The 55,953-nt window shown below is 40.7% G+C and carries 70 protein-coding genes (1 of these 70 cut by a window edge); 11 read left to right on the forward strand and 59 right to left on the reverse strand.

All coding sequences use genetic code 11. From position 1 onward, the window contains the following. Positions 1-130: 130 nt before the first annotated feature. Both QEZ38_RS04385 and QEZ38_RS04390 read right to left on the reverse strand, forming a co-directional pair. A complete protein-coding gene (locus QEZ38_RS04385) occupies positions 131-265 on the reverse strand; it encodes a hypothetical protein (protein WP_281335147.1) in 135 nt (44 codons plus the stop codon). Positions 266-275: 10 nt separating this feature from the next. Continuing rightward, positions 276-1,820, reverse strand: a complete 1,545-nt coding sequence (locus QEZ38_RS04390) for a peptide chain release factor 3 (RefSeq protein ID WP_281335148.1) — start codon at positions 1,818-1,820, stop codon at positions 276-278. Between the two features lie 212 nt (positions 1,821-2,032). On the opposite strand from QEZ38_RS04390, the gene gatC reads away from it, so the two are divergent. The 7 genes from gatC (at position 2,033) to nusB (ending at position 8,144) form a co-directional block, all read left to right on the forward strand. After that, entirely contained in the window at positions 2,033-2,335 is a 303-nt protein-coding gene (gatC, locus tag QEZ38_RS04395; RefSeq protein WP_281335149.1) for an Asp-tRNA(Asn)/Glu-tRNA(Gln) amidotransferase subunit GatC, read from the forward strand. Beyond that, a complete protein-coding gene (gene gatA / locus QEZ38_RS04400) occupies positions 2,335-3,801 on the forward strand; it encodes an Asp-tRNA(Asn)/Glu-tRNA(Gln) amidotransferase subunit GatA (protein ID WP_281335150.1) in 1,467 nt (488 codons plus the stop codon). Before gatC ends, gatA begins: the two co-directional genes overlap by 1 nt. Next, positions 3,801-5,243 (forward strand): Asp-tRNA(Asn)/Glu-tRNA(Gln) amidotransferase subunit GatB, encoded by a 1,443-nt coding sequence (gene gatB, locus QEZ38_RS04405; protein WP_281335151.1) that lies wholly within the window; start codon positions 3,801-3,803, stop codon positions 5,241-5,243. The genes gatA and gatB overlap by 1 nt, the downstream gene beginning before the upstream one ends. Positions 5,244-5,367: 124 nt before the next feature. Continuing rightward, complete coding sequence (locus QEZ38_RS04410) at positions 5,368-6,411, forward strand: 2,3-butanediol dehydrogenase (protein WP_281335191.1); 1,044 nt, start codon at positions 5,368-5,370, stop codon at positions 6,409-6,411. A gap of 339 nt (positions 6,412-6,750) precedes the next feature. Continuing rightward, complete coding sequence (efp, locus tag QEZ38_RS04415; protein WP_000568646.1) at positions 6,751-7,311, forward strand: elongation factor P; 561 nt, start codon at positions 6,751-6,753, stop codon at positions 7,309-7,311. 28 nt (positions 7,312-7,339) lie between these two features. After that, positions 7,340-7,729: an Asp23/Gls24 family envelope stress response protein gene (locus QEZ38_RS04420; RefSeq protein ID WP_049548992.1), complete on the forward strand. Its 390-nt coding sequence runs from the start codon at positions 7,340-7,342 to the stop codon at positions 7,727-7,729. Then, positions 7,722-8,144 (forward strand): transcription antitermination factor NusB, encoded by a 423-nt coding sequence (gene nusB, locus QEZ38_RS04425; protein ID WP_281335152.1) that lies wholly within the window; start codon positions 7,722-7,724, stop codon positions 8,142-8,144. The genes QEZ38_RS04420 and nusB overlap by 8 nt, the downstream gene beginning before the upstream one ends. 58 nt (positions 8,145-8,202) lie before the next feature. On the opposite strand, the gene QEZ38_RS04430 is transcribed toward nusB, so the two are convergent. From QEZ38_RS04430 to QEZ38_RS04510, 17 genes are all read right to left on the reverse strand, one after another. Beyond that, positions 8,203-8,916, reverse strand: coding sequence for a CPBP family intramembrane glutamic endopeptidase (locus tag QEZ38_RS04430; RefSeq protein ID WP_281335192.1), 714 nt, complete (start codon positions 8,914-8,916; stop codon positions 8,203-8,205). Between the two features lie 362 nt (positions 8,917-9,278). Continuing rightward, positions 9,279-10,004, reverse strand: a complete 726-nt coding sequence (locus QEZ38_RS04435) for a CPBP family intramembrane glutamic endopeptidase (protein WP_281335153.1) — start codon at positions 10,002-10,004, stop codon at positions 9,279-9,281. Positions 10,005-10,094: 90 nt separating this feature from the next. Beyond that, positions 10,095-10,190 carry a bacteriocin gene (locus QEZ38_RS04440; RefSeq protein WP_281335154.1) on the reverse strand — a complete coding sequence of 32 codons (96 nt, stop codon included), beginning with the start codon at positions 10,188-10,190 and terminating at the stop codon, positions 10,095-10,097. A 310-nt stretch (positions 10,191-10,500) separates the two neighbouring features. Next, positions 10,501-11,268 carry an acetyl-CoA carboxylase carboxyl transferase subunit alpha gene (locus tag QEZ38_RS04445; protein ID WP_281335155.1) on the reverse strand — a complete coding sequence of 256 codons (768 nt, stop codon included), beginning with the start codon at positions 11,266-11,268 and terminating at the stop codon, positions 10,501-10,503. Beyond that, positions 11,268-12,131 (reverse strand): acetyl-CoA carboxylase, carboxyltransferase subunit beta, encoded by an 864-nt coding sequence (gene accD, locus QEZ38_RS04450; protein WP_281335156.1) that lies wholly within the window; start codon positions 12,129-12,131, stop codon positions 11,268-11,270. Before accD ends, QEZ38_RS04445 begins: the two co-directional genes overlap by 1 nt. A gap of 34 nt (positions 12,132-12,165) precedes the next feature. Further along, positions 12,166-13,533, reverse strand: coding sequence for an acetyl-CoA carboxylase biotin carboxylase subunit (accC, locus tag QEZ38_RS04455; protein WP_281335157.1), 1,368 nt, complete (start codon positions 13,531-13,533; stop codon positions 12,166-12,168). Positions 13,534-13,544: 11 nt separating this feature from the next. Further along, complete coding sequence (fabZ, locus tag QEZ38_RS04460; RefSeq protein WP_281335158.1) at positions 13,545-13,967, reverse strand: 3-hydroxyacyl-ACP dehydratase FabZ; 423 nt, start codon at positions 13,965-13,967, stop codon at positions 13,545-13,547. After that, positions 13,964-14,404: an acetyl-CoA carboxylase biotin carboxyl carrier protein gene (gene accB, locus QEZ38_RS04465; protein ID WP_153225080.1), complete on the reverse strand. Its 441-nt coding sequence runs from the start codon at positions 14,402-14,404 to the stop codon at positions 13,964-13,966. Before accB ends, fabZ begins: the two co-directional genes overlap by 4 nt. Positions 14,405-14,406: 2 nt before the next feature. Then, a complete protein-coding gene (gene fabF / locus QEZ38_RS04470) occupies positions 14,407-15,642 on the reverse strand; it encodes a beta-ketoacyl-ACP synthase II (protein WP_281335159.1) in 1,236 nt (411 codons plus the stop codon). 22 nt (positions 15,643-15,664) lie between these two features. Continuing rightward, on the reverse strand, positions 15,665-16,399 hold the full coding sequence (fabG, locus tag QEZ38_RS04475) for a 3-oxoacyl-[acyl-carrier-protein] reductase (RefSeq protein WP_281335160.1): 735 nt from the start codon (positions 16,397-16,399) through the stop codon (positions 15,665-15,667). 32 nt (positions 16,400-16,431) lie between these two features. After that, complete coding sequence (gene fabD, locus QEZ38_RS04480) at positions 16,432-17,352, reverse strand: ACP S-malonyltransferase (RefSeq protein ID WP_281335161.1); 921 nt, start codon at positions 17,350-17,352, stop codon at positions 16,432-16,434. Then, the gene (gene fabK, locus QEZ38_RS04485; RefSeq protein WP_281335162.1) at positions 17,345-18,319 is read right to left on the reverse strand and encodes an enoyl-[acyl-carrier-protein] reductase FabK; all 975 of its coding nucleotides are present in this window, start codon (positions 18,317-18,319) and stop codon (positions 17,345-17,347) included. The genes fabD and fabK overlap by 8 nt, the downstream gene beginning before the upstream one ends. A 116-nt stretch (positions 18,320-18,435) precedes the next feature. Next, entirely contained in the window at positions 18,436-18,660 is a 225-nt protein-coding gene (locus QEZ38_RS04490) for an acyl carrier protein (protein WP_000257838.1), read from the reverse strand. Positions 18,661-18,716: 56 nt separating this feature from the next. After that, positions 18,717-19,691, reverse strand: coding sequence for a beta-ketoacyl-ACP synthase III (locus QEZ38_RS04495; protein WP_281335163.1), 975 nt, complete (start codon positions 19,689-19,691; stop codon positions 18,717-18,719). Further along, positions 19,691-20,125, reverse strand: a complete 435-nt coding sequence (fabT, locus tag QEZ38_RS04500) for a fatty acid biosynthesis transcriptional regulator FabT (RefSeq protein WP_000386343.1) — start codon at positions 20,123-20,125, stop codon at positions 19,691-19,693. The genes QEZ38_RS04495 and fabT overlap by 1 nt, the downstream gene beginning before the upstream one ends. Positions 20,126-20,217: 92 nt before the next feature. After that, entirely contained in the window at positions 20,218-21,003 is a 786-nt protein-coding gene (locus QEZ38_RS04505) for an enoyl-CoA hydratase (RefSeq protein ID WP_281335164.1), read from the reverse strand. Positions 21,004-21,113: 110 nt separating this feature from the next. After that, positions 21,114-21,674, reverse strand: a complete 561-nt coding sequence (locus QEZ38_RS04510; RefSeq protein WP_281335165.1) for a hypothetical protein — start codon at positions 21,672-21,674, stop codon at positions 21,114-21,116. Between the two features lie 156 nt (positions 21,675-21,830). Here QEZ38_RS04510 and QEZ38_RS04515 point away from each other — a divergent pair, with 156 nt between their 5' ends. The 3 genes from QEZ38_RS04515 (at position 21,831) to serS (ending at position 25,057) form a co-directional block, all read left to right on the forward strand. Then, entirely contained in the window at positions 21,831-23,195 is a 1,365-nt protein-coding gene (locus tag QEZ38_RS04515) for an aspartate kinase (protein ID WP_281335166.1), read from the forward strand. 2 nt (positions 23,196-23,197) lie between these two features. After that, positions 23,198-23,569: a DUF956 family protein gene (locus QEZ38_RS04520; RefSeq protein ID WP_049508922.1), complete on the forward strand. Its 372-nt coding sequence runs from the start codon at positions 23,198-23,200 to the stop codon at positions 23,567-23,569. Between the two features lie 213 nt (positions 23,570-23,782). Beyond that, positions 23,783-25,057, forward strand: a complete 1,275-nt coding sequence (serS, locus tag QEZ38_RS04525; protein WP_281335167.1) for a serine--tRNA ligase — start codon at positions 23,783-23,785, stop codon at positions 25,055-25,057. Between the two features lie 204 nt (positions 25,058-25,261). Here the strand turns inward: serS and groL are convergent, their stop codons facing one another. The 39 genes from groL to QEZ38_RS04720 form a co-directional block, all read right to left on the reverse strand. Beyond that, positions 25,262-26,881 carry a chaperonin GroEL gene (gene groL / locus QEZ38_RS04530; protein ID WP_281335168.1) on the reverse strand — a complete coding sequence of 540 codons (1,620 nt, stop codon included), beginning with the start codon at positions 26,879-26,881 and terminating at the stop codon, positions 25,262-25,264. A 15-nt stretch (positions 26,882-26,896) separates the two neighbouring features. Next, complete coding sequence (groES, locus tag QEZ38_RS04535; RefSeq protein ID WP_281335169.1) at positions 26,897-27,181, reverse strand: co-chaperone GroES; 285 nt, start codon at positions 27,179-27,181, stop codon at positions 26,897-26,899. Between the two features lie 135 nt (positions 27,182-27,316). Beyond that, positions 27,317-27,610: a PTS fructose transporter subunit IA gene (locus tag QEZ38_RS04540; RefSeq protein ID WP_070460176.1), complete on the reverse strand. Its 294-nt coding sequence runs from the start codon at positions 27,608-27,610 to the stop codon at positions 27,317-27,319. Between the two features lie 102 nt (positions 27,611-27,712). Next, complete coding sequence (locus QEZ38_RS04545; RefSeq protein ID WP_033586897.1) at positions 27,713-28,567, reverse strand: PTS system mannose/fructose/sorbose family transporter subunit IID; 855 nt, start codon at positions 28,565-28,567, stop codon at positions 27,713-27,715. After that, the gene (locus QEZ38_RS04550; RefSeq protein WP_006151610.1) at positions 28,551-29,393 is read right to left on the reverse strand and encodes a PTS mannose/fructose/sorbose/N-acetylgalactosamine transporter subunit IIC; all 843 of its coding nucleotides are present in this window, start codon (positions 29,391-29,393) and stop codon (positions 28,551-28,553) included. Before QEZ38_RS04550 ends, QEZ38_RS04545 begins: the two co-directional genes overlap by 17 nt. A 56-nt stretch (positions 29,394-29,449) precedes the next feature. Beyond that, positions 29,450-29,944 (reverse strand): PTS sugar transporter subunit IIB, encoded by a 495-nt coding sequence (locus QEZ38_RS04555; protein ID WP_070460178.1) that lies wholly within the window; start codon positions 29,942-29,944, stop codon positions 29,450-29,452. 14 nt (positions 29,945-29,958) lie between these two features. Then, on the reverse strand, positions 29,959-30,396 hold the full coding sequence (locus QEZ38_RS04560; RefSeq protein ID WP_214262372.1) for a PTS sugar transporter subunit IIA: 438 nt from the start codon (positions 30,394-30,396) through the stop codon (positions 29,959-29,961). 140 nt (positions 30,397-30,536) lie between these two features. Then, positions 30,537-31,835 (reverse strand): extracellular solute-binding protein, encoded by a 1,299-nt coding sequence (locus QEZ38_RS04565; RefSeq protein WP_248034686.1) that lies wholly within the window; start codon positions 31,833-31,835, stop codon positions 30,537-30,539. Further along, positions 31,832-32,515, reverse strand: coding sequence for a response regulator transcription factor (locus tag QEZ38_RS04570; RefSeq protein WP_006147185.1), 684 nt, complete (start codon positions 32,513-32,515; stop codon positions 31,832-31,834). Before QEZ38_RS04570 ends, QEZ38_RS04565 begins: the two co-directional genes overlap by 4 nt. Before the next feature lie 6 nt (positions 32,516-32,521). After that, positions 32,522-33,838: a sensor histidine kinase gene (locus QEZ38_RS04575; RefSeq protein WP_001224944.1), complete on the reverse strand. Its 1,317-nt coding sequence runs from the start codon at positions 33,836-33,838 to the stop codon at positions 32,522-32,524. Beyond that, positions 33,838-34,821, reverse strand: a complete 984-nt coding sequence (locus QEZ38_RS04580) for a substrate-binding domain-containing protein (protein ID WP_248034687.1) — start codon at positions 34,819-34,821, stop codon at positions 33,838-33,840. Before QEZ38_RS04580 ends, QEZ38_RS04575 begins: the two co-directional genes overlap by 1 nt. Before the next feature lie 188 nt (positions 34,822-35,009). Next, positions 35,010-35,405, reverse strand: coding sequence for a single-stranded DNA-binding protein (locus tag QEZ38_RS04585; protein WP_000282453.1), 396 nt, complete (start codon positions 35,403-35,405; stop codon positions 35,010-35,012). Positions 35,406-35,479: 74 nt separating this feature from the next. Next, positions 35,480-36,241, reverse strand: coding sequence for an SDR family NAD(P)-dependent oxidoreductase (locus QEZ38_RS04590; RefSeq protein WP_248034688.1), 762 nt, complete (start codon positions 36,239-36,241; stop codon positions 35,480-35,482). A 29-nt stretch (positions 36,242-36,270) separates the two neighbouring features. After that, positions 36,271-36,897, reverse strand: coding sequence for a YtpR family tRNA-binding protein (gene ytpR / locus QEZ38_RS04595; protein ID WP_248034689.1), 627 nt, complete (start codon positions 36,895-36,897; stop codon positions 36,271-36,273). Positions 36,898-36,910: 13 nt separating this feature from the next. Further along, positions 36,911-37,228 carry a thioredoxin family protein gene (locus tag QEZ38_RS04600; RefSeq protein ID WP_248034690.1) on the reverse strand — a complete coding sequence of 106 codons (318 nt, stop codon included), beginning with the start codon at positions 37,226-37,228 and terminating at the stop codon, positions 36,911-36,913. Further along, positions 37,225-37,515 carry a DUF4651 domain-containing protein gene (locus QEZ38_RS04605; RefSeq protein WP_248034691.1) on the reverse strand — a complete coding sequence of 97 codons (291 nt, stop codon included), beginning with the start codon at positions 37,513-37,515 and terminating at the stop codon, positions 37,225-37,227. Before QEZ38_RS04605 ends, QEZ38_RS04600 begins: the two co-directional genes overlap by 4 nt. Before the next feature lie 75 nt (positions 37,516-37,590). Continuing rightward, the gene (locus QEZ38_RS04610; RefSeq protein ID WP_248034692.1) at positions 37,591-37,845 is read right to left on the reverse strand and encodes a DUF1912 family protein; all 255 of its coding nucleotides are present in this window, start codon (positions 37,843-37,845) and stop codon (positions 37,591-37,593) included. 9 nt (positions 37,846-37,854) lie between these two features. After that, on the reverse strand, positions 37,855-39,189 hold the full coding sequence (locus QEZ38_RS04615) for a DUF438 domain-containing protein (protein WP_281335170.1): 1,335 nt from the start codon (positions 39,187-39,189) through the stop codon (positions 37,855-37,857). Further along, positions 39,189-39,422 (reverse strand): DUF1858 domain-containing protein, encoded by a 234-nt coding sequence (locus QEZ38_RS04620; protein WP_000368732.1) that lies wholly within the window; start codon positions 39,420-39,422, stop codon positions 39,189-39,191. Before QEZ38_RS04620 ends, QEZ38_RS04615 begins: the two co-directional genes overlap by 1 nt. A gap of 322 nt (positions 39,423-39,744) precedes the next feature. After that, positions 39,745-39,927: a hypothetical protein gene (locus tag QEZ38_RS04625; RefSeq protein WP_075230637.1), complete on the reverse strand. Its 183-nt coding sequence runs from the start codon at positions 39,925-39,927 to the stop codon at positions 39,745-39,747. Between the two features lies 1 nt (position 39,928). Beyond that, entirely contained in the window at positions 39,929-40,708 is a 780-nt protein-coding gene (locus QEZ38_RS04630) for a hypothetical protein (RefSeq protein WP_281335171.1), read from the reverse strand. A gap of 157 nt (positions 40,709-40,865) precedes the next feature. After that, positions 40,866-41,216, reverse strand: coding sequence for a 30S ribosome-binding factor RbfA (gene rbfA / locus QEZ38_RS04635; protein ID WP_001273602.1), 351 nt, complete (start codon positions 41,214-41,216; stop codon positions 40,866-40,868). 251 nt (positions 41,217-41,467) lie between these two features. Beyond that, positions 41,468-44,269: a translation initiation factor IF-2 gene (gene infB / locus QEZ38_RS04640; RefSeq protein WP_281335172.1), complete on the reverse strand. Its 2,802-nt coding sequence runs from the start codon at positions 44,267-44,269 to the stop codon at positions 41,468-41,470. A gap of 16 nt (positions 44,270-44,285) precedes the next feature. Continuing rightward, positions 44,286-44,585 (reverse strand): YlxQ-related RNA-binding protein, encoded by a 300-nt coding sequence (locus QEZ38_RS04645; protein WP_001041390.1) that lies wholly within the window; start codon positions 44,583-44,585, stop codon positions 44,286-44,288. Then, positions 44,578-44,871 carry an RNase P modulator RnpM gene (gene rnpM, locus QEZ38_RS04650; protein WP_000857560.1) on the reverse strand — a complete coding sequence of 98 codons (294 nt, stop codon included), beginning with the start codon at positions 44,869-44,871 and terminating at the stop codon, positions 44,578-44,580. The genes QEZ38_RS04645 and rnpM overlap by 8 nt, the downstream gene beginning before the upstream one ends. A 21-nt stretch (positions 44,872-44,892) precedes the next feature. Beyond that, complete coding sequence (nusA, locus tag QEZ38_RS04655; RefSeq protein WP_261074122.1) at positions 44,893-46,029, reverse strand: transcription termination factor NusA; 1,137 nt, start codon at positions 46,027-46,029, stop codon at positions 44,893-44,895. Between the two features lie 43 nt (positions 46,030-46,072). Beyond that, positions 46,073-46,552, reverse strand: coding sequence for a ribosome maturation factor RimP (gene rimP / locus QEZ38_RS04660; protein ID WP_080977204.1), 480 nt, complete (start codon positions 46,550-46,552; stop codon positions 46,073-46,075). A gap of 126 nt (positions 46,553-46,678) precedes the next feature. Next, positions 46,679-47,314, reverse strand: a complete 636-nt coding sequence (gene trmB, locus QEZ38_RS04665) for a tRNA (guanosine(46)-N7)-methyltransferase TrmB (RefSeq protein ID WP_049504281.1) — start codon at positions 47,312-47,314, stop codon at positions 46,679-46,681. Beyond that, complete coding sequence (ccrZ, locus tag QEZ38_RS04670; RefSeq protein ID WP_000362994.1) at positions 47,311-48,105, reverse strand: cell cycle regulator CcrZ; 795 nt, start codon at positions 48,103-48,105, stop codon at positions 47,311-47,313. Before ccrZ ends, trmB begins: the two co-directional genes overlap by 4 nt. A 161-nt stretch (positions 48,106-48,266) precedes the next feature. Next, the gene (locus tag QEZ38_RS04675; protein WP_153225106.1) at positions 48,267-48,878 is read right to left on the reverse strand and encodes a CPBP family intramembrane glutamic endopeptidase; all 612 of its coding nucleotides are present in this window, start codon (positions 48,876-48,878) and stop codon (positions 48,267-48,269) included. A 29-nt stretch (positions 48,879-48,907) separates the two neighbouring features. Continuing rightward, the gene (gene blpZ, locus QEZ38_RS04680; protein ID WP_153225107.1) at positions 48,908-49,156 is read right to left on the reverse strand and encodes an immunity protein BlpZ; all 249 of its coding nucleotides are present in this window, start codon (positions 49,154-49,156) and stop codon (positions 48,908-48,910) included. 41 nt (positions 49,157-49,197) lie between these two features. Next, on the reverse strand, positions 49,198-49,887 hold the full coding sequence (locus QEZ38_RS04685; protein WP_281335173.1) for a CPBP family intramembrane glutamic endopeptidase: 690 nt from the start codon (positions 49,885-49,887) through the stop codon (positions 49,198-49,200). Between the two features lie 320 nt (positions 49,888-50,207). Next, positions 50,208-50,519, reverse strand: coding sequence for a role in replication (locus QEZ38_RS04690; protein ID WP_281335174.1), 312 nt, complete (start codon positions 50,517-50,519; stop codon positions 50,208-50,210). Between the two features lie 715 nt (positions 50,520-51,234). Continuing rightward, on the reverse strand, positions 51,235-51,639 hold the full coding sequence (locus QEZ38_RS04695) for an immunity protein (protein ID WP_281335175.1): 405 nt from the start codon (positions 51,637-51,639) through the stop codon (positions 51,235-51,237). Next, entirely contained in the window at positions 51,636-51,788 is a 153-nt protein-coding gene (locus QEZ38_RS04700; RefSeq protein ID WP_049527004.1) for a hypothetical protein, read from the reverse strand. The genes QEZ38_RS04695 and QEZ38_RS04700 overlap by 4 nt, the downstream gene beginning before the upstream one ends. A 193-nt stretch (positions 51,789-51,981) precedes the next feature. Continuing rightward, positions 51,982-52,338 carry a hypothetical protein gene (locus QEZ38_RS04705; protein WP_281335176.1) on the reverse strand — a complete coding sequence of 119 codons (357 nt, stop codon included), beginning with the start codon at positions 52,336-52,338 and terminating at the stop codon, positions 51,982-51,984. A 101-nt stretch (positions 52,339-52,439) separates the two neighbouring features. Beyond that, positions 52,440-53,789, reverse strand: a complete 1,350-nt coding sequence (locus QEZ38_RS04710) for a sensor histidine kinase (RefSeq protein WP_281335177.1) — start codon at positions 53,787-53,789, stop codon at positions 52,440-52,442. A gap of 13 nt (positions 53,790-53,802) precedes the next feature. After that, complete coding sequence (locus QEZ38_RS04715) at positions 53,803-54,540, reverse strand: response regulator transcription factor (RefSeq protein ID WP_248034716.1); 738 nt, start codon at positions 54,538-54,540, stop codon at positions 53,803-53,805. 4 nt (positions 54,541-54,544) lie between these two features. Continuing rightward, positions 54,545-54,883 carry a LytTR family DNA-binding domain-containing protein gene (locus QEZ38_RS04720; RefSeq protein WP_248034717.1) on the reverse strand — a complete coding sequence of 113 codons (339 nt, stop codon included), beginning with the start codon at positions 54,881-54,883 and terminating at the stop codon, positions 54,545-54,547. A 276-nt stretch (positions 54,884-55,159) separates the two neighbouring features. Here QEZ38_RS04720 and QEZ38_RS04725 point away from each other — a divergent pair, with 276 nt between their 5' ends. Beyond that, positions 55,160-55,489 carry a hypothetical protein gene (locus QEZ38_RS04725; RefSeq protein WP_049549671.1) on the forward strand — a complete coding sequence of 110 codons (330 nt, stop codon included), beginning with the start codon at positions 55,160-55,162 and terminating at the stop codon, positions 55,487-55,489. A 385-nt stretch (positions 55,490-55,874) separates the two neighbouring features. Here QEZ38_RS04725 and QEZ38_RS04730 read toward each other — a convergent pair whose 3' ends face one another. Beyond that, positions 55,875-55,953 carry the final stretch of an ABC transporter permease gene (locus tag QEZ38_RS04730; RefSeq protein ID WP_281335178.1) on the reverse strand. It continues 971 nt past the right edge of the window, so 79 of the gene's 1,050 nt are visible here — the last part of the coding sequence; the start codon falls outside the window, past its right edge; the stop codon is at positions 55,875-55,877.

Here is a 55,953-nt window from a genome sequence, read left to right on the forward strand (position 1 = left end):
CTAGCCAAGTTCTATAGAAACTTGGCGTTAGTTACTTAGATTGTTATACAACCACATAAATTTACTGAACTACGACACGGAGTTTAGCAAATCAATTTCATTTGCCAAACGCAGTTAGTAAGGCAGGTAGCTAGACCGCTTCCTTACCATTACGACGGAAAAATCCACGAATCGATACCATTCGTGGATTTTTCCTAGTGAAGCGTTTAGGTAAACCGCCATAGCGGTTACCGTCAAATGACAGCAACTTTATGTTGCTAGTCATTTGTAACAATTTACATCTTCTCTTCCAACTCTACATCTGGATACTTGTCCGCAAACCAGCGAAGGGCAAAGTCATTTTCAAAGAGGAAGACAGGTTGGTCAAAACGGTCTTTGGCCAAGATATTTCGGCTTGATGACATCCGTTCATCTAAGTCCTCAGGCTTGATCCAACGAACGGTTTTTTTACCCATTGGGCTCATGACCACTTCCGCATTGTACTCGCCTTCCATACGGTGTTTAAAGACTTCAAACTGGAGTTGACCAACAGCACCTAGCATGTACTCGCCTGTTTGGTAATTCTTATAAAGCTGGACGGCTCCTTCTTGTACCAACTGTTCCATTCCCTTGTGGAAGGATTTTTGTTTCATAACGTTCTTAGGCGAAACCTTCATGAAAATCTCAGGAGTAAAGGTTGGTAGTGGTTCAAACTCAAACTTGTTCTTCCCAACAGTTAGCGTATCTCCAACCTGGTAGGTACCAGTATCATAAACCCCGATAATATCTCCCGCTACGGCATTAGTGACATTCTCACGACTTTCTGCCATAAACTGAGTAACATTTGACAGCTTAGCTCCCTTACCAGTACGAGGGAGATTAACACTCATACCACGCTCGAATTCACCCGATACGATACGGACAAAGGCGATACGGTCACGGTGACGAGGATCCATGTTGGCTTGGATTTTAAAGACAAATCCTGAAAAATCCTTGTCGTAAGGATCCACAATTTCACCGTCTGTTTTCTTGTGTCCATGTGGTTCTGGAGCAAACTTAAGGAAGGTTTCAAGGAAGGTCTGCACACCAAAGTTTGTCAAAGCTGAACCAAAGAAGACTGGTGTCAATTCTCCAGCCAGAATAGCTTCCTCTGAAAACTCATTTCCAGCTTCATTCAAAAGCTCAATATCATCCTTGACTTGCTCGTAGAAAGGATTGCTGCCAAAAAGCTCGTCCCCATCTTCTAGACTAGCGAAACGTTCATCCCCCTTGTAGAGTTCCAAGCGTTGGTTATAAAGGTCATACAAACCTTCAAAAGCTTTCCCCATCCCGATTGGCCAGTTCATAGGATAGCTCGCAATGCCTAGAACTTCTTCTAATTCTTGCAAGAGATCCAAAGGCTCACGACCGTCACGGTCCAGCTTGTTCATAAAGGTAAAGACGGGAATGCCACGATGTTTCACAACCTCAAACAATTTCTTGGTTTGGGCCTCGATACCTTTTGCAGAGTCCACGACCATGACCGCAGCATCCACCGCCATCAAAGTCCGATAAGTATCTTCTGAAAAGTCCTCGTGCCCTGGGGTGTCTAGGATATTGACACGCTTACCATCGTAGTCAAATTGCATCACAGATGAAGTAACCGAAATCCCACGTTGCTTCTCGATATCCATCCAGTCAGACTTGGCAAAAGTCCCTGTTTTCTTTCCTTTTACGGTACCAGCCTCACGAATCTCGCCTCCAAAGTAGAGCAACTGCTCAGTAATGGTTGTTTTCCCCGCGTCAGGGTGGGAGATGATAGCAAAGGTACGACGTTTCTTAATTTCTTCTTGAATATTCATAAGTTCTCTTTCTCTGATTCTCTATTTTTCTTGTTTCAATGGCTAAGAATGATTTCTACATTGGATTTTACCATTCCTTTCAACACTCCATTATATCGGATTTTAGCATTTTTTTCAATTTCTATTTCTTTTCAGTTCCGCCTCCCTTATTTATAGGAAAATATGGTAAAATAGAACAGATAAATAATCATCATTTCACGAAAGGATACCAGATGAAAATTACGCAAGAAGAGGTAACTCATGTTGCCAATCTTTCAAAATTAAAATTCTCAGAAGAAGAAACTGCTGAGTTTGCAACAACCTTGTCTAAGATTGTTGATATGGTCGAATTACTCGGCGAAGTCGACACTACTGGTGTTGAACCAACGACTACCATGGCAGATCGCCAGACCGTTCTTCGCCCAGACGTAGCCGAAGAAGGAACTGACCGTGATCGCTTATTTAAAAATGTACCTGAAAAAGATAACTACTATATCAAGGTACCAGCTATCCTAGACGATGGAGGAGATGCCTAATGACTTTTAATAACAAAACTATTGAAGACTTGCACAATCTCCTTGTTTCTAAGGAAATTTCAGCAACTGAATTAACACAAGCTGCGCTTGAAGATATCAAATCTCGCGAAACAGCTATCAACGCTTTTATTACTATCGCCGAGGAGCAGGCTCTTGCTCAAGCCAAAGCTATTGATGAAGCTGGAATTGACGCTGACAATATCCTTTCAGGAATTCCGCTAGCTGTTAAGGATAATATCTCTACAGACGGCATCCTAACAACTGCAGCCTCAAAAATGCTTTATAACTACGAACCAATATTTGATGCAACAGCTGTTGCCAATGCAAAAGCCAAGGGCATGATTGTTGTTGGGAAAACCAACATGGACGAGTTTGCCATGGGTGGATCAGGTGAGACTTCTTACTACGGTGCTACTAAAAATGCTTGGGACCACAGCAAGGTTCCTGGTGGATCATCAAGTGGTTCAGCTGCAGCTGTAGCTTCTGGACAAGTCCGCTTATCACTTGGTTCTGATACTGGTGGTTCTATCCGCCAACCTGCTGCCTTTAACGGGATTGTTGGTCTCAAACCAACTTACGGAACAGTTTCACGTTTCGGTCTCATTGCCTTTGGTAGCTCATTAGACCAAATTGGTCCTTTTGCTCCAACTGTTAAGGAAAATGCCCTCTTGCTCAATGCTATTGCCAGCGAAGATGCAAAAGACTCTACTTCTGCTCCAGTCCGAATTGCTGACTTTACTTCAAAAATCGGTCAAGACATTAAGGGCATGAAAATTGCTTTGCCTAAGGAATACCTTGGCGAAGGGATTGACCCAGAAGTTAAGGAAACTATCCTCAACGCCGCTAAGCACTTTGAAAAACTTGGTGCTATCGTTGAAGAAGTGAGCCTTCCTCACTCTAAATACGGTGTGGCAGTCTACTACATCATCGCTTCATCAGAAGCTTCATCAAACTTACAACGTTTTGACGGTATCCGCTATGGTTTCCGTGCTGAAGATGCTAAAAACTTGGACGAGATTTACGTTAATACTCGCAGCCAAGGATTTGGTGATGAAGTGAAACGTCGTATCATGCTTGGAACTTTCAGCCTTTCATCAGGTTATTACGATGCCTACTACAAGAAGGCTGGTCAAGTTCGTACCCTCATCATCCAAGATTTTGAAAAAGTCTTTGCAGATTACGATCTCATCCTTGGTCCAACAGCTCCAAGCGTGGCCTTTGATTTGGATTCACTCAACCACGATCCAGTTGCCATGTACTTGGCTGACCTCTTGACCATCCCAGTCAACTTGGCTGGACTTCCAGGAATTTCAATTCCTGCAGGATTTGCCCAAGGTCTACCTGTCGGGCTCCAATTGATTGGTCCTAAATACTCAGAAGAGACTATCTACCAAGCTGCTGCTGCTTTTGAAGCAACAACAGACTACCACAAGCAACAACCCGTGATTTTTGGAGGTGATAACTAATGAACTTTGAAACAGTCATTGGACTTGAAGTCCACGTAGAGCTCAACACCAATTCAAAAATCTTCTCACCTACTTCTGCTCACTTTGGAAATGACCAAAATGCCAACACTAACGTGATTGACTGGTCTTTCCCAGGCGTACTACCAGTTCTCAATAAAGGTGTTGTCGATGCTGGTATCAAGGCTGCACTCGCTCTTAACATGGACATCCATAAGAAGATGCACTTTGACCGCAAGAACTACTTCTACCCTGATAATCCCAAAGCCTACCAAATTTCTCAATTTGATGAGCCAATCGGTTATAACGGCTGGATTGAAGTGGAGCTAGAAGACGGTACGACTAAGAAAATCGGTATTGAACGTGCTCACTTGGAAGAAGATGCAGGTAAAAACACACACGGCACAGATGGTTACTCTTATGTTGACCTCAACCGTCAAGGGGTGCCATTGATTGAGATTGTATCTGAAGCAGACATGCGTTCACCAGAAGAAGCTTATGCTTATCTAACAGCCCTCAAGGAAGTCATCCAATACGCTGGCATTTCTGACGTTAAGATGGAGGAAGGTTCGATGCGTGTGGATGCCAATATCTCGCTTCGTCCTTATGGTCAAGAAAAATTCGGTACCAAGACTGAGTTGAAGAACCTCAACTCCTTCTCTAACGTCCGTAAGGGTCTTGAATACGAAGTCCAACGTCAGGCTGAAATCCTTCGCTCTGGTGGTCAAATCCGCCAAGAAACACGTCGTTATGACGAAGCTAACAAGGCAACTATCCTCATGCGTGTTAAGGAAGGAGCTGCAGACTACCGTTACTTCCCAGAACCAGACCTACCGCTCTTTGAAATCTCTGATGAGTGGATCGAAGAAATGCGTACGGAGTTACCAGAGTTTCCAAAAGAGCGCCGTGCACGCTATGTCTCTCAACTCGGATTATCAGACTACGATGCTAGTCAGTTGACAGCTAATAAAGTTACTTCTGACTTCTTTGAGAAAGCTGTTGCCCTCGGTGGCGATGCCAAACAAGTATCTAACTGGCTCCAAGGGGAAGTTGCTCAGTTCTTGAATGCCGAAGGCAAGACACTTGAACAAATCGAATTAACTCCAGAAAACTTGGTAGAAATGATCGCCATCATCGAAGACGGAACTATCTCATCTAAGATTGCCAAGAAAGTCTTTGTCCACCTAGCTAAAAATGGCGGTGGCGCGCGTGAATACGTGGAGAAAGCAGGTATGGTTCAAATCTCAGATCCTGATGTCTTGATTCCAATCATCCACCAAGTCTTTGCAGATAACGAAGCTGCAGTTGCCGACTTCAAGTCAGGTAAACGTAATGCAGACAAAGCATTTACTGGATTCCTTATGAAAGCAACCAAAGGACAAGCCAACCCACAGGTTGCCCTCAAGCTACTTGCCCAAGAACTGGCTAAGTTGAAAGAAAATTAATATGTAAAAGAAACCAGCCCTGAGGTTGGTTTTTCTTGACAAATACAAGGAAAGCGTTTACAATATTACATGTAAAGTTTCCTAAAAGGAAAACTAAAAATCGCAACAATAAGGAGTTATTCATATAACTACAATGAAAGCAGCTCGCTGGCATGCAGCAAAAGATGTTCGTATTCAAGAAGTAGAAGTTCCTGAGGTACTTCCGCACCAAGTAAAAGTTGCTGTTAAATTCACAGGAATTTGTGGTACTGACCTCCACGAATTTTTAGATGGCCCTATCTTCATCCCAACAGAAGAACATGTCTATTCTGGTCAAAAAGCACCAGTAACACTGGGACATGAATTTTCTGGTGAAATTGTAGAAGTCGGAAGCGATGTTACTCGTGTTAAAATTGGTGATCGTGTTGCTGTAGAACCAATTCTAGCTAAGAATAACTTAGTTGGTAATTATAATTTGGATCCAAACCTTAATTTTGTCGGTTTGGCTGCAGACGGTGGATTTGCCAAATATTGTGTTTTAGACGGTGACTTAGTACATGTCATTCCAGATAGCTTAAGCTATGAGCAAGCTGCTCTCACTGAGCCAGCTGCTGTTGCAGTTTATGCAGTTCGTCAATCAGCACTAAAAACTGGTGATACTGCTGCTGTCTTTGGCTTAGGTCCGATTGGTCTCTTAATTGTAGAAGCCCTTCGTGCAGCGGGTGCTTCTAAGATTTATGCTGTTGAACTATCACCTGAACGTCAAGCAAAAGCTGAAGAGTTAGGAGCTATCGTTGTCCGTCCGGAAGAAGGTGAAACAGCTGTTGAAGCTATTCATCGTTTAACAAACGGTGGTGTAGATGTTTCTTATGAAGTAACGGGTGTGCCAGTAGTTTTAGGACAAGCCTTAGCTGCCGTACATAAAGCAGGTGAGTGCATGGTGGTCTCTATCTGGGAACGAGAAGCAAATATTAATCCGAATGAATTTGCAATCCAAGAAAAGACACTAAAAGGAATCATTGCTTATCGTCATATCTTCCCTAAAGTATTAGAATTGATGGAACAAGGCTACTTCTCTGCTGAAAAATTAGTTACTAAGAAAATTAAATTGGAAAATATCATCGAAGAAGGCTTTATCGAATTAACTCAAGATAAGTCACAAATTAAAATTTTGGTAGAACCAGAATAAAAATCAATCTTTTTAAGACAATACTAACAGGTCGGAGTAAGCTTACTACGGCCTTTTGAAATATAATACTCTTCGAAAATCTCTTCAAACCACGTCAGCTTCCATCTGCAACCTCAAAACAGTGTTTTGAGCAGCCTGCGGCTTGCTTCCTAGTTTGCTCTTTGATTTCCATTGAGTATGAGAAGAAATATAGTGGATACTATTTAACATTAACCACTCCACCTGACTAGGCAATATTCTTTTTCTCCTCTACCATCTCCCAATAACTATTTTGGCTTTATTTCCAGAAGATTTTATGGTAAAATGAAGAGTAATAATATTTATAAAAGAGGTAAAAACATGATTGAAGCAAGTAAACTAAAGGCTGGTATGACCTTTGAAACAGCTGAAGGAAAATTGATCCGCGTTTTGGAAGCTAGCCACCACAAACCAGGTAAAGGAAACACTATCATGCGTATGAAATTGCGTGATGTCCGCACTGGTTCAACTTTTGAAACAAGCTACCGCCCAGAAGAAAAATTTGAGCAAGCAATCATCGAAACAGTTCCAGCTCAATACTTGTATAAAATGGACGACACAGCTTACTTCATGAACACAGAAACTTATGACCAATACGAAATTCCTGTTGTGAATGTTGAAAACGAATTGCTTTACATCCTTGAAAACTCAGATGTAAAAATCCAATTCTACGGAACTGAAGTAATCGGTGTAACTGTACCAACTACTGTTGAATTGACAGTTGCTGAAACACAACCATCTATCAAAGGTGCTACTGTTACAGGTTCTGGTAAACCAGCAACTATGGAAACTGGTCTTGTCGTGAACGTTCCAGACTTTATCGAAGCAGGACAAAAATTGATTATCAACACTGCAGAAGGAACTTACGTTTCTCGCGCCTAATCTCTAGAAACTAGAAAGAGGTCATTCTATGGGAATTGAAGAACAACTTGGCGAAATCGTCATCGCCCCACGTGTACTAGAAAAAATCATTGCTATTGCAACTGCGAAAGTTGAAGGCGTACACTCTTTTTCAAACAAATCAGTATCTGACACCCTTTCAAAACTTTCTCTTGGTCGTGGCGTATACCTAAAAGAAGCCAACGATGAACTTACAGCTGATATCTATCTCTACCTAGAGTACGGTGTCAAAGTTCCTAAGGTTGCTATGGCTATCCAGAAAGCTGTTAAGGATGCTGTCCGCAATATGGCTGATGTTGAAATCACTGCAGTCAACATTCACGTTGCTGGTATCGTTCCAGATAAAACACCAAAACCAGAATTGAAAGACTTATTCGACGAGGACTTCCTCAATGACTAGTCCATTATTAGAATCTAGACGTGAGCTACGTAAGTGTGCTTTCCAAGCTTTGATGAGTCTTGAATTTGGTTCAGATCTAGAAACCGCTTGTCGCTTCGCCTACACGCATGATCGCGAAGATGCAGATGTGCAACTTCCTAACTTCCTTGTGGAGCTCGTTTCTGGTGTCCAAGCTAAAAAGGATGATCTGGATAAACAAATCACTCAACATTTGAAAACTGGTTGGACTATCGATCGTCTGACTTTAGTGGAAAAAACTCTTCTACGCCTAGGAGTTTTTGAAATTACTTCATTTGACACTCCTCAACTCGTAGCTGTTAACGAAGCCATTGAGCTTGCTAAAAGCTTTTCAGATCAAAAATCAGCCCGTTTTATCAACGGACTCCTCAGTCAATTTGTGACAGAAGAAGATTAAGTATAGAAAAAGTGTTTGACTCAAATCAAACACTTTTTTTATTTTCTTATTACTAGCACTATCTAAAAAAACGATAATAGATAAAATTATAAACAAAAATCCAAATAGGTTTAGCGTGGTTGAAAAAGTTGAACAAACAATGACAAAGAATGGTCAATCGTAGATTAGATGTATAACGATAGACAAGAGCGAAAAAGAAACCGAAAAAACTAAAATATAATAAACTAATCGGATCTCGGTGAGATAGTATCAAATGACTGAATCCAAATATAAGAGCTGAGAAGATGACATCCAGATAATACTTGGACTGGGGAAAAAAGGTATTCATAAAATATCCACGATCAAGCGTCTCTTCCAAAATAGGACCAATGATGACTACTAAGATAAAACTAAGAATAGTCGATAAAAAAGTTGGTCGTCCATTAGAAAGCACCATTGTATAAAGGTAATCATGAATATTCTTGTAATCAATCAAATGAGCATAGCGTTCCCAAAAGCGACCTAAAACTTGATTCACCACATAGCATGCAAGCAAGTAAAATATCGTTGACCAGTTCCAACTCTTTTTTTCAAAGACAAAGAGCATCTTTTTCCTTTGTAACCACCAAACTAAAAGAAATAGGATCAGCACTAACTCCATTGTTAAAATAATAGAATAGCTATCTATACCTAGACCTAAAATGATCGTCACATACAAACCAATCGTTTGTGGTAAATAGGTAGATAGGAAACTAATCAGCAAAAACATTCCAAATTGTCTTAGTTTTTTCATCATTACTTCTTTCTAATCAACAAAATTACCAAATCTACAGATCTTCTCAATGACTAGTCAACTCTCCAATTTACTACTATACCTCAATAACGCTTTTAAAGTAGTAGAATAGGGCATCTGAAATTTTTTCATTCTTTCTTCCTAGCCTAGTGACTAGTCCATCAGATTATCATTCCTTATTATATAATATACATCTTTTTTTGACCACACTCACATCTATTTCCTCAACTGTCAATTCTTAATCCCGAAATGTATACCTTACTGTTGAAGCATCTCTTAATCACTTAAAATAGAGAGCTAACTTTCTTCGGGGAAGAATCAAAAGAGTGCTTGACTTCTGCCAAACACTTTTCTTATTACTACTATCTTAAAAAATGATAATAGATAAAATTATAAACAAAAATCCAGATGGGCTTTGCATAAATGAGAAAGTTGAAAAAACTATGGCACAGGATTGTAATTTTCAGGTTCTTTGTCCAACGGTAGACCAGGGCATAGAAGAGACCGCCTAAACTATAAATGATCAAACTGATAGGATCTCGGTGAGTTAGGATCAAATGACTAAGTCCAAAGATGAGGGCTGATAAGATAACATCCAGATAATACTTGGAGTTTGGAAAGAAGGTATTCATAAAATACCCTCTATGAATCAGTTCCTCCAATATAGGTCCGACGACTACTGTTAAACTAAAACTGAGAACAGTTGATAGAAAAGTTGGTTGCCCATTGGAGTATAGAATCGAAATAAGGTCTTGAAAGATATACTTGTTATCAATTAGGTGATGAAACTGTAATTGAAAAGCATCCACCAATTGACGATCAAAATAAGTAGCCACTAGACCAACTACAAGGTAAAAGAATCTTGACTTCTTAGAACCCTTTTTTTCAAAAATATAGAGCATCTCTTTCTTTTTGAGCCAGTAGATAAATAATAGCAAAAGAGCTGTTACTTCAACTGTTAAAAAGATAGAATAGCCATCTATCCCCCATCCTAAAAACTTAGTCAGATACATAATCCCTAACTCTGGTAGATAAACCGATAGAAATACCAGTAAGACAAAGACTCCCAAATGCCCTAGTTTTTTCATACTCACTCCTTTAACTTATCAATAGCCAACACCAGAACTACGTCTAGTCACATCAGCAAGTATAGTTTTCTGATTTGTTGCTATACTAGGTCAAGTCCAAATTCTTTCATCAAACATCCAAATCATACCACCACCTGAAACTTGCTCTAACTCTTCAAACGAAAGAACTGTAAATGTAGCTGTCAAGTAGCTTCTTAAATGATATGTTTCTAAGCCTATATGTTCATTATACATATTTTTTTGATTATTTTAGCAGTTATTTCCTCAACTGTCAATTCTTAATCCTGAAATGTCTTTTTTATAGCAGCCAAAAAGAGGCTGGGACAAAAGTCCTGGCCTCTCAATTGTCTTTGGATTGTCGAGCAAGACGCAGTGGTTGAGTGGGCTCTACTACGCTGATTTCATCAGCTTTTACAGCCCTACTCAACTGTGCGGAGGTGGGACGACGAAATCGAATTCTAACGAATTACCGATTTCTGTCCCACTCTCTTTCTTTTTAATATTTTCTAAAGCGTTGGAAGCGTTCTTCAATGAGTTGATCTAACGGAAGTTTACCAAGTGCATCGACTTCTGCTTGGAGTTGTTCTTTCACTTGCTTGATCAGTTCTTTACTTGATAGACCCACCTCAGAGATGACCTTATCAACAACTTGCATATCCAACAACTCATACGAGGTGATTTTCATCAACTCAGCTGCTTCCATGGCACGAGTTCCATCTTTCCATAAGATAGAAGCAAATCCTTCAGGACTCAGTACGGCATAGATGGAATTTTCAAGCATCCAAACACGGTCAGCTACTGCAAGTGCAAGAGCTCCACCAGATCCACCTTCACCGATAATAATGGCGATAATGGGCACTTTTAGGTCGCTCATTTCAAAGAGATTACGGGCGATAGCTTCACCTTGTCCACGTTCCTCTGCCCCTACACCTGGATAGGCACCAGCAGTGTTGATAAAGGTAACAACAGGACGACCAAACTTTTCAGCTTGCTTCATCAAACGAAGGGCCTTGCGATAGCCTTCTGGATGGGGTTGTCCAAAGTTACGGTTAAGATTATCTTGTAAACTTTTACCTTTTTGGATTCCAACTACAGTTACTGCTTGGTCTCCTAACCATCCGATACCACCAACCACAGCACCATCATCTCTGAAAGAGCGATCCCCATGTAGCTCCACAAAGTCATCAAAAATTCCTGTTGCGAAGTCCAAGGCAGTTAAGCGGGTTTGTTCACGTGCTTCTCTGACGATTTTCGCTATATTCATCAACAATCCCCCTTATGCAACCTTACTAATCGAGCAATCATATCTGGCAATTCTCGCCGTTTTACAATTGCATCTACAAAGCCATGCTCTAGAAGAAACTCTGCCTTCTGGAAATCCTCTGGTAAGTCTTCCCTTACCGTATTTTCAATCACACGGCGTCCAGCAAAACCAACAAGACTTTGAGGTTCCGCTAAGATGATATCCCCTTCCATAGCAAAGGAAGCTGTAACACCTCCAGTTGTTGGATCCGTAAGGATTGTCAGATAAAAGAGACCTGCATTGGAATGGCGTTTAACAGCTGCAGAGATTTTAGCCATCTGCATCAAACTCATGATTCCTTCTTGCATACGGGCACCACCAGAAGCCGTAAACAAGACGACTGGCAATTTTTCAGCGGTCGCATATTCGAACAAGCGAGTGATTTTTTCACCAACAACTGTCCCCATTGACGCCATAATAAAGTTTGAATCCATGATGCCAAGGGCAACCTTCTCTCCCTTAATCAAAGCTGTTCCTGTTACAACAGCCTCATCAAGACCTGTCTTTTCACGCATCAAAGTTAACTTTTTACGATAGCCTGGAAAATTCAAAGGATCCTGAGTCTCAATCCCTTTAAACATTTCCAAAAACGTACCCATATCAATGGTTAAAGCTAAACGCTCTTGAGCTGAAATACGGAAGGTGTAGCCACAGTGAGGGCATATACGCTCACTCCCCAAGTCCTTTTGGTAAATCGTATATTTGCAACCTGGACATTGGGAGAAGAGTTCATCTGGAACCTCTGGCTTGATCTGAGGTTGATTTACAGTCGAACGATTGGGATTGATTCGAATATATTTATCTTTTTTACTAAATAGAGCCATACATCCCCCTTTTCGGTCTCATAGTCTTTTTACATTATTCTTTTTCTTGATAGTGTGGTAAGAAGGTCTCCATCAAGAAGGAAGTATCGTAATCTCCAGCAATTACTCGACGATCTGAAATCAAATCGAGTTGGAAATCAGCATTGGTGACAACCCCTTCAATTTCGAGTTCATATAGAGCTCGTTGCATTTTCATGAGAGCATCAAAACGATTTTCGCCATGAACAATAATTTTAGCAATCATACTATCATAGTATGGCGGAATGGTATAACCTGGATAAACTGCTGAGTCAACACGCAAGCCAACACCACCACTCGGTAGATAAAGATTGGTAATCTTCCCTGGACTTGGTGCAAAATTAAAGGCTGGGTTTTCCGCATTGATACGGCACTCAATAGCATGTCCTTTTAGAACAATATCTTCTTGTTTCAAGGTCAAAGGTTGACCTGCTGCGATACGGATTTGTTCCTTGACAATATCCACACCAGATACAAATTCAGTTACTGGATGTTCTACTTGGACCCGAGTATTCATTTCCATAAAGTAGAATTTCCCAGTCGCTTCATCTAGTAGGAATTCAATGGTACCAGCATTCTCGTAACCAACAGACTCCGCTGCACGTACTGCCGCTGCACCAATTTCATTACGAAGGGTTTTTCCAATAGCAATCGAAGGACTTTCTTCTAAAACCTTTTGGTTATTCCGTTGAAGCGAACAGTCACGCTCACCTAGGTGAATAACATGACCCATCTGGTCAGCAAGAATCTGTACTTCAATATGGCGAGCAGGATAGATCACACGCTCAAGGTACATCGCTCCATTACCAAAGTTGGCTTTGGCTTCACTAGAGGCTGTTTCAAAGGCTGACACGAGATCTTCTGCTTTTTCAACCTTACGAATCCCTTTTCCACCACCTCCAGCTGAAGCTTTCAGCATAACTGGATAACCAATTTTTTCAGCAATAGCAAGAGCCTCTTCTGCAGTATGAACTTCTCCATCTGAACCCGGAATGACGGGAACATTAGCCTTAATCATTTGAGCACGGGCGTTAATTTTATCTCCCATGATATCCATGACACGAGCTGATGGTCCGATAAATTTGATCCCAACTTCTTCACACATGGTTGCAAATTTGGAATTTTCACTTAAAAATCCAAATCCAGGGTGAATAGCTTCAGCTTCAGTCAATACCGCAGCTGATAGGATGGCATTGATGTTCAGATAAGATTCTGTAGCCTTCCCAGGGCCGATACAGATAGCCTCATCAGCCAAAAGCGTGTGGAGAGCTTCCTTGTCAGCAGTCGAATAGACAGCGACTGTTGCAATTCCTAATTCTCGTGCCGCACGAATAATACGAACAGCAATTTCACCACGATTGGCAATTAAAATCTTACGAAACATGGAAAACCTCCCTAGTTTCCAATAGCAAAGGTTAGAGTACCGATTGCTGCAAGCTTACCATCTACTTCTGCCTTCGCTTCTACTACGGCGATTGTGCCACGACGTTTGACAAAAGTTGCTGTCATGACAAGCTGATCACCAGGAACAACTTGTTTCTTAAATTTCACTTTGTCCATACTAGCATAGAAGACGAGCTTCCCTTTGTTTTCCGGTTTAGATAATTCCAAAACACCTGCTGTTTGTGCCAAGGCTTCCATAATGAGGACTCCTGGCATAACTGGGTATTGAGGGAAATGACCATTGAAGAAAGGTTCATTAATCGTCACATTTTTAATGGCAACAATAGTATCTTCGCTAACTTCTAAGACACGATCCACTAAGAGCATAGGATAGCGGTGAGGCAAAGCTTCTTTAATTTCTTGAATATCAATCATTTGATACGTACCAAGCCTTTCCCAAACTCAACCATTTCTTCATTTTCAACTAAAATTTCTGTTACAACACCATCTTTAGGTGCTGGAATTTCATTCATGATCTTCATGGCTTCGATGATGACCAAGGTTTGGCCTTTTTTAACAGTATCACCGACTGAAACAAAATTAGATTTGTCTGGTCCGGCAGCCAAGTAAGCAACTCCGACAAGTGGACTTTCTACAAGGTCCCCCTCAGCTACAGATTCACTAGCACTTGATTCTGAAACTACTTCTACAGCTGGTGTAGTTTGAGCTTGAGGTGCTGGACTTGCTTCTGCAACAAGTTTCGCTTCATTCTTACTGAAGACCAACTCATCCGTTCCATTTTTATAAGAAAATTCTTTCAAGCTTGACTGGTCAAATTGCGCCATCAAGTCTTTGATTTCATTTAAATTCATCTTTACTTATTCTCCCAACGTTTGAAAACAAGGACTGCATTATGCCCACCAAATCCAAAGGTATTTGAGATAGCATATGGAATTCCACACTCCAATCCCTGTCCATAGATAACGTTCGCTTCGATATAGTCTGATAATTCTTTCGTTCCGGCTGTCATTGGAACATAGCTATGACGAATAGCTTCAATAGTAGCAATGGCTTCAACAGCCCCTGCTGCTCCCAGCAAATGACCTGTGAAGGATTTGGTTGAAGAAACTGGAATATCCTTACCTAGAACAGATACAATGGCACCACTTTCTCCTTTTTCATTGGCAGGAGTCGAGGTTCCATGAGCATTGACATAGGCTACTTGGTCTGGAGAAATCTCAGCTTCTTCCAAGGCTAATTTGATGGCCTTAATAGCTCCTTGACCTTCTGGATGTGGTGAAGTCATATGGTAGGCATCACAAGTATTTCCGTAACCAACAACTTCAGCTAAGATAGTTGCACCGCGTTTTTCTGCGTGCTCTAAGCTTTCAAGAACCAACATACCTGATCCTTCACCCATGACAAATCCATTACGGTCTTTGTCAAATGGAATAGAAGCACGAGATGGATCCTCTGTTGTTGAAAGAGCTGTCAAGGCTTGGAAACCTGCAATGGCAAATGGAGTGATAGAAGCCTCAGAACCACCAACTAGCATAACATCTTGGTAACCAAACTTGATGGAACGAAAGGCATCCCCAATTGCATCATTTGAAGAAGCACAAGCAGTATTGATAGATTTACAAACACCGTTTGCTCCAAAACGCATAGCAACATTTCCTGATGCCATATTTGGTAAAGCTTTTGGAAGTGTCAATGGTTTTACACGTTTTGGTCCCTTATCATGAAGTCGAAGCACTTGATCTTCGATTTCCTTGATTCCACCGATACCTGAAGCAACGATGACACCAAAGCGGTCTCTATCAAGAGTCTCTACATCAAGATTAGCATTGTTCACTGCTTCTTGTGCTGCATATAGTGCATATAAAGAATAAACATCAAAACGGTTGGTATCTTTTTTTACAAAATATTTGTCAAAAGGAAAATCCTGGATTTCTGCCGCATTATGCACCGCAAATTCACTATGATCAAACTTGGTGATTTCACCAATTCCGATTTTTCCAGTTGTCAAACTATTCCAAAATTCTTCTGGTGTATTTCCGATTGGAGATGTCACTCCATAACCTGTCACTACTACTCGATTCAGTTTCATTCTTCTACCTCTATTTTAACTCTTATTGCATGGTTAGTCCACCATCAATTGCAATTACTTGTCCTGTTAGATAATCTTGACTAGCGAGAAAGGCTGCCACATCAGCAACCTGCTCTGCTTGTCCAAACTGTTTCATCGGAATTTGTGCCAACATGGCATCCTTTACTTTATCTGTCAAGACTGCGGTCATATCCGATTCAATCATCCCTGGCGCAATAGCATTTACTCTCACATTACGATTAGCAACCTCACGCGCTACAGACTTGGTAAAACCAATCAATCCTGCCTTAGAAGCAGCGTAGTTTGCTTGACCGATATTTCCCATCAAACCAACGACACTAGACATATTGATGATAGCACCTTCGCGAGCTTTTATCATCGGTTTTAAGACTGATTGTGTCATATTGAAGGCACCTGTCAAATTGACTTTTAAAACCTTCTCAAAATCTTCTTCTGTCATCTTAAGCATGAGAGTGTCTTGAGTAATCCCAGCATTATTAACGAGGACATCAACTGAACCCAGCTCTTCAATGGCTTGGTCCACCATACGCTTTGCGTCCGCAAAATTAGAAACGTCACCAGAAATAGCAAGGACCTTCACTCCGTATAGTTTAAATTCGGCTAGAAGCTCCTCGGAGATTTCACCACGACTATTCAAGACAACATTGGCTCCCAAGCTGGCAAATTTATGAGCAATGGCAAGACCAATTCCTCGACTTGAGCCTGTGATAAAGACATTTTTATTTTCTAGTTTCATGTTTCTCCTTTCAAAACTTCTACCATTTTGGTCTAATTTTCTAAGAGTGCTTGTAAACTTGCTTGATCTTCCACATTTGCAAGTTGAGCAGTTTTATCAATCTTTTTGACGAATCCTGACAAAACTTTACCAGGTCCAATCTCGATAAAACGATTCACACCAGCTTCTTGCATAAGAGCAATACTTTCATAAAAACGCACCGGTTCCTTAACTTGACGAGTTAAGAGTTCTGCAATGCGTTCTTTTTCCACGACCTTTGCTTCTGTATTGCCAACAAGTGGACAAGCAAAGTCAGAAAACTCAATCTCTGTCAAGGCTTGAGCTAATTTCTGACTAGCAGGTTCCAATAAGGCTGTATGGAAAGGTCCAGAAACATTGAGCGGAATCAAACGTTTTGCTCCTGCTTCTTGCAAGAGTTCAACTGCACGATCTACTGCAACTACTTCGCCACCAATAACGATTTGATTGGGAGTATTATAGTTAGCTGGCGTCACGACACCAAGTTGAGAAGCTTCTTGACAAGCTTGTTCGATAACTTCAACTGGTGTATTAAGCACAGCTACCATTTCCCCTGATCCTGCTGGTGCTGCTTCTTCCATATAAGACCCACGTTTAGCAACTAGAACTACTGCATCTTCAAAATCCAAGGCACCACTAGCTACAAGGGCAGAGTATTCTCCAAGAGACAAACCTGCCACTATATCTGGTTGGTAACCTTTTTCCTTTAGTAGTCGGTAAATAGCAACGGATGTAGCTAAAATAGCTGGTTGCGTGTAACGAGTCTGATGTAGCTTCGTTTCATCGTTATCAATCAAGTCACGAAGGTCATAACCTAAGACTTGGCTAGCTTGGTCGATTGTTTCCTTGACGATACCATATTGGTCGTATAGCTCACGTCCCATTCCAAGGTACTGGGCTCCTTGACCTGCAAATAGAAAGGCTGTTTTAGTCATTTCTTGTAACTCCTGCCCAACGAGCAGCTTCTGCTTGAATCTTTTCAGCTGCACCGTAGTAAATATCTTTTAAGATTTCTTCAACAGTTTCTTCTTTAGATACCAAACCTGCAATCTGGCCGGCCATCACTGAACCGCCATCCACATCCCCATGGACAACAGCTTTAACTAAGGCTCCAGCGCCCATTTGTTCAAATATTTCTAAATCTGGATTTTCTTGTTTAAAGGCATCTTTTTCAGCTTGCTCGAAATCACGAGTCAATTTGTTTTTAATGGCACGAACTGCGTGTCCAAAATGTTGTGCCGAAATCGTTGTATCAATATCACGAGCTTTTAAAATTTTAGCTTTATAGTTAGGATGGGCATTTGATTCTTTAGCTACCACAAAACGAGTTCCTACTTGCACAGCTTCTGCACCGAGCATAAAGCCAGCAGCGGCTCCCTCACCGTCTGCAATGCCTCCAGCTGCAATAACAGGGATAGAAACAACAGCTGCAACTTGACGAACCAAGGTCATAGTTGTTAGTTTACCGATGTGTCCACCTGCTTCCATACCTTCTGCAATAACAGCATCTGCACCGATTTTTTCCATCCGTTTAGCCAAAGCTACGCTAGGAACTACAGGAATAACGGTGATTCCTGCTTCATGAAATCGATCCATATATTTACTTGGGTTTCCTGCACCAGTTGTGACTACCTTAACCCCTTCTTCAATGACGAGGTCAACAATATCATCAACAAATGGAGACAGAAGCATAATGTTGACACCAAAAGGCTTATCTGTTAAAGATTTAATCTTATCGATATTAGCTTTAACCACTTCTTTAGGAGCATTTCCTCCACCGATGATACCTAGACCACCTGCTTTTGAAACAGCTCCAGCAAGGTCACCATCTGCAACCCAGGCCATTCCCCCTTGAAAGATAGGATATTTAATGTTCAATAATTCTGTAATACGTGTTTTCATAGTGCCTCCATGAGTCTTGCTTAGGTAATAGTTCGACCACATTATACTTTGACTGTCAAACTATTACCTGAACAAGAGGGAGCGGGTTCCCCCTACTCCTTCTTCATTTATTTTAATTATTTTGTTTGCTCTTCAACGTAGGCAACCAAGTCACCAACTGTTTTCAAGTCATCTTCTGCTTCGATTTGGATATCAAAAGCATCTTCGATTTCTGAGATCACTTGGAACAAGTCCAATGAATCTGCATCCAAATCATCAAAAGTAGATTCAAGTGTTACTTCTGATGCATCTTTTCCAAGTTCTTCAACGATAATTTCTTGTACTTTTTCAAATACTGCCATGATAGACTCCTTTAAAATAAATAGTTTTTATAACAATGTGTTCACCACATGATTACCTAAATTGTAACAATAAGCGTGCCCCATGTCAAACCTCCACCGAAGCCTGACAAGAGAATTTTTTGGCTACCATCCAAACGAATGAGCCCTTCCTCTACACACTCTGAAAGTAGGATCGGAATACTTGCCGCACTGGTATTTCCATACTTGGTCATATTTGCGGGAAGCTTATCACGATCTACACCGATCTTTCTAGCCATTTTATCTAGAATGCGGATATTAGCTTGGTGAAGCAGGAGATAATCTAGTTCTTCTGCCGACAGAGGACTCTCTTCTATGGTATTTTTTATAGACTTAGCAACATCTCGAATTGCAAAATCAAAAACTGCTCGGCCATCCATTTTCAAGAAAGCATCTGGATTTTCTTGAACTGAAAATGGTGACGTCAAGCCTGTCTGCCCATAGGTCAAGCACTCACTACGTGAACCGTCGCTATTGAGACTCTCCGCTAGGAAATGTTGCTTATCGCTTGCTTCTAACAAGACGCCACCAGCTCCATCTCCAAATAGGACAGCGGTTGAACGATCCGTCCAGTCCAAGGTTTTGGACATAGTTTCACTACCGATGACCAAGCCCTTGCCAAATCGTCCAGATGATATGAATTTCTCAGCAGTTGAAAGGGCAAAGGTGAAACCACTACAAGCGGCGGTTAGATCAAATGCAAAGGCCTTACGAGCACCTATACGAGCCTGTACACGTGCTGCAGTAGAAGGCATCATTGAGTCAGGTGTCATCGTAGCTAGGATGATGAAATCCAACTCTTCAGCAGAAATCCCTGACTTCTCTAGGAGTTGTTTTGCAACTGCCGTTGCCAAATCTCCTGTTGATTCTGTCTTAGAAATGCGACGTTCCTTAATCCCAGTTCGACTTGAAATCCATTCATCACTCGTATCCATAACCTGAGCTAAATCCTCATTTGTGACAATCTGCTCTGGAACATAATGAGCAACCTGGCTTATTTTCGCAAAAGCCATTATTTCAAATCCTCCAAAAATTGATAAAGATTGGTCAAACCTTTACTCATGACGTCCATTTCCTCTGGGCTCATGCCTTCGATAATTCTTTCGACCATGGCCTTGTGGAAACGTTTATGGAGACGATGTACGAGTCGACCTTTCTTGGTCAAATGCAGATGTACTACACGACGATCCTGATCTGAACGTAAACGTTCGATGTAACCTTTTCGTTCCAAGTTGTTCAAGCTAGTTGTCACTGTTCCTAGAGTTACCATCAACTCTTTGGACACTTGACTTGGTGTCACATCTGGAAACTTACCAATCACATCAATCGTGTGCATTTCCTTGATAGAGATGTCCTTGAAACGACTACCTCGCAAACTCACTTCCTCAATCACCAGGACGTTATTAAAAATAGATGTTAAATAGTCATTGATCCGTTGGTAGTCCAATTCTTTTCCCTCCCTCATCAAAAAAAGTTTAACTATCAAAACATTTGACAAAAAAAGTATATCAAACTTCAAAGAATTGCGCAAGTATTTTCTTATTTCCCCAAAAATTTTGGACGTCTTCTTTCAGAATGTGCACGAACACCTTCCTTAAAATCTTCGGTATAAGATAGAGTTTCCTGTAGCTCCAGTTCCAATTTTGCATATTCATGCCACTGCTTAAACTCGCTCTCCCAGACCAATTTCTTAATGGCTGCGTAAGAGTTAGTAGAGCCTCTTCTCAACTTCTTCAACAGTTGCTCTCTTGTCTTTTCCAGTTGCTCACTAGCACACAGACGATAGACAGCTCCTGCTTCTAAAGCCTTCTCAGCTGTAAAAGCTTCACCGGTCATAGCAAGTTGCGTTGCCCGAGTCGCTCCTAGCGATCGTGTCAGCAAGAATAAACCACCCGCATCAGGAGCCAAGCCCACGCCTACAAAGGCTTGAATAAATTTAGCCTTGTCCGATGCAATACAGAAATCAACAGCCAAGGCCATATTGGCAGCTGCACCAGCAACTGCTCCGTCTACTTCCATGATGACAGGCTTAGGAATTTGCTTCAATTTATAAGAAATGGCATTGACTAATTCTGCAATCTGAGCCAAGGATGCAATATCATCCTCATCGACAGCTCGTTTCATCTCTACCAAGTCCCCTCCGACAGAAAAAACTTTGCCTCTTGCATTGATGAGAATATAGGAAACAGCACTATCTTTTTCAGCTAATTCTAAGGCTTCTAAAATTTCCTGACACATAGGAATATGAAAACCATTTGCCACCTCGGGACGATTCAGAGTAAGTATCGCTAGATCGTCCTGAACTTGATAGATAATATGATCCATAGCCACTCCTTTCAAATTACAATGATGTTTAAATTATTTTATTTTCAAATTATATCTTTTTCTGGCTTTTAAAACAAGAGAAAAATCGACCGAAAGTGTATCGGCCGATTTTAAAACCTTAGTTTGGTCTCTAAAAATGAAGGAAAACCAGTACTTGCATCATCTTTGAAATCATAAATGACTTCAAGCATCCGCCCTCCTTCTCTTTGATAGAGTTGTTCTTGATTGGAGCCTTTATGGTAGAATTCTCCTGAAACCATGTAAAAAACACGATTTGGATCTTCAAGGTAGGCAAAAAGATTTCCTGTAAAAGGAGCTTCGTTATCCCCGTCCTTGGTGACCAGACTTGTAGCTAAGAGTTTCGTGATTCCTCTAAATTGTCCACTCTCATCTGTTCGACAGTAAAACTTGACTCTAGCTTCATAGTTAGGATTGACGATAATCTTTTCAGAGAGAATTCGATAAGTCCTTGCCTTACTATCTGACAAACCGATAGACAAGAGAATTTTAGCCCTCTCAACTGAAATCTGACCTTCCTGAGCATATTCCATCGCTAATTCTTCTCCGGTCAAACGACCACTGGGAAGAGGTTGAGAACTTGCTCTGATATTTGTAGGAATCATCACGAAGGTAAGGACTAGTAAGATTAAACAAACTACTCTTTTAATCATCTTGCTCAACTCCTTTCATAAGAAGAGTTTTCCCCTACACCTTTATTATAAGCTTTCCTGATGAGACATTCAAACAATTATATAGGAAATTTTCCAGATTGAAAAAAGCCCCTCTTTCTGCTATAATCGTATAAAATACTTACTTTAGGAGTTCTTATGAAGGTTGTTAAATTTGGTGGAAGCTCGCTTGCCTCTGCTAGTCAGTTAGAAAAAGTTTTAAATATTGTCAAAAGTGACCCAGAACGTCGTTTTGTGGTTGTATCTGCCCCTGGTAAACGCAATTCTGAAGATACCAAGGTGACAGATGCCTTGATTAAATACTACCGCGACTATGTAGCTGGAAATGACATTAGCAAAAGCCAAAACTGGATTATTGATCGCTATGCTGCTATGGTTAGCGAATTAGGTCTTAAACCAGCCGTTTTAGATAAAATTTCAAAAAGCATCCGTGCTCTTGCAACTCTTCCAATTGAAGATAATAAGTTTCTTTACGATACCTTCCTTGCTGCAGGGGAAAACAACAATGCCAAATTGATTGCAGCCTACTTTAACCAAAATGGCTTGGAGGCGCGTTATGTTCATCCTAGAGAAGCTGGTATCGTCGTTACGAGCGAACCTGGAAATGCACGTATCATCCCATCAAGTTACGATAAAATCGAGGAATTGACAAATTCAACTGAAGTTCTTGTTATCCCTGGTTTCTTCGGTGTTACGAAAGAAGATCAAATTTGTACCTTCTCACGTGGGGGTTCAGATATCACTGGTTCTATCATTGCTGCTGGTGTCAAGGCTGACCTCTATGAAAACTTTACGGATGTAGATGGAATCTTTGCAGCCCACCCTGGTATTATCCATAAGCCACACTCTATCCCTGAATTGACCTACCGTGAAATGCGTGAATTGGCTTATGCAGGTTTCTCTGTCCTTCATGACGAAGCCCTTCTTCCTGCCTACCGTGGGAAAATTCCTCTTGTCATTAAAAATACCAACAATCCAGACCACCTAGGTACTCGCATTGTGCTACAACATAGCAGCGACAAATTCCCAGTTGTTGGGATCGCTGGTGATTCTGGCTTTGTCAGCATTAATATGTCTAAGTATCTGATGAACCGCGAGATCGGTTTTGGTCGCAAAGTTCTTCAGATCCTTGAGGACCTTAATATTGGTTGGGAACACATGCCAACTGGTATCGATGACCTGTCTATCATCTTACGTTCACGAGAATTGACTCCAATCAAGGAAGAAGAAATCCTTCGTCAATTAGTTCAAAAAGCAGAGGTAGACCACGCTGAAATCGAACACGACCTCTCTATCATTATGATTGTTGGGGAAAAAATGAAGCGTCATATCGGGGTAACTGCTACAGCCACTCGTGCCTTATCTGAGAACAACATCAACATCCAAATGATGTCACAAGGCTCTAGTGAAGTTTCTATCATGTTTGTTGTCCATAAAGATCAAGAAAAAGCCGCCCTTAAAGCTCTCTACCAAGCATTTTTCGGTGAAAATAAGGAAGACTAAACATGGCACAATCCCTCAACAAGGTCGTCGACTTGCAAACAACTGGAACTTCCTATCTCTCCATTACAGGAAAGGTTGGAAAATTTCTGGTTGGAGATCATGCGCTAGAATTTTACGCAGATCGAAATGTCGAGGACTATATTCAAATTCCATGGTCCAGCATTAATCAAATCGGAGCCAATGTTTCAGGCCGCAAGGTTAGTCGTCATTTTGAAATCTTTACAGATCAAGGAAAATTTCTCTTCGCCTCAAAAGACTCTGGAAAAATTCTTAAAATAGCTCGTGAAAAACTGGGAAATGACAAGGTAGTCAAACTTCCTACCTTAGTCCAAATCATTGGTCGAAAAATTAAAAATCTATTTGCAAAAAAATAGAAAGTTTAGTATAATCATAGAAACGGATAAGTAGGTTACTTCCTTCTTTCAGAAAGTCTGCGGGTGCTGCGAGCAGATAGAAGATTTAATTGAAATTCTACCGTTGTTTTAAATCAAATACAGAATCAAGTGCACACCTGTGAAGTTGGATGGAACCGTGGCCCTGCCACTCCAACGCTTTGTCGGGTGTGCTTTTTTCATAAAGGAGTTTATATGTTAGATATCAAACGTATTCGTACAGACTTTGATGCTGTCGCAGAAAAACTAGCTACACGTGGTGTAGATGCTGCTATCTTGAACGAGATGAAAGAAATCGATGCCAAACGACGTGACATCTTGGTTAAAGTTGAAACTCTCAAGGCTGAACGTAACACAGTTTCTGCTGAGATTGCCCAAGCTAAACGTAACAAGGAAAATGCAGACGACAAGATTGCAGCTATGCAAACCCTCTCTGCCGAGGTAAAAGCTCTTGATGCAGAATTGGCTGAAATCGATGCGAAATTGACTGAATTTACTACTACACTTCCAAATATCCCAGCTGATAGTGTCCCTATTGGTGCTGACGAGGATGATAACGTAGAAGTTCGCCGTTGGGGAACTCCTCGCGAGTTCGACTTTGAACCAAAAGCCCACTGGGATCTAGGTGAAGATCTTGGTATTCTTGACTGGGAACGTGGTGGAAAGGTAACTGGAGCGCGCTTCCTCTTCTATAAAGGACTTGGGGCTCGTTTGGAACGTGCTATCTACAACTTCATGTTGGATGAGCATGGAAAAGAAGGTTACACTGAAGTCATCACACCTTATATGGTTAACCATGATTCTATGTTTGGTACAGGACAATATCCAAAATTCAAAGAAGATACATTTGAATTGAAAGATACGAACTACGTCCTCATTCCTACAGCTGAAGTTCCTCTGACCAACTACTACCGTGATGAAATTCTTGATGGAAAAGACTTGCCAATCTACTTTACTGCTATGAGCCCATCATTCCGTTCTGAAGCTGGTTCAGCTGGTCGTGATACTCGCGGTTTGATTCGTTTACACCAATTCCACAAGGTAGAAATGGTGAAATTTGCCAAACCTGAAGAGTCATACGAAGAACTAGAAAAGATGACAGCCAACGCTGAAAACATCCTTCAAAAACTCAACCTTCCATATCGCGTAGTTGCTCTTTCTACAGGAGACATGGGCTTCTCAGCTGCTAAGACTTATGACTTGGAAGTATGGATCCCTGCGCAAAATACCTACCGTGAAATCTCAAGCTGTTCAAATACAGAAGATTTCCAAGCTCGTCGTGCCCAAATCCGTTACCGTGATGAAGCCGATGGTAAGGTTAAACTTCTTCATACTTTGAATGGTTCTGGACTTGCTGTTGGACGTACAGTCGCTGCTATCCTTGAAAACTATCAAAACGAAGATGGTTCTGTGACCATTCCAGAAGTACTTCGTTCATACATGGGTGGAGCTGAAGTTATCAAACCATAATTAAATAAATGTAAAAAGAGGAGGCTGATACTCAATGAAAATCAAAGAGCAAACTAGGAAGCTAGCCGCAAGCTGTACTTGAGTACGGTAAGGCGACGCTGACGTGGTTTGAATTTGATTTTCGAAGAGTATGAGCTTCCTCTTTTTGAGTAATTCAAAAAAACAGGTAGAAAATTCTCATTTCTACCTGTTTTTATTTATTTCTTAGTAGCCACCCATCATAGATGGATCCATAGCTGGCGCTGGTGCAGCTGGTTCTGGTTTGTTAGCTACGACTGCTTCTGTCGTTAGAATCAAACTTGCTACTGAAGCTGCGTTCTGAAGGGCTGAACGACTAACCTTAACAGGATCGATAATTCCTGCTTCAATCATGTTGACCCATTCACCTGTTGCAGCATTGAAGCCTGTTCCAAGCTCTGCATTTTTCAAACGATCAATAACAATTGAACCTTCATAACCTGCATTGTAAGCGATTTGACGTACAGGTTCTTCCAAGGCACGAAGAACAATGTTGCGTCCTGTTGCTTCATCACCTTCTAACTCCAAGGCCGCAACAGCAGAGATAACATTGACAAGGGCAGTACCACCACCTGCAACGATACCTTCTTCAACGGCTGCACGAGTCGCATTGAGGGCATCTTCGATACGGAGTTTCATTTCTTTCAACTCAGTTTCAGTCGCAGCTCCGACCTTGATAACTGCAACTCCACCTGACAACTTAGCCAAGCGTTCTTGGAATTTTTCACGGTCAAATTCTGAAGTTGTTGTTTCAATTTGTGATTTGATGACAGCAACACGGTTAGCAATTGCTTCAGGATTACCTGCACCTTCTACGATAACAGTACTATCTTTATCAACAGACACTTTAGCTGCTTGACCAAGCGCTTCGATAGTAGCATCTTTCAATTCAAGACCAAGATCTTCTGTAATAACAGTTCCGCCTGTCAAAATCGCGATGTCTTCCAACATAGCCTTGCGTCGATCACCAAATCCTGGTGCCTTAACAGCAACTACGTTGAAGGTTCCACGAATCTTGTTCAAAACAAGAGTTGGAAGAGCTTCACCGTCAACATCGTCTGCAATAATCAAGAGTGGACGACTGCTTTGAAGGATGCTTTCTAGTAGTGGCAAGATTTCTTGGATATTTGAAATCTTCTTATCTGTAATCAAAATGTACGGATTTTCAAGGTCTGCAACCATTTTTTCATTGTCAGTAACCATGTACTGAGATAGATAACCACGGTCAAATTGCATTCCTTCTACAACTTCAAGCTCTGTTTCCATCCCACGTGATTCTTCAATGGTGATAACTCCGTCTTTACCAACTTTTTCCATGGCTTCAGAGATGTATTCACCAACTTTTTCAGAACGAGATGAAACGGCGGCAACCTGCGCAATCGCTTCTTTGTTAGCAACAGGAATGGCATTGTTCTTCAAGGCATCTACAGCAGTTACAACCGCTGCTTCAATCCCTCGTCGTATACCAATTGGGTTTGCTCCTGCTGTAACGTTTTTGATTCCTTCACGAACGATCGCCTGTGTCAAGACTGTTGCAGTAGTTGTCCCGTCACCAGCGATATCATTCGTCTTAGAAGCTACTTCTGATACCAATTTGGCACCCATATTTTCAAAATGGTCTTCCAATTCGATTTCTTTAGCGATTGTTACACCATCATTGGTAATCAATGGAGAACCAAATGATTTTTCAAGCACAACGTTACGACCTTTAGGTCCCAAAGTTACTTTAACAGTATCTGCTAGAATATCAACGCCACGAACCATTGCTGAACGAGCATCTGATGAAAATTTAATGTCTTTTGCCATACTTACTTTCTCCTATTATTCTTCAACGATTGCCAAGATACTAGATTCACCCACGATGAGGTATTTTTCATCCCCATCTTTAACATCAATACCTGCATGAGCTTCAACTAAAACATGATCTCCAGCTTTTACACTTGGAGAGACTAACTCACCGCTCAAGGTACGAACACCTTGTCCAGTAGCCACTACTATAGCTGTTTTCGTTTCTTCTTGGGCTGATTTTGCGAGGACAAAGCCTCCAACAGTTTGTTCTTTTTCTTCAATTTTCAAGACCACACGGTCTCCTAATGGTTTCAACATCTGTTTTCCTCCATAATACAATCATATTATTAGCACTCTTTACACACGAGTGCTAAACCATAGTTCTATTGTATCACTTAGTCAGAAATAGTCAAGAAAAAAACACCTCAAAATGAATGAGATGTTCCTTAAAGATCACTTTAGAATTATTAACTTTCGATTAAAATCATCGACGACTTTTTGGAGATTGATCCGTCCTCGATAGATACCATATCCAAAAACCACCATTCCCAATATTCCAACCAAGGCAAGTAAAATTCCGAAAAGTAAGAGTGGGAGGAAGCTTTTATGAAAGAGATAAATCAAGACCATACCTACACTGGCAATGATAAAGAGTAAGCTAAACCAACGGCCAAGATTTTCAATCATGTGACGTTGATACTTAATTTCTGTTTCATATCCATTAACAAGTTCTTGTTTTGTAACCATGAGTATCCTCCTGACAAAAATTGAGAATGAAGTGTAAGAGAAGGAGGTTAGTCTACTTCATTCTCAAAATTCTCTACTAGTAAATATGTGCTTTTCTTGAGCTTAGTAATTAAGATGTGGGTCAAAGATACCTAGAGCAACACCGACCAAAGCGACAACAACTAGAAGCAACATAACTTTGTTTGGTGAAACTTTTTTCTTAGACATTAACCACCAGCAAATAGTGATGAAAGTTGCTGTCAAGAGACCTGGATAAACACCATCAATCTTTTCTTGGATATTTAAGAAGACTTTTCCTTCAGAATTCTCGAATTGAAGAGCTGTTGTAACAGATACCCAAGTTGCTGCTACCGCACCGATAACCATACCGCCGACAACGCTGATTGCTTTACGAAGTGCTTGTCCTTTTGGTCCTACTAGGAATTCAACGGCTTTATCCCCTAATTGATACCCTTTAAAGAAGGCAAAGCGCATACCAAAGTATACTAAGAGGTTCCATACGACGATGTAGAAGATAGCACCAGCGATGTTACCACCTTTAGAGAGACCAAGGGCAATCCCCAAAAGAACTGGAATCAAGGTCCCAACGACCAAAGAGTCACCGATACCAGCGATTGGACCCATCAAACCGGCACGCATACCATTTATGGTTTCACCATCCACTGCATCTCCGTTTGCGCGCGCTTCTTCCAAACCAGCTGTAATCCCTACAACGAGAGAGCCAAGTTGTGGTTCAGTATTGAAGAAGGCAGTATAGGTTTGCATAGCATCTTTTTGTTCTTCTTTTGTATCATACATTTCTTCTACGATTGGAAGCATAGAAGTCAAGTACCCAAAGGTTTGCATGTGTTCTTGAGAGAAACAAGTCAAATGACCATAATACCAATGATGAAATGCTTTTGCTAATGTTTTCTTTGAAATTTTCTTTCTATCAGCCATTTTAAATATCCTCCTCATCATCGTCTACGTAAACAACCCCAGCTGGAGCAGCTTTCATAGATTTGATTACTTCAAGTTCATAGTAGATTACTGCAAAGATCAATGAAACAACTGCACTCGCTACCAAGTTCAATCCTAGAGATTTAGCCAAGGTAAATCCAACAAAGAATGGAATGAAGTCAGTTGCTTTTGTAACAATTTGTTTCAACAAGATAGCAATACCGACACATGGGAGAAGGGCTCCAACTGTAAAGAGGGCTTTCATCCAGAAACCATCCATAGGAAGGTAAAGTTTCATCAAATCAACCATGTTTTCACCATATTTGGTGATAATCATAGTTGGAAGGAAAGAGAAGAGGAAGTGAGAGATCCAAGGATAAACCCAGTCAACTGCGTAGAGTTTTTTGAAGTTTCCTTCTTCAACGGCTTTCCAACCAATGTGTTGCCAAAGCAAGTTCATTGTAGCTGTACCGTAGAAAAGAACAGTACCGATTGTCCCAACGGCTGCACCGATTGGGGCTGCAGCTGCTGCAATTCCAGCTTCGTCTGTGATGTGATTTGCATGCACAAACAAGATAGCAAGAGGAACACCGATATAAGAGATTGCACGAACATCAGCAGATACGGTTCCACCAGGTGTTACCAAGGCGATATAAACGACTTGAAGGGCAACCCCGACCATAATACCGGTTGTCACATCTCCAAGAATTAAACCTGAGATCAACCCACCGATCAAGGGACGACCGAGTGTATAGTTCCCGATACTGGAACCTCCCATACCAGGCATTGAAGACAAGCTGGCGAAAACTGCAAGCAAGATTGCTTGAATCCATGAAATTGTCATAACAAACGCTCCTTTTGTTTGTAAATTTATTTACCTAACTAATAAAACTGTTAGGTTTAAAAACCAAATTTAGATTTGAAATCATCCCAGTAACCAATTGAAACATCCGGCAACAATTGGAATTTCACCTTATATCCTGCTGCTTGAATAGCCTGAAAGGCTTCTGCTTCTTCCTGGGTGATGGATTGGTTATTGCCCAATTTCACTGCACCAGGTCTATCATTTGCAGGGCCAACGATGATTTCTCTGACATCACCTGGGACAAAACCTTGATCCACCAAAATTTCCTTCATATCGATTGGGTTTTTGGTAATCAAGAAGTACCGACTGTCAGATTCCGTTACTTTTGCTGACTTTTCTTTAAAGGCTTCTTTTGTCCATACAAAGGTTTTCTTGTCTGATGCGCCTTTGTAAGCTTGGATCAAAACCTTGTTTGATGCTGCTGCATCGTTTACGGCAATCAAACCATCACATGGTTTTTCTTTTGCCCAGCGTGTGACTGTTTGACCGTGAATCATGCGGTCATCAATCCGTACAAATGTTACTACCATAAGGTACCTCCCTATTAAATATCGTCATCATCTTCTTCAGCACTAGTGGCTGAAACTTCAAAAGGTTGTAGTGCAGATTGTGCTTCTGATAAGATAGTTGCTGACAAATCGTCTCCATCCAACACATCCTTCATCACAACTGCTGTCAGGGCCATGGTCAGGTTCATCCCACCAAGGATCAAAGCTCCATCTAGCTTTCCAGCTTCTTCTAGGACAGTAGCTGCCGTGGTTAATGGACTACCACCTACAATGTCTGCCAAGACCAGCACAGAATCATCTGCTGTCAATTCTGAAATGCTCTCTCTAAAATCAACTGCAAAGTCATCGACCGATTTTCCTTCCTTAAGTCCAACTGCGATGACCTGATTCATCTTGTCACCAGCAAACATAGCTAGCGATGTTTTTAGTCCTTCTGCTAATCCACCATGACTGACTAAAATGAGATATTTCATTTTTCTACACCTCCTTTATTTGACTCTATTGTAGAACATTTGGAAGCGCTTTTACATTGTCAAATGTCACATGATAAACATGACATTTAGCAACAAAAAAATGACATCTGTCACTTGACACAATGTCATCTTATTTTTCTTTAAACTCCTACCTGAAGACTACTTTCAATTTCCCTCTGAATTTGAGGCAAGCGGTTCTCGACATCTTGATCGCGCAAAGCATTGCCAATCAAGTAGTCCAGCTTTTCCAACATTTCTTTAGAGACATTCTTGGGACTACTTTCAACAGCTTGTTCCATGATACGATTCAAGGTCTGATTGGTCAAGGAATCCGTGCCAAAATCATCTACCTGTAAAAGATCTTTACTAGACTGACTTTGGACCACCTGTGGCATAACGGAAATCCCTTGAGATTGATCAAAGAGGAGTTGTTGAATTTCTGGATCTTCTGTCAACACTTGCATCAATTCCCAAGCTAACTTGGAATGAGGGGTCCGAGCAGACATGGCAAAAGAAGTCGTCGTAACCAAAGTCGCCTTGGTAGTTTTTGACTTAGCAGGCATAGGGATACAGGTCCAGGTGAAGTTTGAATATTTTGAAACATGGTAAGGATAAGGTTTATAGGTTCTATATTGAGCCAAAGTCATGGGATAAAAAGCGACTTTCCCCTGGTCAAAATCTTTGGAACTCACCTTATAGTTCTTATTCAACTCTTCCAATTTTTGTAAAAAAGTCAAAGACTCTTTGACTTCTGGAGCCGTAAGTTTGAGCATCCCTCCTTGAAAGAGACTACCCCCATTTGCTGCCAAAGCTTCTTTCCAGGTATATTCTGTACTCCCAAACTGATCCAATTGACCATCTCCATTGGTATCTTTGGTTAGTTTTTTACAAATTGTATGGAACTCTTCCAAACTCCAACCTTCCTTGGGAACCTCAATGCCTTCTTTGTCCAGCAAATCTTTATTGACACACATCAAAATAGGATTACTTTCATAAGGTAAGGCATAGGATTGCCCCTGATAGACACCTGATTCAAATGCAACAGGATAAAAAGCAGCTTGGTCTTCTTGATTCATATAGCCATTTAACTTTTCTAGAACGCCACGTGCCGCCAATAAGGACAGATCTTGCTCAGAGACCATGAACACATCCGGCGTCTTTCCTGAAACAATTTTTTCTGAGAGCCAGTCTGAATAATCCGACTGTGGAATCCCATTTTCATATTCCACACGGACATTAGGATGGGACTTTTCAAATTTTTGAATCGCAAGATCCAAAGCATGGGAGCGTTGACTGGTCGGTACATCCCAACTAGATCCTGCATAAACGCCTATATGGAGCACGATTGGTTGTTGTTTCCACCAATAAAAACCAGTACTCAAAGAGAGCACAAAAAGGAGAACGATTCCCCAACAAAGATGCTTTCGGTTTAATTTCATTCCGTATTTCCTTTTGAAAAATCGCGTCTAGTCACTCCTGTTTGAACTGACCAAATTGCTAATTGCGTTCGATCTCTTAGGTTTAATTTCGCCAAAATCGTTGATAGGTAATTGCGCACAGTTCCTTCTGACAAGAAAAGTTTGGCAGCAATTTCTTTGTTTGACTCGCCATAGCCGACTTCTTGAATAATTCGCCATTCTGTCGTGCTCAAATCCTTGACGTTGTCCTCATCCACAGCAATAGAGAAATTCGATTTGGCCATTTGAGAGAAGATCTGAAAGACCTTGCTTGCGATATTGGGATTGATCATAGCTCCACCCTGATGCACCACCTTAATAGCCTCATAGAGCTCTTCTGTCGAGGCTCCCTTTAAGAGATATCCTGAAGCACCATACTTGAGTGCACTATAGATAAATTCATCATCGTCAAAAGTTGTTAAAATAATAATTTTGATATCCGGATAGTGTTCTTTTACTTCTTTTGTAGCCAAAACCCCATCCATGCCTGGCATCCGAATATCCATCAGGATCAGATCCGGATGCGTCTGTGGAATGCTGGACAAGACATGATTCCCATCTTCCACTGTAGCTACCACTTCGATGTCGGAGTGAGCCGACAAAATAATTTTCAAAGATTCTCGAATCAAGGCTTGGTCATCTGCCACCATTACTTTTATCACCATATCTTATCTCCCTTCTTTATATTTTGGTAAACTGACACGTGTGAAAAATCCATCGCGACTTTCAAATTGAAGCTGGCCTCCTAGAATTGAAATACGCTCCATCATCTGTTTGAGTCCATAACCATAAGTTAAGGTTTCAAACCCAACTCCATTATCTTGCAAAGCGATCAAATAATTCTCTTTATCCTCAAAAAAATGGAGTTTTAGTTGGCTGGCGTGACCGTGGCGAACCGCATTGGTCATAGACTCTTGAATCACACGAAAGATCGTATCTTCAATCATGACATCCATATCGACATCTACCCATTCATAGTTTAGATCAACTTGTAAGTTGGAAAGAATTTGATACTCGCGGATGGTCTTTTCTAAAGCATCTTTGAGAGTTCGTCCCTCAAGTGCTCCCGGACGAAGACGATTAAGAGAACCTCTCACATCTTGGATTCCTTCACGGACCACTTCTGATACGTTTTTCACCTGCTCTTTTGCCCGATTTGGATCGATATCGATCAAGACCCCAACAGCATCTAAACCTGCTGAGATGCCTGTTAGTGCGTGCCCCAGAGTATCATGAATCTCACGAGCAATCCGCTTACGCTCCCGATCCTCTGCAATCTTCTCAGACAAGGCCATATAATTGTTCAACTCCGTATTAACCTTGGACACCATAGCCAATTCTTCCTCTACTTCGTGGTTTTCCGCAAGGACGTTCATAATATAAAACAAAAGTGAAATAATGAAGAGTACCATATTCGAGGCATAAAGGGAATTCTTTAAGAAAAAGGCCAAAATGCGGATAGATTCAGGATAAAAATGAATATAGACATCTAAGGACGGAATCGGGAAGAAAAGTGAAAAGACATCTGAATTTGTCACAAGGAGCATCAAAAAGCTCACTAGGATAAAGGCAAACCAATACTTCCGATCTCTCTTGGTATTCAACTCTTTGGAACCATAGAAGATATCCGCAAAAACCAAGAGAATGAGCCCGTTATAAGCTACATTTTGAACCCACATCAGAAGCAGCATCAGGAGAATCTCCAGAATATTCCTCTTATCAAAAATAGACCATCGACTCGTTTGAGGCAGATATCGACTCATCGATATCAAAGCAATCCCAGCAAACAAAACTGCAGACAACCAAAAAGTCGTAGATGGAGCAAAGGGAATACGCTCTAGGCGCTCTAATAATAGAGAAGCTTGGCGTTGAGCAATGATATAGTTGGTTGCTTGAAGATAGATGATACTGTTTAGCATAACAGCGATAAAATTGACGACCATAAGAATGGCCAAACTGTATCGGACACCTCTAAACTTTCTCATTACTGCCACCCATTCACATCAAACTGATCAATGTTTTCCTTTGTCATCATTTCAACTGGAATGCTCACCTCTTTGGTATAGCTCTTCCCTTCAGCAATATCTTGAATGATCTCCATCACGCGATCTCCCATCTTCAAAGGAGACTGAGCAACGGTTCCCACAACATCATCCGTCGAGTGCAACAAAGATTTCATATCTGGTGAACCATCGATTCCATAAATCGCAATGGGGTAAGTTATTCCTTGCTCCTTAATTGCAGCCAGAGCTCCTATAGCTGAGCGGTCATTTAAGGCAACCAAGGTATCAATTTCAACCCCTGATTGTAAAAAATTCTGGACGGCCGGCATGGCGATTTCCGTTTGCCCCTTGGTTTCTAGTTCCGAGACAATCTGATAAGAACTGTGCCCCTCTATAGTGTCTTTAAAGCCCTGAATCCTCGTATCTGCTGAAACAGTCCCCTTATGTTCCAAAAGGAGGACCCGAGCACTAGAAGAACGTTTCATCAACTCTTTAGCAATCAATACTCCCGCTTGGTAATTATCGGATACAATACTTGCATCCGGCTTAAAATTCTTCAGTTGGGTATCGACCGCAATGATTTTAATTCCTTGTTTTCTAGCTTTTTCAAGAGCAGTTAAAATTGACTGGCTATCCCCCTTGACCGGATTGATCACTATCATATCAACTTTTTGAGCACAAAAATCATCAATCTGTTGGCTCTGTCTTTCTTCGTCCAATTCTGGATCTCGGACATAAACAAGAGCTCCTCTTTCATCGGCAATTCGACTAATTTCCGAATGAATACTTTTATAGAACCCATTGTTCATGGTCATATAGGTGACACCAATTTTAGTCTGATCCTTGATGCCACTTGTTTGACAACGGCCGAAAACCCATAAGAGAACACAGACCACTGGAATCAGCAGTAATAGACGCTTTATCAGCCATTTCAACAATTCTATTTTCTCTTTATTTTTCGTCAAATTTCATTCCTTTTCTGAAAATTTTGAATATATATTACTTTATTCTACTACTTTTTCAAAAAAAGTGCTTGATTTTATTGTACAAGTGCATTTATTTGACCTATTTAAGAATTAATTTCCGAACAATAGCACAAAAACAATAGAAAAAGCTGGTCTATAGGCGAACCAGCTCTTCTATTTGATTGATATTAAAATGGAAGTTCCTCTTCTTCCAAGACCAAATCTGCTAAGTCTTGTCCTGCATTATTTTCACGCATAGCACGTTGGGCACGGCTTTCTAAGAGTTGGAAACCTGTACAGAGAACTTCTGTTACATAGTTGGTCTGGCCATTCTTCTCAAACTTACGGGTACGAAGTTCCCCATCCACAGAAATGAGACTACCCTTGCTTCCATAACTAGCCAAGGTTTCAGCCAATTTTCCCCAGACCACAATATTGATGAAGTCTGCTTCACGTTCCCCATTTTGATCTTTATAACGGCGATTCACTGCGATAGTTGCTCGTGCAACAGACTTATCATTGTTGGTTTTGTGCAACTCTGGTGTAGACGTCAAACGTCCGATCATAATAACTTTATTATACATTTTTTCATCCTCCTACTTATCTATTCGAAGGTAAAAGAAAAAAGTTACAAAATTTGTAACTTTTTTAAATAATGTTAATCTCTGTGAATCATAAATCCAGTTGCTTGTTGATTGGCCATGATGGTCATATCTGTAATTTGCACACGACGTGGTTGACTGGTCACATAAACAACGGCATCAGCGATGTCTTGTGCTTGCAAGGCTTCGAGCCCCTGATAGACCGTCGCAGCCCGTGCCTCATCTCCATGGAAACGGACTTTTGAAAAATCAGTCTCTACAATACCAGGCTGAATGGTTGTCACCTTGATATCAGTCGCAATGGTATCAATCCGTAGTCCATCTGAAAAGGTTTTGACTGCAGCCTTGGTTGCTGAATAGACTGCTGCACCAGCGTAAGCGTAAATACCTGCGGTTGAACCCATATTAATGATATGGCCTTGATTTGCAGTCACCATAGAAGGCAAGAGACAACGAGTAACAGCCATCAGGCCCTTGACATTGGTATCCAGCATGGTCAGCATATCCCACTCTTCATAATCCTGATAGAGAGCTAAGCCTAAAGCAAGTCCAGCGTTATTGACCAATATATCAATCTGACCCACAGTTTTTAGAATATCTGAACAGACAGTCTTAACCATGCGCATATCCGTAACATCTAAAGGAAAGGTCCAAACTTTTTGATTTGGAAAGGTTGCCGCAAACTCGTTTTTTAGGACTTCGAGTCTTTCTGTTCGACGTCCCGTAAGAACGATATTCTCACCTTTTTCTAGATAGGCACGCGCAATAGCTTCACCAATACCTGATGTTGCACCTGTTATCACAACATTTTTTGCCATCTTACTTTCTCCTATCTAACTTAACAAATTTAAGCTGTCCAGTGTTTTGCTGGGTCAAATGGAGTTCCAACAACTTGGTCTTCGGACAATTCAATGACACCACGTTTTTGTGGAGCATTTGGCAAATGCAATTCACGAGGACTACACATCATGCCAAAACTCTTTTCACCACGAAGTTCCCCTGGGAAAATGAGATTGCCTTTTGGCATCATAGCTCCTGGAAGAGCTACAATGGTTTTCAAACCAAGACGCGCATTTGGAGCACCTGCCACGATTTGTACTGTTTTGTCATTCCCAACAGCAACTTGACAGATATTGAGGTGGTCACTATCTGGATGCGCAACCATTTCTACAATTTCTCCAACCACAAATTTTGGTTCCTTGTCGTTGATGATTGCTTCAGTAAATCCTTCTTTTTGCAATTCTTGGTTCAAACGTGCTACTTGCTCGTCAGTTAAAAAGATCTGTCCACGATTCTCAATCTCAAATAAGCTAGAAATCTCAAAAATATTCCAAGCGACAGTTTCACCAGTTTCCTTTAGGAATACACGTGCCACATTGCCTTTCCGTTCAACATCTAGTTTGGCATCGCCACTGTTTTTCACGATGACCATAAGGACATCACCGACATATTCTTTGTTATATGTAAAAATCATTCTTTCTTTTCTCCTATTTTAATTCTGCTAAAAAGTCATTTATTTGTGCCTTGGTTTTACGGTCACGATTAACAAAGCGTCCAATCTCCTTGTCCTTATCTAAGACAATTAGACTTGGAATCCCGTATACATCCCATAGTTTTGCAAGTTCCATGTACTCATCTCGGTCTACTCGTATAAAGATAAACTCTGGATTGGTCTCTTCAATCTCTGGCAGAGCTGGATAGATATAGCGACAATCGCCACACCAATCCGCAACAAAAAGGAAGACCTTCTTGCCATCCTGCTCTACTAGATTTGCTAATTCTTCTATACTCTTAGGAGAAATCATAAGACTTCCTCCTCGTAGATGAGATCTTCATCTTCGTAGACAAAGGTATAGTGACGACCATCTTCAAAAATAACACCTCCGACCAAGCGATTCATATCACTTTCGTAAAGCTGTACGTAAAGAGTTGCAATAACTCCCATTTTTGAGAATTCCTCTCGGACTCTACTAGTTAATTCTTCTTGACTTGCCATTAGTTTGTGATCATCAGCTATTTTCTTTGCTCCAAAAGCAAGAGCTCCGAGTCCTATTAAGGCAAGACCTGTCTTAAAAATATTTTTCGTTTTCATGCTAACATTGTAACACAAAAAGGCTCAAGGAACAATGAAAAAGGGAGTCCCACTCCCCTTTCTAATCTCTAAAAATTAATAATTTCTCTCGCCAAACAAACCTTCTGGTAAATCATGGAATTCCTTACCTGCCTTGAAGTTTTCAAATTTACCTAGTAAGAACTGGTAGGCATCCAAGCGACTCTCGTAGCGAATCATGGCATCTTTAGCGCGCTCATCTTGATCTTCTTCATAGACCTTTTGGCTTTCCTTGAGCGCCATATCATTAATCATGATTTGGGTATTAACCCAGGCTTCAAATTCCTTCATAAATTCTTGTTCGTAACTCATTGTCTCTCCTTATTCTATTTCGCGATAGTAATCTGTATCAATCTCACGGTATGGTTGAATGTCCTGAACGTATTCTAGGACTCCTTGAAATTCCCCTGTCTCATCATGAACAGCTGCGTAAGTGACATGGACAAACTTTCCACGTGATTCTGACTTGAACCACATCTCGTACTTGTCTTTTTTTCCCTCACGAAGACCTTGCATAATCGCTTTGACTTTCTCCAAATATTTTGGTGGATGGCATAGTTCGACATTTCGTCCAACCTGAGACGGTGTTCGCTTGAAAATCATTTCATCCGCTGGAGTATTGTCATTATAATACTGGAAAATATCATCCTTATTAACAAAGGTAATCTCCATAGGCAGGTGGTTGAGGATAAGATTCGCCTGTTCAACTGAAAGATAGCCATTTCCAAAAGCCTGCTGACTATTTCGGTCCATCACTGCTTCCTTTTCCTTAGGTGTAAAGGTGATAGTAAACTGACCCTCTGGCGTATCAATCACTTGTTGAACCTGTCCATCTACAGTTTCTGACTGACTTGCTTCTTCTACACTTTTCTTCTCAACAAAGCTTTTACGTTCAGGAACCCATTTTTCAGATGGCCGGATAATGGCATAGCCATAAGCATCACTTTCCTCGGCAATCTGAATCCAGTCATCCTGGGTGAAGGATTCGAGCAGAATCATGAGGAGGATGGACTCTTCCTTGAAAATCATACTCTCAAATTCAGTCGCAAAAGCCTCAAAATCTGCCTTTACAATACTAATGGATGCTTCTGGTAGTGACCTAACTGTCCCCAAGGCTTTTTGATAGAGTTCCCTAATCTGGTCATCGACTCCCCACATGACTTTTGGAGGCGAATCATGTCCATAACGCTCCATGATAGGAAAGAAGAGTTCTTCCTTGCGCTGGTAGTGGATGTCAAATTGTCCCAAAAGCCCCATTTGACGGACCAAACCCTTGCGCATCTCTGCAAGCATTTCCTCGTCTTCCATAGACTCATATGTGTCTAACAATCTTCGAACACGAATCAAGGCAGCACGGAGGGCTAGATTTTCATCCTTAAAGACTCGCACAGGATGACCTGGATGCTCTGTATCTTCAACTTCGACACCCTTAACAGCATTCTTAAAGAGATTGGCATGAACATCACAGAGCTCCATGACATCTTCAAAGGTAACGCCTGAGTCCGAGTTCATCAACTCGTGCTCCATAAGTGAAATCTCAATAGCAGATACACCTGTAAAGGTCGCATCAAATCGTTCCTGAACGGACTCCGGAGAGGCTCCATTATGCAATTCTAATAAAATATCCCGCAGGATATGAATACGTTCATCTGTCATTAGTCTAACCCGATCACTTCGTAACCATTTGCTTCAAGTGTGCGCACAATCTTATCCATAGGAGTTCCCTCCAGTTTAGACCCCTGTTTGAGCGATACTTTTCGCCCTACAGTATTACGCATCAAAGGATTTGCAAGAGGTTTAAAACCGAGTTCTACTAGGATATCTAAAACTTCTGGATGCTTGTCCACAACTTCCGCAACAGGAATAGATACATCAATGATATTGTCCATCATAACCTCCATCATATTCTCTAACAGTTTTTTTCTTTTTTATTATACCACAAGGGCAAAGATTAAAAAACTAGCAGTAGAAGACTTGCTAGTTTATTTCGTATAATTTCATTATTTCTAATTATATAGACTTTTCCTAGTAAAACCTCAAAGTCTTATCCTTACCATGATCATCAGAGAAGTTTGAAAAACCAATCTATGATCTTGAAAAGAATCTTATAGAACAGTAATTGGAAGGCGAAAGAGATTAGGAACCAGAGTATTTTTATCAGACCAACAATTGGTGTTATAAAAAGAAGAGTAAAGAACCTCCAAAAAGATTTCATTCTTTATCCTCCGGCTTCATCAACCAAGTAGCTGTATCCATAAGCTTATCTACAAGAAATAATTTTCCTAAGCCAACTACTATATTTTCATCTTTCTTCATGGTTTCTGCGACTTTTATAGCCTGAGTTGTAAGAAAATAATTACCGTATGTTTTAGCCAATATTTTAATGATACCCATTTCATTCACCTTCTATGATTTCCGCTTCCTTTCGGATTGTTTCTATATCTTCTTGATATTGCTCCTCATCATAGTTAACTAATTTGGAGAGCTCTTTTTGCAATCTCTCTCCCATGGGTTTCATAGTCGCAAAGGTTAAGCCACCTGATAGGACTCCACCTAAGATCGGAATAACTTTTCCCATCCCCTTAACCAATCCTCCCTTAGTCAGATTCACTCCAAAGATTTTCAGAACTTTTTCCAAAATTGGATACCAAAGAGTCTTTGTCAAAGCCTTTTTATTTACAATTTTCATCACTTGCTTAGCAACTGTAACACCTCCAGAACGAAGTAGAGCGCCCGCACCATTTACTCCCAACATCACTCCCAGATAGAGCAAGAGGGTATTTTTAGCTTCTTCGCTCAGCTCATTTCGCGAAGTCCAGAGATCATCATAGCCGTAAATATAGCCTAGCTCCTGGGCTAGTTTTAATGAAAATGCGTAAAATTGGGCTACATCTGTCGGAATGGTAACTGCCATGGCAATACCTCCAGGCAAACCTGCCAAAACAGATGTCCCACTTGCCAGTAAAACATTATCTTTAATACAGGCATTGGCCACTCGATCTAAGGTTTCCTGAGATAATAAAGCTGTCGGCCCTTCTTCCAATAATCTTGGAATATCCTTTGAAGCCACATCCTTAGAGAATTTGTCCATTAAAAATTTTGACCGGTTCACTTTGACGACAGGAAGTTTTACTACCTGTTGCAACACTTGCATCGCCACGTCTTCTTTAGCCATCTCTATCTCCATTTTTCATTCATATCAAGCTTTATCTTATCATATTTATGGAATAAATGATATTTTCAAGATTTATTTTCTTGATTTCTGCTTATATAATCTGAATAGACAATGACCGACTTATAGCCACAAAAAAGAGGGTTGCCCCTCTTTCTACTTAGTTTTTATCCAGATTGCGTAGCATCTCGTCAATCTTGTTTCCATATTCGATGGATTCGTCTTTGACGAAAGTTAAGTCTGGAATTTTGTACAATTTCAAATTGCGACCCAGTTCACGTTTGATAGTACCAGTTGCTTTTTCAAGTCCGACTTGAGCTTTTTGATTATCTGAAGCCAGGTTACTCAAAATAGTGTAGTAGACCTTAGCAACAGACAAGTCACCTAGCATCTGAACATCAGTGATGGTCACACCTTGGACACGCGGATCACGGACTTTCTTTTGCAAAATCTCATTGACTTCGCGCTTGATCTCCATGCCCACACGATCCGTACGGAAATGATTTGCCATGCTTTTTTCCTTTCTCTCAATTGAACCAAAAGCTAGGCCAGCAGACCTAGCTTTTTTTAAACTTATTGATTTTCAATTCAAATTGAAACGAAGTGCAATTTGAACTCATCCGCTTCTTTCGCCGTGGTGAAAGTGCTAGAACTGATAAATCAGTTCTAGCACAGGGGATTTTTGAGACTCTAGGCTCAAAAATAAGCAATGAAACCATGGGTTTGCTTGCGTCCCTCACCACCTGAGAAAGGAGCAAAAAATTATCTCTTGATTTCTTCCATGATGTAGGCTTCAATCACATCATCCATCTTAAGATCATTGTAGCCGTCAATCATGAGACCACCTTCACGGCCGTTTGTAACTTCTTTAACGTCATCTTTATAGTGTTTCAAGCTAGCTAGAGCGCCATCGTAAATAACAACACCATCACGGATAACACGGACTTTAGAGTCACGGGTAACTTTACCGCTGGTAACCATGAATCCTCCGATTGTTCCCACTTTAGATACCTTGAAGGTTTCTCGGATGATCGCTTCACCAATAACTTTTTCTTTAAATTCTGGGTCAAGCATCCCTTTCATGGCTTCTTCCATCTCTTCGATAACCTTGTAAATGATGCTGTGGAGACGGATTTCTACATCGTCAGCTTCTGCTTGTTGACGAGCTTGTGGTGTAGGACGCACATTGAAACCAACGATAAAGGCATTTGAAGCCTCGGCAAGAGTCACGTCAGATTCATTGATAGCACCAACTGCTGAGTGAACAATGGTTACTTTAACGCCTTCCACATCAATCTTTTGAAGTGAAGCAGAAAGTGCTTCAACAGAACCTTGTACGTCTGCCTTGATAATGACGTTAACTGACTTGAGTTCACCAGCTTTAAGGGTATCAAAGAGATTTTCAAGGCTGACACGTTGTGTAGCTTGACGTTGCTTCATAAGAGCACGTTTAGCACGTTCTTCACCAGCTGCACGAGCAGATTTTTCATCTTCGTAAACAGCAAAGTGGTCACCCGCCATTGGCGCTTCGTTCAAACCAGTGATCGATACTGGTGTTGATGGGCCTGCAACCTTAACACGACGTCCAAGGTCGTTGGTCATGGCACGAACACGTCCGAAAGTATTTCCGACAACGATTGGATCTTGAACGTTCAAAGTACCTTGTTGGACAAGGAGGGTCGCAACTGCACCTTTTCCTTTATCCAAACGAGCTTCAATAACAGTACCAATGGCACGAACTGTTGGATCTGCTTTGAGTTCTTGGATTTCAGCCACAAGTAGAACAGTTTCCAAAAGTTCATCGATGTTTTGGTTGAACTTGGCTGATATTTCTACAAACTCAGAATCTCCACCCCAAGCTGTTGACATAACACCATGTTCAGCCAATTCACCGATCACACGTTCTGGGTTGGCACCTGGTTTATCAATCTTGTTGATGGCTACGATGATTGGAACATTAGCTGCTTTTGAGTGGTTGATGGCTTCGATAGTCTGTGGCATAACCCCATCATCTGCCGCTACGACCAAGATAGTAATATCGGTAACAGAAGCACCTCGCGCACGCATAGATGTAAAGGCCGCGTGTCCTGGTGTATCAAGGAAGGTAATCTTCTTGCCATTTTCAACGATTTGGTAGGCACCGATATGCTGAGTGATACCACCGGCTTCACCTGTCGCAACACGAGAGTTACGAAGGGTATCTAGGAGTGTTGTCTTACCATGGTCAACGTGTCCCATGATAGTTACAACTGGTGGACGCTCAACCAATTCATCTTCATTGAGATAACCATCTTCGACAAAGAAACGTTCGATGTCGGCATTATCCACTTCAACTTTTTGTTTGGCTTCGATACCATAATCCACCATGAGGAGTTCAATTGTTTCCCCATCCAAGGATTGGTTTTGTGTGGCCATGACACCCATCATGAAAAGTTTCTTAACGATTTCAGCTGGTTCACGTTTGATACGTTTTGCGATTTCCGCAACGGTCATACCATCTGTATATTCAAATTCTGTTGGCAATTCATGGAATTTACGCTCTGTAACAGGTTTTGGAGCCTGATTGCGGTTGTTCTTGTTATTGCCTTTTTTGTTCTTTTTGTTGTTATTCCAGTTACTATTCTTTTGATTTCTCACTTGATTTTGACTACTTCGATTCTTTTGTTGTTTTCTAGGACCATCTTCTTCGTGATCATAATCGTCACGATTTTTGTCTGGTCGAGCTTGTTTTTTACGACGTGTATCCACTGCAGGTTCTGTTTTCTCAGGGACGACTTCAACCACTGCTTGAACTTGCTGTGCTTGTTGCGCTTGTTCAGCTAACTTAGCCACTTCTTCAAAGATTTCCTCTGGCTCCTTGCGTTTGTTTGCTTGGGCCAAGGCTTCTTTGGCAGCCTGAGTCTGTTTGAAACGTTCCTCACTTGAACGTGCGTACTCTGCATTTTGTTCTGCTTTTAGGGCTGCTGCACGGGCTTTAAAGTCAATACGTGGAGCCGATTGATTTGGACGTTTGTCCTCTTGTTGACGGCGATCGTTTCCACGATTTTGCTGGCCTTGCTGTTTCTTAGCTTGGTCATTAAAGCGACGATTGTCGCGATTACCTTGACCTTGTTTTCCACCATTACGGCCGTCGTTTTTCTGACGGTTTCCGTTTTGTTGTTGGTCACGGTTATTGCCTTTATTTTGCTTGCGTCGTTCTGCCTGCTCTTTGGCACGGGCTTCACGCTCAGCCTTAAAATTACGACTTTGCGGTTTAGCTACTACTTTTTCTGCCTTCGGAGCAACTGGCTCAGCCGTTTTTGCCTCTTCCTTAGCTACAGCTGATTTAGCTGGCTCAGATTTTTCGGCTTTCTTTTCTGCACTTGCTTTTGGTGCTGCAGGTTTTGCTTCTTCTTTCGGAGCAGCTGCAGGCTTAAAGCTGGCAGCGATTTTTGCAGCGACAGCTTCTTCCACACTTGATGAGTGGCTTTTCACATCCAAGCCCAACTCTTTTGCACGCGCTACAACTTCTTTACTTTCTTTTCCAAGTTCTTTTGCGATTTCGTACAATCTTTTCTTAGACAAATCATGTCCTCCTCTTCTATTCCATAAGAGACCTCATTTTCTTTGTAAATCCAGCATCTGTCACAGCCAAAACCTTTCTCGATTTCCCGACTGCTATGCTTAATTCCAGTGTTGAAAACACGGTTACAATTTCTACTTGATAATAATGACTTTTATCTTGAATCTTCTTGGTTAGATTGGGTCCAGCATCATGGGCTAGAAAGACCAACTTGGCCTTGCCGTCTTGAATGGCCTTGACTACCAATTCTTCACCCGATATGATCCGCCCTGCTCGCTGAGCAAGTCCCAAGAGATTGCTTATCTTTTGCTTATTCAAGTCCTAACTCTCTTCTTTTCACTTTGTGATCCACATAAGCGATCAACTCGTCATAAAAGCTTTCTTCAACTTCCATATTAAAGCTGCGGTTAAAGACCTTCTTTTTTTTCGCCTCTAGGGCTTCTGCATTGTCTAGCTTGATATAAGCGCCGCGGCCATTGGCCTTGCCTGTCGGATCGATAAAGACTTGTCCTTCCTTGTTCTTGACAATGCGGAGCAAATCACGCTTATCAATCACTTCATTAGAGACAACAGACTTGCGCAAAGGGATTTTTCTTGTTTTCATCTTTCCCTCCTCTAGCAGCTTTTATTCTTCTACAGTATCGTTTTCTGCTTCCAACTCTACTGAAGCAGCATCTTCCATGGCTTCAAATTCGCTAGCAGACTTGATATCGATACGGTAACCAGTCAAGTGAGCTGCCAAGCGAACGTTTTGCCCACGACGACCGATTGCAAGAGAAAGCTTGTTATCAGGAACAACCACCAAGGCACGTTTGCTGTCGTTTTCGTCAAAGATAACTTGATCAACTTCAGCAGGAGCGATGGCATTGTAGATAAATTCAGCTGGATCTGCTACCCACTCGATAACGTCGATGTTTTCTTCGATTGGCACCATACGGTCACTCTTGGCATCGTAGCGAGCTGGGTGGAACTTGCTAGTAATCTTCTTGATATTAGCACCACCACGTCCAACGATTGTACCGATAGCGTCCACGTTTGGATTATGGCTACGAACTGCAACCTTCGTACGGTCACCAGCTTCACGAGCTACGCTCATGATTTCAACCGTTCCGTCATAAACTTCTGGAATTTCTTGCTCCATCAAGCGTTTGATCATTTCTGGATGGCTACGGCTAACAAAGACATTGACACCGCGAGGGTTGTCTTCAACCTTGTAGACATAAACTTCGATACGATCATGAGAAGCAAAAACTTCTCCAGGAATTTGGTCTTGTTTTGACAATTGGGCTTCGATGCTGCCGAGGTTGACATAGATAAAGCGGTTGTCAAAGCGTTCTACTGTACCAGACATGATTTCTTGCTCATGTTCTTTGTAAGTATTGTAAGTGATGGCACGTGTTTGCTTGCGCATTTTTTCCATGATGGTTTGTTTGGCAGATTGAGCTGCTACACGACCAAACTCAGCAGGTGCTTCTTCAAACTTGATCTTGTCACCAAGCTCGTAGGCTGAATTAATGGCAAGAGCATCTTTCAAGCTGATTTCCAAACGGCTATCAAAGACTTCATCCACAACTTCACGAACAGTATAGACTGTGAAATCACCTGTTTTTTCATTGAAATCAATAGCTACGCTGTCTGATTGACCATAGCGTCTGCGATAAGCGGAACGAAGCGACTCTACTACTGCGTCGATGATGTCTTCTTTTTTGATTCCCTTGTCTTCTTCCAAAATGCGGAAGGCCTCTAGCATTTCTTTACTCATGTTTTCTTCACTTTTGAATCCTCAAAAGCTATCCTTTCTTTTTCTATAATTTTACTGCTAAACGTGCTTTTGATACTAAACTGTATGGAATTTGGACCGTTTTCTTACGCGTCTTGTCCATATATTCCATGATCAACTCGTCCTCTTCGAAGGCCAACAAGGTTCCTTCAAAGACCTTTTGCTTATCGATGGCTTGGTAGAGCCCGACATGGATGTATTTCCCAACCGCTCCAGCGACGGCATCCTTGGTTTTTAAAGGACGTTCCAAGCCTGGACTGGTGATTTCTAGGAAATATTGTTCTGGGAAGGGATCTGGCTTGATGGTGTCTAGGACAGGACTGATAATTTCTGTCAAGTCTGCCGTGTCGTTCAAGGTAATTCCTTCAGGTTTATCTACAAAAATACTGAGAATCATGTCACTGCCAATCTTTCCATACTCGATATCCACGAGTTCGAAAGGCGCTTCTATGACAGGTTCTACAACTTCTCTGACTAATTCTACGATTGTTGCGATTGCGTCCACCTCCTCATAAGCAAGAGGCGAAGATATTTCCCCGCCTCACTTTCTCATATTCTTACTTACAGTATAGCACTTTTGACCACTTATGTAAAGTATAAGCACTCAGAAGGCTTGATTTTAAGCTTTTTCTTAAAATTCTGCCTCAACTCGATAGATGACCTGACCCTTACTTGAGAATTTTTCTTCATATTCAGTCATGACATTGCCTTCAAAGTCGCTGGCGTGCAAGTCCAACCAAACTCCATTGAGCTTCATGCCATATTGAGAAAAACTCACTAGGCTATATTCAAACAAGCCACGGTTATCCGTTTTGAAATGAATCTCACCGTGTTCAGGCAAGATACGCTTGAAGGTATCCAAGAAACTCTTATAGGTTAGACGACGTTTTTCATGGCGCTTTTTAGGCCACGGATCTGAAAAGTTCAGGTACAAGCGATCAATCTCACCATCTTCAAAGTAGTCGGTCAAATCAGAACCATCAACCCACAACAACTTGATATTGGGTACAGCAACTTCCAAGACCTTGTCCAAGGCATAACTCAAAACAGACTTTTGAATATCAATCCCGATATAGTTGATATTAGGGTTTTGCTTGGCCATACCTGTCACAAAAGCACCCTTACCACTACCAACCTCAACATGGATAGGATTGTCATTTCCAAATAAATCTCGCCATTTCCCTTTGGCTTCTAAAGGATTTAAGACAACATACTGAGGATTAGCCTCTAGTAATTCTGTTGCCCCTTTACGATTTCTAACTCTCATCTCTTCTTTCCATACTTGTCACGGAAGATGCGCAAGGCATAGATCTCCCGATTGACATTTTCTAGATCTTCATTTGTATAATATTTGGCAATCTGGCTCAAGAAGGATAACTGAGCATACCAAAATAGTTTGTTGATGACTGTTTGGTTGTATTTGTAACCGTAATAAGTCAACCACTCTTTCCACTGATAGTCTGGAATATAGTGACATAGCATATGCGCTACATCAAACATGCGATCCGTTAAACGAACGGAATCCCAATCCACTAAATAAACAAGACCGCTCTCTGTCTCAATCCAATTACTATGTCGTACATCTCCATGAACGATCGTTGCATAATCTTCCCTAAAGTTTGGCAAACTTCCTCGCAAATCCTCTACTACCATTCTTAGATATTGATTGTTCTTCAAGGATTCTGGAGCATCTTTTAACCAAGCCTGAAGCAAGTCAAAAGGTGTTTCTAAAGAATAGCCCAAACGAGTCAATTGCGTCATCAAAGGACGCGAACGATGCAAGCGGCTCAAAATATTGATAATCTGCTTGCGATTCATATCATAAGGGGTCAAAATTTTACCATTCAACCATTCTTGGGCACACATATCACGCCCATCCGATAAACGGCGAGTCCATAATAATTGAGGAGCGATTTGTTCCTTGGCTAAACCAGGTAGGATTGGAGAGGTGTTCATTTTAATAAAGACGCGCTTCCCATCAGGGTAGCTTCCCATATAAGCTTTTCCGCTTTTCCCAGGTATAGGGGTCAGCGTTAGCTCAATATCACCCAAGTCCATTTCTTTCCTCCGTATAAAGTTTCCTTACTATTCTACTAGTTTTTAGGCTATTCGTCAACCAGTCCAGACCTGATTCTCAAATAAAAGCCTCTGGGGTGGTTTGGATTATCATTATAGAAAGAAAAAGGTAAGCACAATCTCCTACTTACCTTTCATGATTTTTATAAATAAAATAAGAGTGGCCAACTGTTGTAAAACATATGGACTAGAGTAGAAACCCATAGATTTTGGCTCTTTTTATAAGCAAAGCCCAGTAACAAGCCCCCAAGTAGATAAAAAATAAACGAAGGGACATTAGAAGGTCCATGCATGAAAGAAAAAAGAGAGGAAGTTAGCACAAGCCCTAACCAAGAATTTTCAAAAACCGCACCTTGAAGAAGTCCTCTGAAAATGAGTTCCTCCTGGATGGGTCCAAAAACTGAGGTAGTCAAAATCAAAGACAGAGAAATTCCTCTGCTGACTTCCTCCAAGTGTTGAACTCCTGCGCCAGAAGAAACAGCGAAGAAATGAATATAAACTAGCGTCTCAAGCACACTTAGAAGAAAGATTGCAATGAAAAGCAAAAGTTGTTTCTTGCTTAACATCCCAAAAGAAATCATTTCAAACTTTCTAGCATAAGCAACACTCAGCGAGGTTACTAGAAAACTTACAATAATCAATGCAGATTCATTTTGAAAAAAATCCCCATGGTTAATCGTATAAGGAACTGTAATTACGATTATTAGTACTAAAAATCCAAAACAAAAGGCATGAAATTTATCAAAAAACTCCATAAAATTATCCTCCCCACCAAACAGACTTCCTACAAGTCATCCTTTAGTGCTAGTCTTTCCAAAACAAACCATTTGAGTAACCAAAATCCGACCACATAACCAGCCCCTAAGAAGATAGCCATTAAAGATAGCATGGGATTTAGGAAATAAAAGACCACCACAGATACAAAGGTTAGCACAAAAACATTAAAGGCAATGGTGTCAGAAGCCAAATCTAGAATATAGGGTGTCAACCAGTCTAAGGTTTTTGAATCTAGGAAAAATAAGTGTTTATACATGATGAACTCCTCTATGGCTGAAAAGCAAGCCTTTTGTTTTTTTACCCCAAGACCCTATGTAGAAAAGTGAGCAAAAATGGTAAGTTTGCGATGATATTATTAACAATATGAATCGTGTAAGAAGGATAGATAGTCTTGGTATAGCGTGTCAAACCACCAAATATACATCCAACTGCTGTATAAACCAGGATGTCTAGTAGACTAGGAAAACTTGAAAAATGGGGTAAGGCGAACAAAACCGACGGAAATAGAATATCCAGTCCCCATCTTGAATTCTTAAAGAAGGCATGTTGAAGTAGCCCCCTACATACCAATTCTTCCATCAGAGGTCCTAGTACTATTAAGGTTAGGTAAACTCCAAACTCTGCAAAATTGGTCTCACTATAGGCAATAAACAAATTCCAACCTTCGTTTGTCCCCTGAACGTGTTTAGCTGTCAGATAGTTAAAGCAGATAAGCACGACAGCTGCTAACACCGTCAGAACAGAATAGCTCAACCACTTTTTCCTAGGGATACAAAAGAGATAAGCATGACCCGACCTGATTAAAATCCAAACCATCAGGCCTATAAAGAGAAGACTGATGATGTTTCGGATCCAGATGACATTTCCTACCCAAGACGAGAACTCCCAATAATTTCTCCAAAATTGGGTTGTCCAAAACAATCCGAAAAACAAAAATAAATAAGAAAGGATTGCACTCGTTTTGAAAAGAATAGAATATTTTTTCATAGAAGCTCCTTCGTAGCTTTGCTATCGTAACTGCCACCAATTATCATTTATACTCTTCGAAAATCAAATTCAAACCACGTCAGCGTCGCCTTACCGTACTCAAGTACAGCTTGCGGCTAGCTTCCTAGTTTGCTCTTTGATTTTCATTGAGTATTAATCCTCTATCATTCAGTCTCGGTAGCTATCACCATAACTTTGATAAGCCAATACATCTACCCTTGTGTACTTTTGTTGCTGTTAAAAACTTTATATTTTTCATCATCTAGGTAGTCAATTCTTTTCAAAATGATAGACCATCATCCTTTTTCTACCTAATCATTTTATAAAACTTGATAGTCTCGATGAAAAGCCTTGGCAGATACCACTCTATGATTTGTGAGGTCAAGATAATCTCCTGGATAGCCAAGGACATACATACTATAACCAGCAAAACCTCCTCCTGCTGTTCCGACTAGCCCGATTTTGAGATTGGTTACAAGAGAAGACTGAAGTCCTACCATTAAAATTCGGACATGATTGTCTAGCCATACTATGTAATTCTTTTGAAAGGCGTCTTCTACCCAACTTGGTTTCGGAGTATCTTTACCAATTTCCCAAACTTCTACTATTTGATTTTTATATTTTGCTTGCATCTTTTTAATCTTTCTTTTAAGATTCTCACAGGTTTTTTATGTTCTTCTTTCCTGGTCTATGTTTTAGCAGACTATAGATCGTAACAGGGGTACTTACCAGTACAAGGACATTTCTCCAGAGTTCTGTTGAAATCATGAGTACTCTTATACAAAGAACAAGAGATAGCAATATTATTACAACTCGGGCAAATAAATCTAACAATTCGACATACTTTTTCATCTGATTCCTCCATTTAGAATCATCAAAATAAGGATGCAAGAATTTTGCATTTTACAGATGATCCTTAGCAGATATTATTTTAAAATCATCCATCTGATTTTGATGATCCATTCTAGACCTATAAAACTTCTATGTTCAAGATTCAAAGTGGCTTTTTCTCCATTTTTTATTGAACTGAACGAAGATAAAAACCGAAGCAAAGTATGCTAGTGCATCCAATACATAATACCACTCATTTCCTCTAAGCGGATAAAGACAAGTTTGCATGATTACATATAAGATGACAATCGTAATTATTTTTTTCGCCATAAGAATCACTCCTTTATTTCAGTTTAGCATTGGTATCCTTGTAACTTTTACACACTCAGTATAGCACTGCTTTTTTAGGTTTTGCATCCAAATCTTAAACGGTCGTCAAAAACTCTTAAATTACAAGAACTTCTCTTAAAAAAACCAGCAGTCTGAAAACACTGCCTGTAAGTTCTTTTTGTGAGCTCACTTTTTATAATACTTCAAGCCCCAAATGAGCAGCAGCATGATGATTAAGCAGAGAACAGAAGTAATATAACCAATCAGTTGTTGATAGGATTCTGCCGCCGTCATACCTCTATACAAACCGATAATAGACATAAAACCTGTCAATCCGATGAACATGAGTTGATTGGTTCTAGGATTGACCAACTCATCATCTTCAAACTTTCTCACTCTCATTTCTCTAGTGAGGTAAACAATCACCAAAATAGAAGCCAAGTTAACAACCACTAAAAGCAATTGAAAAACTAAGGAAAAATGTAAAAACTGACGAGAGAGAAATAAATAAGTAGAGATCAGTACAGGAAACTGACCTAGGAACAATCTCGCAAGGAAGATGTTCCGTTTTTTAGCAAGAATAGTTTTCATTTCTTTGCTCCTTTCTTTTTCATTAAAGCAAAATAGATTATAACTGCAATCAGATAGGCTATGGTATAAAATAAATGATACCAATTACTATCCCCAAGAGGAGACATGATTAGATACAAGATGAAAATGACAAGTATTTTTTTCTTCATAAAATTTCCTCCTAAATGTGTGCTTTATCTTAGTTGAGTTACAACCTTTATACTGCTAGTATAGCACTCCTTTTGACCTTAATTCTCCCAAATCATGAATGGTCATCAAAACCTCCTAAATTGTAGAAAAAAAAGCAAGCACGGAAAATATGCTTGCCCTAATAACACCTAACAAATCAAAATGTACTTAACTTTACTTCCCTTTTTTCTGATACATTCTCATGATAGCTAGGACGAGAAAGGCTAGCCAGCTTGCTAAAACTAGAAGGGTGAGGCCTGTATGTAAGATTTCAGGTGTCCTCTCTATTCGGCTGATGAGACGGACTAAGGACACCACTGCCATCTGAATGAGGAGCAAGGATTCTGCCCTAATCAATGATGTCTGCTGATTTTCAACTGCATGTAAAAAGGCTGGCAGTAAGACACAGGTTGAAACAATTATAATCAGATTAGCTCCTGTACCTTCTCCTTCGTTGACTAGAGAAAACATGAGAAGATTGGATAGGATGATCAGTACAGAACAAGCTATAAAATAAAATTTCTGGTTCATTTGTTTTTCCTCGAATATTATAAAAAGTCAGGTTGGATAAGGATAAATCGTTGCAGTGTTTTTCAACCTAAAATGCCACGGTTCTCTTGTTCACACATTCTCTAATCAGAAGTTGACAGCAAATGAACCGCCAAAACCTGACGAAAGACTTGATCTTGACAGGTGGTATTGAGACTGGCATTGGGATAACTTTCCACAATCTTCATGACGGTATAGAGACCAACACCTCGGTCCTCCCCTTTAGAACTAACTCCAAAAGAGAAGATTTCAGAAACATCTATACCCTCTTCTTTGATGGAGTTTTCAATGATAAAGGTCTCCTGTGCGCCATTTTTTATAAAGGCGATTGAGACATGAGGTTGACTAGCCTCTGCACTAGCTTCAATAGCATTGTCACAAAGGATAGACACAATAGTCAGAAAATCAAGCAGACTCATACTCTCGACTTGAATCTCTTCAGGAACTTCGACATTAAAGACAATATCCTTTTCTCTGGCTTTTAGAAATTTCCCTGCTAGAAGACTTTTGAGGGCACGGTCACGAACATTTACCAATCTGCCTAGGTCATATTTATTGTCCCGCAATTTCTGAACGGAGTCCTTTAAGACCGAGTCGTAGACCTCTTTTACCTGTCCCATATCCTCCTCTTCAATGCCCAGACGTAAGCTAGTCAAGAGATTGGTATAATCATGACGAAAGCTCCGTACTTCCTTGTAAAGCTCCTCTATATGCAGACTATACCGCTCCATATCTTTGTAGCGCAAGTCCTGCTCTTGGTTCAGTTTTCCCTGAAGTTTTTCCTTCAAGTAGGTGTCCAATCTCTTGACAACCCCCATAAAAAAGAGCAAGTAAAACACCAGAATCAGATGGCGAATAGTCGTTGATTGAACACCTTGTACATATTCAAAATAAGACAGACTTTGCATCACCAAATAGTAAGCTCCCATTATCCAGTTAATCTTAGTCAGGGACTTTTGAAAATCTTTATCTAGAATCTCCCTTCTCAAGCTAGTGAAATCATAGTCTAACCATTTCAAAAAAGCTAGAGAAATAAAGCAAATAAAAATTTTTATAAATAACCAAATAAAAGAGTGGTCATCATACACCTGCCCTTGCTCCAAAAATGGAAGCACAAAATAGGAGACTCCTCTATAAAAGAGATTCACCAATATCATTGGAAAGAGACCATAAAAGAGAAGGAGTTTTTTAGGAAGCCCTCTTAAAAACAAGAAAGATAAACCGATGCCGTACAAGGGTTCCACAAAATAAGATAGGTAATTATTTCCTACTATATAGCTAATCATTACAAAAACAACTGCCAAAAGTATCTTAAAAAGAAAGGCCTTAAAAACTCTCTCCAGAGTTAGAACAATTCCATCCACCTTAAAAAATATAAACAATTCCAATCCAGGTATCAAAAACGCATATACTATCTTCCAAACTAATTCCATTCCATCACCTCACTCAGTGTAAGTTATTGATAACCTCAGACACTTCCCTGACCTTATAACGCGCGATCAGACAGCTTCCACCATTGGGAAAGAAAAGGAGTTTTTCTTTCTTATCCAAACGAACTACATTGGTTGGATTGATGAGGAAGGAGCGATGGCACTGCAAGAGACGTGGCTCCTGCTTGAGAACCTCCTCTAAACTCGCCGTAAATTCCAACCTGTCTGTCTTGGTATAGAGGATAACACGATGGGGTCTTGGGGATGTTTCGAGATAGTAAACCTCTTTAAAAGGATACTGGAATTGAGCAAATTTTGATTTAAAGTAAAAGCAATCGTCCGCCAGACTTTTACTATCTTGACTATTGGCATAGAGGAGGGCTGTCTCGATACGAGATTCAAACTCCTCTGCCGACAAGGCCTTATCAATGTAGTCCAAAGCTGAAACTTGGTAGCGAAAAGACAGGGGCATAAACTCTGAGTGAGTCGTCACAAAGACAATCAGGGCATAAGGATCCCGATCCCGAATCTTTCTAGCCACTTCCAGACCCTTCATCTCTTCGTTTCGAATCTCAATGTCCAAAAAGAAAAGCTGATGCGCCCCCTTCTCATGCACCTCTGCCAGCAGTTGGTTTGGCTTGCCAAAAACTTCAAAAGAACTGGGAATGATACTCTGTTTTTTCAAAAGTTTTTCAATCGTCGTTTCAATTCTTGCTTGTTGGGAAAAATCATCTTCTAAAACAAAAATTCTCATCTTCTTACTCTCCTTCTTTCAACCATTTTTGGCGAATTTCTCTATAACGACGTCTGGAATACTGAACAGCATATCGACCTTCTTCTCCAAGAAAAAGAGTCTTTGATTGGAGTTCCATGGATTTTACTCGTTCAAGGTTGACCAGACAATTCCGATGACATCTCGTTAAGGTTTCCCCATATTGTTTCTCAAGCTTGCTTAAATTTTGAAACAGATCAAAGCTAGCTTCTTTAGTAAAAATCTGCACGGTATGGGCTTTACTTGGATGCGTTTGGATATAGTAGATATCCTTTATGTTTAATTTAAAAATTTCTTTCTCTTTTTGGATGATGATATAGTTCATGGATAAAACCTCCTGTAGAGAGGATATCATAAGTCTAGCAACTAATTTTCACCAAATCCTAAACGGTCCTCAAAAATTCCTAAAGTGTTGAATTTTTTACTAAATAACCATGATAACCTTACAACTATTTTATCATAAAATCCCGCTATTACCATTCAGGAAATTTCAATGACAATTAAAGATTTGTAGATAAAAAAAGAGTAAAAAGTGATAGGCTATGATTAGAAAGACAAAGGCTTAAAACAACTTTAAAACCATCACAAAGGAGGAATTCTCATGACAGAAACAGACCCAATCAAAAGAGCTCAGACACTGATAACTGAGTTAAACAAAGCCTACCAAGTCTGCAAACAGGCAACAACTGACGATGTCCGTTTCCAGGAGCAACTGGACAATATCCTCTGCTTTCTCTCTAAAGCTGAGACAGTGGATAATCGATTCTTGATTGAGCTGGAAAAATTTTACCAAACTTCCAGTCTTCTCATGGGCCTCAGTGCTCTCAATCCAGATGCCCCTACCCGTGCCGCTTGGAGAGCCTATGACCGCTTCCACTTTGACCAAGTCAAAACCAAGTTGAGTCTCTACGGGCCAACCCTTATCTTGTAGTAACTAAAAAGAAGCTGAGACAGATTGAACTCAACTTCTTTTTTAGTATCATATAAGCAATGTTATACTCAATGAAAATCAAAGAGCAAACTAGGAAGCTAGCCGCAGGTTGATCAAAGCACCGCTTTGAGGTTGCAGATAAAGCTGACGTGGTTTGAAGAGATTTTCGAAGAGTATAAGTCTCTACGGTCCAACCCTTATCTTGTAGTAACTAAAAAGAAGCTGAGACAGATTGAACTCAACTTCTTTTTTAGTATCATATAAGCAATGTTATACTCAATGAAAATCAAAGAGCAAACTAGGAAGCTAGCCGCAGGTTGCTCAAAGCACTGCTTTGAGGTTGCAGATGGATGCTGACCTAGTTTGAAGAGATTTTCGAAGAGTATTAGTCCTGCATCTGACGTTTCACCTGATAAGGGAGATACAAAATTTGTAAGACCAGTCCAGCTCCAAGGAGTGCTAGA

This window comes from Streptococcus taonis (genome assembly GCF_029948085.1).
Classification (GTDB): domain Bacteria; phylum Bacillota; class Bacilli; order Lactobacillales; family Streptococcaceae; genus Streptococcus; species Streptococcus taonis.

Coding starts and splice junctions, on each gene's coding strand:
- QEZ38_RS04385 (WP_281335147.1), bottom strand. CDS start 265: ATGACTAGCAACATAAAGTTGCTGTCATTTGACGGTAACCGCTATGGC.
- QEZ38_RS04390 (WP_281335148.1), bottom strand. CDS start 1,820: ATGAATATTCAAGAAGAAATTAAGAAACGTCGTACCTTTGCTATCATC.
- gatC (WP_281335149.1), top strand. CDS start 2,033: ATGAAAATTACGCAAGAAGAGGTAACTCATGTTGCCAATCTTTCAAAA.
- gatA (WP_281335150.1), top strand. CDS start 2,335: ATGACTTTTAATAACAAAACTATTGAAGACTTGCACAATCTCCTTGTT.
- gatB (WP_281335151.1), top strand. CDS start 3,801: ATGAACTTTGAAACAGTCATTGGACTTGAAGTCCACGTAGAGCTCAAC.
- efp (WP_000568646.1), top strand. CDS start 6,751: ATGATTGAAGCAAGTAAACTAAAGGCTGGTATGACCTTTGAAACAGCT.
- QEZ38_RS04420 (WP_049548992.1), top strand. CDS start 7,340: ATGGGAATTGAAGAACAACTTGGCGAAATCGTCATCGCCCCACGTGTA.
- nusB (WP_281335152.1), top strand. CDS start 7,722: ATGACTAGTCCATTATTAGAATCTAGACGTGAGCTACGTAAGTGTGCT.
- QEZ38_RS04430 (WP_281335192.1), bottom strand. CDS start 8,916: ATGAAAAAACTAAGACAATTTGGAATGTTTTTGCTGATTAGTTTCCTA.
- QEZ38_RS04435 (WP_281335153.1), bottom strand. CDS start 10,004: ATGAAAAAACTAGGGCATTTGGGAGTCTTTGTCTTACTGGTATTTCTA.
- QEZ38_RS04445 (WP_281335155.1), bottom strand. CDS start 11,268: ATGAATATAGCGAAAATCGTCAGAGAAGCACGTGAACAAACCCGCTTA.
- accD (WP_281335156.1), bottom strand. CDS start 12,131: ATGGCTCTATTTAGTAAAAAAGATAAATATATTCGAATCAATCCCAAT.
- accC (WP_281335157.1), bottom strand. CDS start 13,533: ATGTTTCGTAAGATTTTAATTGCCAATCGTGGTGAAATTGCTGTTCGT.
- fabZ (WP_281335158.1), bottom strand. CDS start 13,967: ATGATTGATATTCAAGAAATTAAAGAAGCTTTGCCTCACCGCTATCCT.
- accB (WP_153225080.1), bottom strand. CDS start 14,404: ATGAATTTAAATGAAATCAAAGACTTGATGGCGCAATTTGACCAGTCA.
- fabF (WP_281335159.1), bottom strand. CDS start 15,642: ATGAAACTGAATCGAGTAGTAGTGACAGGTTATGGAGTGACATCTCCA.
- fabG (WP_281335160.1), bottom strand. CDS start 16,399: ATGAAACTAGAAAATAAAAATGTCTTTATCACAGGCTCAAGTCGAGGA.
- fabD (WP_281335161.1), bottom strand. CDS start 17,352: ATGACTAAAACAGCCTTTCTATTTGCAGGTCAAGGAGCCCAGTACCTT.
- fabK (WP_281335162.1), bottom strand. CDS start 18,319: ATGAAAACACGTATTACAGAATTATTGAACATTAAATATCCTATCTTT.
- QEZ38_RS04490 (WP_000257838.1), bottom strand. CDS start 18,660: ATGGCAGTATTTGAAAAAGTACAAGAAATTATCGTTGAAGAACTTGGA.
- QEZ38_RS04495 (WP_281335163.1), bottom strand. CDS start 19,691: ATGGCTTTTGCGAAAATAAGCCAGGTTGCTCATTATGTTCCAGAGCAG.
- QEZ38_RS04505 (WP_281335164.1), bottom strand. CDS start 21,003: ATGGATCATATTATCTATCAAGTTCAGGACGATCTAGCGATACTTACT.
- QEZ38_RS04510 (WP_281335165.1), bottom strand. CDS start 21,674: ATGATTAAAAGAGTAGTTTGTTTAATCTTACTAGTCCTTACCTTCGTG.
- QEZ38_RS04515 (WP_281335166.1), top strand. CDS start 21,831: ATGAAGGTTGTTAAATTTGGTGGAAGCTCGCTTGCCTCTGCTAGTCAG.
- QEZ38_RS04520 (WP_049508922.1), top strand. CDS start 23,198: ATGGCACAATCCCTCAACAAGGTCGTCGACTTGCAAACAACTGGAACT.
- serS (WP_281335167.1), top strand. CDS start 23,783: ATGTTAGATATCAAACGTATTCGTACAGACTTTGATGCTGTCGCAGAA.
- groL (WP_281335168.1), bottom strand. CDS start 26,881: ATGGCAAAAGACATTAAATTTTCATCAGATGCTCGTTCAGCAATGGTT.
- groES (WP_281335169.1), bottom strand. CDS start 27,181: ATGTTGAAACCATTAGGAGACCGTGTGGTCTTGAAAATTGAAGAAAAA.
- QEZ38_RS04540 (WP_070460176.1), bottom strand. CDS start 27,610: ATGGTTACAAAACAAGAACTTGTTAATGGATATGAAACAGAAATTAAG.
- QEZ38_RS04545 (WP_033586897.1), bottom strand. CDS start 28,567: ATGAGGAGGATATTTAAAATGGCTGATAGAAAGAAAATTTCAAAGAAA.
- QEZ38_RS04550 (WP_006151610.1), bottom strand. CDS start 29,393: ATGACAATTTCATGGATTCAAGCAATCTTGCTTGCAGTTTTCGCCAGC.
- QEZ38_RS04555 (WP_070460178.1), bottom strand. CDS start 29,944: ATGGTAGTAACATTTGTACGGATTGATGACCGCATGATTCACGGTCAA.
- QEZ38_RS04560 (WP_214262372.1), bottom strand. CDS start 30,396: ATGAAATATCTCATTTTAGTCAGTCATGGTGGATTAGCAGAAGGACTA.
- QEZ38_RS04565 (WP_248034686.1), bottom strand. CDS start 31,835: ATGAAATTAAACCGAAAGCATCTTTGTTGGGGAATCGTTCTCCTTTTT.
- QEZ38_RS04575 (WP_001224944.1), bottom strand. CDS start 33,838: ATGAGAAAGTTTAGAGGTGTCCGATACAGTTTGGCCATTCTTATGGTC.
- QEZ38_RS04585 (WP_000282453.1), bottom strand. CDS start 35,405: ATGTATAATAAAGTTATTATGATCGGACGTTTGACGTCTACACCAGAG.
- QEZ38_RS04590 (WP_248034688.1), bottom strand. CDS start 36,241: ATGGCAAAAAATGTTGTGATAACAGGTGCAACATCAGGTATTGGTGAA.
- ytpR (WP_248034689.1), bottom strand. CDS start 36,897: ATGATTTTTACATATAACAAAGAATATGTCGGTGATGTCCTTATGGTC.
- QEZ38_RS04600 (WP_248034690.1), bottom strand. CDS start 37,228: ATGATTTCTCCTAAGAGTATAGAAGAATTAGCAAATCTAGTAGAGCAG.
- QEZ38_RS04605 (WP_248034691.1), bottom strand. CDS start 37,515: ATGAAAACGAAAAATATTTTTAAGACAGGTCTTGCCTTAATAGGACTC.
- QEZ38_RS04610 (WP_248034692.1), bottom strand. CDS start 37,845: ATGAGTTACGAACAAGAATTTATGAAGGAATTTGAAGCCTGGGTTAAT.
- QEZ38_RS04615 (WP_281335170.1), bottom strand. CDS start 39,189: ATGACAGATGAACGTATTCATATCCTGCGGGATATTTTATTAGAATTG.
- QEZ38_RS04620 (WP_000368732.1), bottom strand. CDS start 39,422: ATGGACAATATCATTGATGTATCTATTCCTGTTGCGGAAGTTGTGGAC.
- QEZ38_RS04625 (WP_075230637.1), bottom strand. CDS start 39,927: ATGGGTATCATTAAAATATTGGCTAAAACATACGGTAATTATTTTCTT.
- QEZ38_RS04630 (WP_281335171.1), bottom strand. CDS start 40,708: ATGGCTAAAGAAGACGTGGCGATGCAAGTGTTGCAACAGGTAGTAAAA.
- rbfA (WP_001273602.1), bottom strand. CDS start 41,216: ATGGCAAATCATTTCCGTACGGATCGTGTGGGCATGGAGATCAAGCGC.
- rnpM (WP_000857560.1), bottom strand. CDS start 44,871: ATGAAAACAAGAAAAATCCCTTTGCGCAAGTCTGTTGTCTCTAATGAA.
- nusA (WP_261074122.1), bottom strand. CDS start 46,029: ATGAGTAAAGAAATGCTAGAGGCCTTCCGCATTTTGGAAGAAGACAAG.
- trmB (WP_049504281.1), bottom strand. CDS start 47,314: ATGAGAGTTAGAAATCGTAAAGGGGCAACAGAATTACTAGAGGCTAAT.
- ccrZ (WP_000362994.1), bottom strand. CDS start 48,105: ATGGACTTGGGTGATATTGAGCTAACGCTGACCCCTATACCTGGGAAA.
- QEZ38_RS04675 (WP_153225106.1), bottom strand. CDS start 48,878: ATGGAGTTTTTTGATAAATTTCATGCCTTTTGTTTTGGATTTTTAGTA.
- blpZ (WP_153225107.1), bottom strand. CDS start 49,156: ATGTATAAACACTTATTTTTCCTAGATTCAAAAACCTTAGACTGGTTG.
- QEZ38_RS04685 (WP_281335173.1), bottom strand. CDS start 49,887: ATGAAAAAATATTCTATTCTTTTCAAAACGAGTGCAATCCTTTCTTAT.
- QEZ38_RS04690 (WP_281335174.1), bottom strand. CDS start 50,519: ATGCAAGCAAAATATAAAAATCAAATAGTAGAAGTTTGGGAAATTGGT.
- QEZ38_RS04695 (WP_281335175.1), bottom strand. CDS start 51,639: ATGAAAACTATTCTTGCTAAAAAACGGAACATCTTCCTTGCGAGATTG.
- QEZ38_RS04700 (WP_049527004.1), bottom strand. CDS start 51,788: ATGAAGAAAAAAATACTTGTCATTTTCATCTTGTATCTAATCATGTCT.
- QEZ38_RS04705 (WP_281335176.1), bottom strand. CDS start 52,338: ATGAACCAGAAATTTTATTTTATAGCTTGTTCTGTACTGATCATCCTA.
- QEZ38_RS04710 (WP_281335177.1), bottom strand. CDS start 53,789: ATGGAATTAGTTTGGAAGATAGTATATGCGTTTTTGATACCTGGATTG.
- QEZ38_RS04715 (WP_248034716.1), bottom strand. CDS start 54,540: ATGAGAATTTTTGTTTTAGAAGATGATTTTTCCCAACAAGCAAGAATT.
- QEZ38_RS04720 (WP_248034717.1), bottom strand. CDS start 54,883: ATGAACTATATCATCATCCAAAAAGAGAAAGAAATTTTTAAATTAAAC.
- QEZ38_RS04725 (WP_049549671.1), top strand. CDS start 55,160: ATGACAGAAACAGACCCAATCAAAAGAGCTCAGACACTGATAACTGAG.